Source organism: Pseudomonas sp. HMSC076A11 (genome assembly GCF_001810205.1).
In the GTDB taxonomy this organism is placed as follows: Bacteria; Pseudomonadota; Gammaproteobacteria; order Pseudomonadales; family Pseudomonadaceae; genus Pseudomonas; species Pseudomonas aeruginosa.
The window spans coordinates 187924-242655 of record NZ_KV800287.1; the positions used below are offsets into that span (position 1 = coordinate 187924).

54 protein-coding genes, 1 tRNA gene and 3 pseudogenes (1 of these 58 only partly in view) are annotated in these 54732 nt (G+C 64.2%); 27 read left to right on the top strand and 31 right to left on the bottom strand.

The features are described from left to right. The 9 genes from tolA to aspS form a co-directional block, all read right to left on the bottom strand. On the bottom strand, nucleotides 1-642 hold a 642-nt coding region (gene tolA, locus HMPREF2716_RS08505; protein ID WP_070621860.1), incomplete at its 3' end, for a cell envelope integrity protein TolA. Nucleotides 643-644: 2 nt separating this feature from the next. After that, on the bottom strand, nucleotides 645-1085 hold the full coding sequence (tolR, locus tag HMPREF2716_RS08510) for a protein TolR (RefSeq protein WP_003086126.1): 441 nt from the start codon (nucleotides 1083-1085) through the stop codon (nucleotides 645-647). A gap of 22 nt (nucleotides 1086-1107) precedes the next feature. Beyond that, entirely contained in the window at nucleotides 1108-1803 is a 696-nt protein-coding gene (gene tolQ / locus HMPREF2716_RS08515) for a protein TolQ (RefSeq protein WP_070621861.1), read from the bottom strand. A 1-nt stretch (nucleotide 1804) separates the two neighbouring features. Beyond that, nucleotides 1805-2251 carry a tol-pal system-associated acyl-CoA thioesterase gene (gene ybgC / locus HMPREF2716_RS08520; protein ID WP_003086124.1) on the bottom strand — a complete coding sequence of 149 codons (447 nt, stop codon included), beginning with the start codon at nucleotides 2249-2251 and terminating at the stop codon, nucleotides 1805-1807. Between the two features lie 52 nt (nucleotides 2252-2303). Then, nucleotides 2304-3362, bottom strand: coding sequence for a Holliday junction branch migration DNA helicase RuvB (ruvB, locus tag HMPREF2716_RS08525; RefSeq protein WP_043492914.1), 1059 nt, complete (start codon nucleotides 3360-3362; stop codon nucleotides 2304-2306). A 10-nt stretch (nucleotides 3363-3372) separates the two neighbouring features. Next, nucleotides 3373-3978 (bottom strand): Holliday junction branch migration protein RuvA, encoded by a 606-nt coding sequence (gene ruvA / locus HMPREF2716_RS08530; protein WP_003086122.1) that lies wholly within the window; start codon nucleotides 3976-3978, stop codon nucleotides 3373-3375. A gap of 16 nt (nucleotides 3979-3994) precedes the next feature. Continuing rightward, nucleotides 3995-4519, bottom strand: coding sequence for a crossover junction endodeoxyribonuclease RuvC (gene ruvC, locus HMPREF2716_RS08535; RefSeq protein ID WP_003112575.1), 525 nt, complete (start codon nucleotides 4517-4519; stop codon nucleotides 3995-3997). An 84-nt stretch (nucleotides 4520-4603) separates the two neighbouring features. Beyond that, on the bottom strand, nucleotides 4604-5350 hold the full coding sequence (locus HMPREF2716_RS08540) for a YebC/PmpR family DNA-binding transcriptional regulator (RefSeq protein ID WP_003086107.1): 747 nt from the start codon (nucleotides 5348-5350) through the stop codon (nucleotides 4604-4606). A 66-nt stretch (nucleotides 5351-5416) separates the two neighbouring features. Continuing rightward, nucleotides 5417-7192, bottom strand: a complete 1776-nt coding sequence (aspS, locus tag HMPREF2716_RS08545; protein WP_003123218.1) for an aspartate--tRNA ligase — start codon at nucleotides 7190-7192, stop codon at nucleotides 5417-5419. Nucleotides 7193-7631: 439 nt separating this feature from the next. Between aspS and HMPREF2716_RS08550 the strand changes: the two genes are divergently transcribed. Together HMPREF2716_RS08550 and HMPREF2716_RS08555 are read left to right on the top strand one after the other, a co-directional pair. After that, nucleotides 7632-8102: a Dps family protein gene (locus HMPREF2716_RS08550; protein WP_003086103.1), complete on the top strand. Its 471-nt coding sequence runs from the start codon at nucleotides 7632-7634 to the stop codon at nucleotides 8100-8102. A gap of 214 nt (nucleotides 8103-8316) precedes the next feature. Then, on the top strand, nucleotides 8317-8931 hold the full coding sequence (locus tag HMPREF2716_RS08555) for a cold-shock protein (protein WP_003106665.1): 615 nt from the start codon (nucleotides 8317-8319) through the stop codon (nucleotides 8929-8931). 48 nt (nucleotides 8932-8979) lie between these two features. Here HMPREF2716_RS08555 and HMPREF2716_RS08560 read toward each other — a convergent pair whose 3' ends face one another. Both HMPREF2716_RS08560 and HMPREF2716_RS08565 read right to left on the bottom strand, forming a co-directional pair. Beyond that, nucleotides 8980-9189 (bottom strand): SlyX family protein, encoded by a 210-nt coding sequence (locus HMPREF2716_RS08560; protein ID WP_003086099.1) that lies wholly within the window; start codon nucleotides 9187-9189, stop codon nucleotides 8980-8982. Beyond that, nucleotides 9190-9618, bottom strand: a complete 429-nt coding sequence (locus tag HMPREF2716_RS08565) for an HIT family protein (RefSeq protein WP_003107742.1) — start codon at nucleotides 9616-9618, stop codon at nucleotides 9190-9192. Nucleotides 9619-10336: 718 nt separating this feature from the next. Here HMPREF2716_RS08565 and HMPREF2716_RS08570 point away from each other — a divergent pair. After that, nucleotides 10337-11661 (top strand): annotated as a pseudogene (locus tag HMPREF2716_RS08570) (OprD family porin). 63 nt (nucleotides 11662-11724) lie between these two features. Here the strand turns inward: HMPREF2716_RS08570 and HMPREF2716_RS08575 are convergent. Further along, nucleotides 11725-12132: a PaaI family thioesterase gene (locus HMPREF2716_RS08575; RefSeq protein WP_003086091.1), complete on the bottom strand. Its 408-nt coding sequence runs from the start codon at nucleotides 12130-12132 to the stop codon at nucleotides 11725-11727. A 107-nt stretch (nucleotides 12133-12239) separates the two neighbouring features. On the opposite strand from HMPREF2716_RS08575, the gene HMPREF2716_RS08580 reads away from it, so the two are divergent. Next, complete coding sequence (locus tag HMPREF2716_RS08580; protein ID WP_003102377.1) at nucleotides 12240-13955, top strand: proline--tRNA ligase; 1716 nt, start codon at nucleotides 12240-12242, stop codon at nucleotides 13953-13955. 8 nt (nucleotides 13956-13963) lie between these two features. Next, entirely contained in the window at nucleotides 13964-14920 is a 957-nt protein-coding gene (locus HMPREF2716_RS08585) for a hypothetical protein (protein WP_003086088.1), read from the top strand. Between the two features lie 16 nt (nucleotides 14921-14936). Here HMPREF2716_RS08585 and HMPREF2716_RS08590 read toward each other — a convergent pair whose 3' ends face one another. Beyond that, nucleotides 14937-15212, bottom strand: coding sequence for an acylphosphatase (locus HMPREF2716_RS08590; RefSeq protein WP_003102385.1), 276 nt, complete (start codon nucleotides 15210-15212; stop codon nucleotides 14937-14939). After that, nucleotides 15212-15676, bottom strand: coding sequence for a TlpA disulfide reductase family protein (locus HMPREF2716_RS08595; protein WP_034043707.1), 465 nt, complete (start codon nucleotides 15674-15676; stop codon nucleotides 15212-15214). Before HMPREF2716_RS08595 ends, HMPREF2716_RS08590 begins: the two co-directional genes overlap by 1 nt. Before the next feature lie 344 nt (nucleotides 15677-16020). Here HMPREF2716_RS08595 and HMPREF2716_RS08600 point away from each other — a divergent pair, with 344 nt between their 5' ends. Then, a complete protein-coding gene (locus tag HMPREF2716_RS08600) occupies nucleotides 16021-16404 on the top strand; it encodes a hypothetical protein (protein WP_003109947.1) in 384 nt (127 codons plus the stop codon). Nucleotides 16405-16414: 10 nt separating this feature from the next. Here the strand turns inward: HMPREF2716_RS08600 and HMPREF2716_RS08605 are convergent, their stop codons facing one another. Further along, nucleotides 16415-16600, bottom strand: a complete 186-nt coding sequence (locus tag HMPREF2716_RS08605; RefSeq protein ID WP_003112577.1) for a hypothetical protein — start codon at nucleotides 16598-16600, stop codon at nucleotides 16415-16417. Nucleotides 16601-16758: 158 nt separating this feature from the next. Continuing rightward, a complete protein-coding gene (locus HMPREF2716_RS08610) occupies nucleotides 16759-17994 on the bottom strand; it encodes a YihY family inner membrane protein (protein ID WP_016561606.1) in 1236 nt (411 codons plus the stop codon). Between the two features lie 124 nt (nucleotides 17995-18118). Here HMPREF2716_RS08610 and arsC point away from each other — a divergent pair, with 124 nt between their 5' ends. From arsC to HMPREF2716_RS08625, 3 genes are read left to right on the top strand one after another with little or no spacing between them, the layout of a single operon-like run. Beyond that, entirely contained in the window at nucleotides 18119-18472 is a 354-nt protein-coding gene (arsC, locus tag HMPREF2716_RS08615; RefSeq protein WP_003102393.1) for an arsenate reductase (glutaredoxin), read from the top strand. Beyond that, nucleotides 18469-19065 (top strand): NAD(P)H:quinone oxidoreductase, encoded by a 597-nt coding sequence (wrbA, locus tag HMPREF2716_RS08620; RefSeq protein ID WP_003102394.1) that lies wholly within the window; start codon nucleotides 18469-18471, stop codon nucleotides 19063-19065. Before arsC ends, wrbA begins: the two co-directional genes overlap by 4 nt. Nucleotide 19066: 1 nt before the next feature. Further along, nucleotides 19067-19486, top strand: a complete 420-nt coding sequence (locus HMPREF2716_RS08625) for a DUF2069 domain-containing protein (RefSeq protein WP_003117100.1) — start codon at nucleotides 19067-19069, stop codon at nucleotides 19484-19486. Nucleotides 19487-19666: 180 nt separating this feature from the next. On the opposite strand, the gene hda is transcribed toward HMPREF2716_RS08625, so the two are convergent. After that, nucleotides 19667-20371 (bottom strand): DnaA regulatory inactivator Hda, encoded by a 705-nt coding sequence (hda, locus tag HMPREF2716_RS08630; protein WP_003102398.1) that lies wholly within the window; start codon nucleotides 20369-20371, stop codon nucleotides 19667-19669. 201 nt (nucleotides 20372-20572) lie between these two features. Continuing rightward, on the bottom strand, nucleotides 20573-21610 hold the full coding sequence (locus HMPREF2716_RS08635; RefSeq protein ID WP_003102400.1) for a DUF2066 domain-containing protein: 1038 nt from the start codon (nucleotides 21608-21610) through the stop codon (nucleotides 20573-20575). Between the two features lie 213 nt (nucleotides 21611-21823). On the opposite strand from HMPREF2716_RS08635, the gene purM reads away from it, so the two are divergent. Genes purM through HMPREF2716_RS08650 form a run of 3 tightly spaced genes read left to right on the top strand, consistent with a single transcriptional unit; the run spans nucleotide 21824 to nucleotide 24262 of the window. Next, nucleotides 21824-22885, top strand: coding sequence for a phosphoribosylformylglycinamidine cyclo-ligase (gene purM, locus HMPREF2716_RS08640; protein ID WP_003109942.1), 1062 nt, complete (start codon nucleotides 21824-21826; stop codon nucleotides 22883-22885). Beyond that, entirely contained in the window at nucleotides 22885-23553 is a 669-nt protein-coding gene (purN, locus tag HMPREF2716_RS08645) for a phosphoribosylglycinamide formyltransferase (protein ID WP_023105493.1), read from the top strand. Before purM ends, purN begins: the two co-directional genes overlap by 1 nt. Further along, entirely contained in the window at nucleotides 23546-24262 is a 717-nt protein-coding gene (locus HMPREF2716_RS08650; protein ID WP_003086061.1) for a DUF3108 domain-containing protein, read from the top strand. The genes purN and HMPREF2716_RS08650 overlap by 8 nt, the downstream gene beginning before the upstream one ends. A 53-nt stretch (nucleotides 24263-24315) precedes the next feature. Here HMPREF2716_RS08650 and HMPREF2716_RS08655 read toward each other — a convergent pair whose 3' ends face one another. Continuing rightward, entirely contained in the window at nucleotides 24316-24876 is a 561-nt protein-coding gene (locus tag HMPREF2716_RS08655) for a MarR family winged helix-turn-helix transcriptional regulator (RefSeq protein WP_003112585.1), read from the bottom strand. A 115-nt stretch (nucleotides 24877-24991) separates the two neighbouring features. Here HMPREF2716_RS08655 and HMPREF2716_RS08660 point away from each other — a divergent pair, with 115 nt between their 5' ends. The 4 genes from HMPREF2716_RS08660 to HMPREF2716_RS08675 all read left to right on the top strand — a co-directional run bounded on the left by HMPREF2716_RS08660 (nucleotide 24992) and on the right by HMPREF2716_RS08675 (nucleotide 26108). Further along, nucleotides 24992-25225: a glutaredoxin family protein gene (locus HMPREF2716_RS08660; RefSeq protein WP_003123221.1), complete on the top strand. Its 234-nt coding sequence runs from the start codon at nucleotides 24992-24994 to the stop codon at nucleotides 25223-25225. Nucleotides 25226-25236: 11 nt separating this feature from the next. Next, on the top strand, nucleotides 25237-25491 hold the full coding sequence (locus HMPREF2716_RS08665; RefSeq protein WP_003086057.1) for a DUF2024 family protein: 255 nt from the start codon (nucleotides 25237-25239) through the stop codon (nucleotides 25489-25491). 5 nt (nucleotides 25492-25496) lie between these two features. After that, nucleotides 25497-25823: a Rho-binding antiterminator gene (locus HMPREF2716_RS08670; protein ID WP_003086055.1), complete on the top strand. Its 327-nt coding sequence runs from the start codon at nucleotides 25497-25499 to the stop codon at nucleotides 25821-25823. Nucleotides 25824-25916: 93 nt separating this feature from the next. Then, nucleotides 25917-26108, top strand: coding sequence for a hypothetical protein (locus HMPREF2716_RS08675; RefSeq protein ID WP_003454532.1), 192 nt, complete (start codon nucleotides 25917-25919; stop codon nucleotides 26106-26108). A gap of 40 nt (nucleotides 26109-26148) precedes the next feature. On the opposite strand, the gene HMPREF2716_RS08680 is transcribed toward HMPREF2716_RS08675, so the two are convergent. Beyond that, the gene (locus HMPREF2716_RS08680; protein WP_003117106.1) at nucleotides 26149-27477 is read right to left on the bottom strand and encodes a Wzz/FepE/Etk N-terminal domain-containing protein; all 1329 of its coding nucleotides are present in this window, start codon (nucleotides 27475-27477) and stop codon (nucleotides 26149-26151) included. A 187-nt stretch (nucleotides 27478-27664) separates the two neighbouring features. Continuing rightward, a complete protein-coding gene (locus HMPREF2716_RS08685) occupies nucleotides 27665-28204 on the bottom strand; it encodes a DUF2058 domain-containing protein (protein WP_003086049.1) in 540 nt (179 codons plus the stop codon). 232 nt (nucleotides 28205-28436) lie between these two features. Here HMPREF2716_RS08685 and lpxO2 point away from each other — a divergent pair. Further along, nucleotides 28437-29373 (top strand): annotated as a pseudogene (gene lpxO2, locus HMPREF2716_RS08690) (lipid A hydroxylase LpxO2). A gap of 42 nt (nucleotides 29374-29415) precedes the next feature. Here lpxO2 and mazG read toward each other — a convergent pair. From mazG to pirR, 7 genes and pseudogenes are all read right to left on the bottom strand, one after another. Next, nucleotides 29416-30246: a nucleoside triphosphate pyrophosphohydrolase gene (gene mazG, locus HMPREF2716_RS08695; protein WP_003086045.1), complete on the bottom strand. Its 831-nt coding sequence runs from the start codon at nucleotides 30244-30246 to the stop codon at nucleotides 29416-29418. A 104-nt stretch (nucleotides 30247-30350) separates the two neighbouring features. Then, complete coding sequence (gene relA / locus HMPREF2716_RS08700; RefSeq protein ID WP_003086042.1) at nucleotides 30351-32594, bottom strand: GTP diphosphokinase; 2244 nt, start codon at nucleotides 32592-32594, stop codon at nucleotides 30351-30353. Between the two features lie 84 nt (nucleotides 32595-32678). Continuing rightward, a complete protein-coding gene (gene rlmD, locus HMPREF2716_RS08705) occupies nucleotides 32679-34031 on the bottom strand; it encodes a 23S rRNA (uracil(1939)-C(5))-methyltransferase RlmD (protein WP_003102417.1) in 1353 nt (450 codons plus the stop codon). Nucleotides 34032-34039: 8 nt separating this feature from the next. Next, nucleotides 34040-34938 (bottom strand): annotated as a pseudogene (cysM, locus tag HMPREF2716_RS08710) (cysteine synthase B). Between the two features lie 249 nt (nucleotides 34939-35187). Further along, complete coding sequence (gene pirA / locus HMPREF2716_RS08715; protein WP_023518397.1) at nucleotides 35188-37416, bottom strand: TonB-dependent siderophore receptor PirA; 2229 nt, start codon at nucleotides 37414-37416, stop codon at nucleotides 35188-35190. Nucleotides 37417-37651: 235 nt separating this feature from the next. Further along, on the bottom strand, nucleotides 37652-38989 hold the full coding sequence (gene pirS / locus HMPREF2716_RS08720; RefSeq protein WP_010895528.1) for a sensor histidine kinase PirS: 1338 nt from the start codon (nucleotides 38987-38989) through the stop codon (nucleotides 37652-37654). Then, nucleotides 38989-39708 (bottom strand): response regulator transcription factor PirR, encoded by a 720-nt coding sequence (gene pirR / locus HMPREF2716_RS08725; protein WP_009316375.1) that lies wholly within the window; start codon nucleotides 39706-39708, stop codon nucleotides 38989-38991. Before pirR ends, pirS begins: the two co-directional genes overlap by 1 nt. 185 nt (nucleotides 39709-39893) lie before the next feature. Here pirR and gacS point away from each other — a divergent pair, with 185 nt between their 5' ends. The 5 genes from gacS to HMPREF2716_RS08750 all read left to right on the top strand — a co-directional run bounded on the left by gacS (nucleotide 39894) and on the right by HMPREF2716_RS08750 (nucleotide 46640). After that, a complete protein-coding gene (gene gacS, locus HMPREF2716_RS08730) occupies nucleotides 39894-42671 on the top strand; it encodes a two-component system sensor histidine kinase GacS (RefSeq protein WP_003102426.1) in 2778 nt (925 codons plus the stop codon). A gap of 2 nt (nucleotides 42672-42673) precedes the next feature. Further along, nucleotides 42674-43663: a 2-hydroxyacid dehydrogenase gene (locus HMPREF2716_RS08735; RefSeq protein WP_003112591.1), complete on the top strand. Its 990-nt coding sequence runs from the start codon at nucleotides 42674-42676 to the stop codon at nucleotides 43661-43663. 35 nt (nucleotides 43664-43698) lie between these two features. Next, nucleotides 43699-44124 (top strand): hypothetical protein, encoded by a 426-nt coding sequence (locus HMPREF2716_RS08740; RefSeq protein ID WP_003112592.1) that lies wholly within the window; start codon nucleotides 43699-43701, stop codon nucleotides 44122-44124. A 67-nt stretch (nucleotides 44125-44191) separates the two neighbouring features. Beyond that, entirely contained in the window at nucleotides 44192-44599 is a 408-nt protein-coding gene (locus HMPREF2716_RS08745) for an META domain-containing protein (RefSeq protein WP_003112593.1), read from the top strand. A gap of 112 nt (nucleotides 44600-44711) precedes the next feature. Then, complete coding sequence (locus HMPREF2716_RS08750) at nucleotides 44712-46640, top strand: DUF3413 domain-containing protein (protein WP_023518395.1); 1929 nt, start codon at nucleotides 44712-44714, stop codon at nucleotides 46638-46640. A gap of 6 nt (nucleotides 46641-46646) precedes the next feature. On the opposite strand, the gene dinB is transcribed toward HMPREF2716_RS08750, so the two are convergent. Next, nucleotides 46647-47696 (bottom strand): DNA polymerase IV, encoded by a 1050-nt coding sequence (gene dinB, locus HMPREF2716_RS08755; RefSeq protein WP_003109930.1) that lies wholly within the window; start codon nucleotides 47694-47696, stop codon nucleotides 46647-46649. Nucleotides 47697-47842: 146 nt separating this feature from the next. Here dinB and HMPREF2716_RS08760 point away from each other — a divergent pair. Both HMPREF2716_RS08760 and HMPREF2716_RS08765 read left to right on the top strand, forming a co-directional pair. Continuing rightward, nucleotides 47843-47919, top strand: a tRNA-Met gene (locus tag HMPREF2716_RS08760). Nucleotides 47920-48097: 178 nt separating this feature from the next. After that, complete coding sequence (locus HMPREF2716_RS08765; RefSeq protein WP_003086015.1) at nucleotides 48098-48412, top strand: hypothetical protein; 315 nt, start codon at nucleotides 48098-48100, stop codon at nucleotides 48410-48412. Nucleotides 48413-48426: 14 nt separating this feature from the next. On the opposite strand, the gene HMPREF2716_RS08770 is transcribed toward HMPREF2716_RS08765, so the two are convergent. Then, on the bottom strand, nucleotides 48427-48786 hold the full coding sequence (locus HMPREF2716_RS08770) for a PA0921 family PhoP regulated protein (RefSeq protein WP_003104747.1): 360 nt from the start codon (nucleotides 48784-48786) through the stop codon (nucleotides 48427-48429). Nucleotides 48787-49034: 248 nt separating this feature from the next. On the opposite strand from HMPREF2716_RS08770, the gene mprF reads away from it, so the two are divergent. From mprF to HMPREF2716_RS08785, 3 genes are all read left to right on the top strand, one after another. Next, complete coding sequence (gene mprF / locus HMPREF2716_RS08775; protein ID WP_023518394.1) at nucleotides 49035-51680, top strand: bifunctional lysylphosphatidylglycerol flippase/synthetase MprF; 2646 nt, start codon at nucleotides 49035-49037, stop codon at nucleotides 51678-51680. 1 nt (nucleotide 51681) lies between these two features. Further along, nucleotides 51682-52965 (top strand): virulence factor family protein, encoded by a 1284-nt coding sequence (locus HMPREF2716_RS08780; protein WP_023084941.1) that lies wholly within the window; start codon nucleotides 51682-51684, stop codon nucleotides 52963-52965. Nucleotides 52966-53125: 160 nt separating this feature from the next. After that, nucleotides 53126-53674 carry a cytochrome b gene (locus HMPREF2716_RS08785; protein ID WP_003112597.1) on the top strand — a complete coding sequence of 183 codons (549 nt, stop codon included), beginning with the start codon at nucleotides 53126-53128 and terminating at the stop codon, nucleotides 53672-53674. Nucleotides 53675-53728: 54 nt separating this feature from the next. On the opposite strand, the gene HMPREF2716_RS08790 is transcribed toward HMPREF2716_RS08785, so the two are convergent. Next, nucleotides 53729-54732, bottom strand: the 3' portion of a protein-coding gene (locus HMPREF2716_RS08790) for a potassium transporter Kup (protein ID WP_003104754.1). It continues 901 nt past the right edge of the window; only the last 1004 of its 1905 coding nucleotides appear in the window; the start codon falls outside the window, past its right edge — the gene reads right to left on this strand; its stop codon occupies nucleotides 53729-53731.

Consider the following 54732-nt stretch of genomic DNA (forward strand, 5'->3'; position numbering starts at 1 on the left):
CGCGGCAGCGGCGGCGGCCTTTTTCTTGGCGGCCTCGACGGCGGCTTTCTTCTTCGCCGCTTCCGCAGCAGCCTTCTTCTTGGCCTCCTCGGCCGCTTTCTTCTTCGCGTCCTCGGCTGCCTTTTTCTTGGCGTCGTCAGCGGCCTTTTTCTTGGCCTCGTCCTCGGCGCGCTTCTTAGCTATGTCAGCCTGCTTCTTCTGTTCGGCGGCCTTGGCCTCGGCAGCTTTCTTGGCTTCATCGGCCTTCTTCGCCTCGGCGGCTTTCTGGGCCTCGGCCTTTCGAGCCTCGTCAGCCTTCTTTTGTTCCGCCGCTTTCGCAGCAGCGACCTGCTGCTGTTCCAGCTTTTGTTGCTCGAGTTTCTGCTGCTCGAGCTTCTTCTGTTCGAGCTGCTCGACTTCGTATTGCTTGGAGGCGGTCTTCTTCGCCTCGCCAGCGATCTTCTGGTTGGTCTGGGTCGTCGCCTGGCTCTTCGACTTGAGCTGGTAGAGCGTGGCCTGCACGATCGGCTTGGAGGGAGGAAGCTCCGGAGCAAACGCCCAGCTGACGAACAGCATGGCGAAGATCAGAACGTGCAGGACCACCGCCAGGACGACGGGCCAGAAATAACTCTCGGAAGGCGAGCGCTCGAACTGTTGCTTCAAGATCAGGGGGCCTCGGTAATCAACCCGACGTTGGGCACACCGGCCTGCTGCAAGGCACCCATGGCGCCAACCACCGCACCATAGTTCACCGCCTTGTCGCCGCGGATGAATACCTGGGTGTCCGGACGGGCACTCATGATCTTGGTGACTGCATCGGTCATCTGTTCCAACGACACGGCACTATCGGTCTGTTTTTCAGTATCCACTTCGCTGCCGACGTTCCAGTAATAGGAACCGTCGGCCTTCACCGAAAGGGTCAGGACCTGCTTGTTGTTGTCCTGAGGCAACGCCTCGCTGGACACCTTCGGCAGGTCGACCTTGACCCCCTGGTTAAGCATCGGTGCGGTCACCATGAAAATCACCAGCAGTACCAGCATCACGTCGATGTAAGGCACCACGTTCATTTCCGCGACCGGCTTGCGCTTGTGACGAACCCTTGCCATATCGGCTTACCTCTCAGTCGTCTTAGTCGTCGCTGGTGTGCACCTTGCGGTGCAGGATGCCCTGGAACTCGTCGGCGAAGGTGTAGTAACGACCGATCAGCATCTCAGAACGTGCGGAGAAGCGGTTGTAGGCGATGACCGCCGGGATCGCGGCGAACAGGCCGATGGCGGTAGCGATCAGCGCTTCGGCGATACCCGGGGCGACGGTGGCCAGGGTTGCCTGCTGCACGGTGGCCAGGCCACGGAAGGAGTTCATGATACCCCAGACGGTACCGAACAGGCCGACGTACGGGCTGGTGGAACCGACGGTTGCCAGGAATGGCAGGCTGGCTTCGAGTTTCTCCTCCTCACGGGAGATGGCCACACGCATGGCGCGCGCCACGCCCTCCATCACCGCATCGGGATCGACGCCGGGCTGCTGGCGCAGACGGGAAAACTCCTTGAAGCCGGCACGGAAGATCTGCTCGACGCCGGAGTCCGGGTCCGGATTGCTACCGGCCTGGCGGTACAGCTTGGACAGGTCGATGCCCGACCAGAAGCGTTCTTCGAAAGCATCCAGTGCCTTCTTGGCGGCGCGCATGGCATTGCCGCGCTGGAAAATCATGATCCAGGATGTGACCGAGGCGGCCACGAGGGTCAGCATGACCAGCTGCACCACGATACTGGCGTTGCTGATCAGGCTCCACATGGAGGTATGGTCGACGACGTTCGGTTCCACTTTAATCTCCTGCTGAAAAAGAATCCGGGCTTCCGGCAAAAGCCGCACGCAACGTTTCGGGGATAGCACGTGGCTTCAGGGTGTCCGCTCGCACGCACGCCACCAGGAACCGCCCCTCGCAGAGCAGGACGGAGTCCGACGCTCGACGAACCTGTTGACGAAACTTCAGGCTCGCCCGGTTCAACTCCTCGACCTCGGCGCTGACAAGCAGTTCATCATCGAGCTTGGCCGGGGCGTGGTAACGCGCCTCGGCGGAGTGCACGACGAACAGCAGATTGTCGCCGACCAGTTGCGATTGGGCGAACCCCAAAGCTCGCAGCCGCTCGGTCCGAGCCCGTTCCATGAACTTGAGATAGTTGACGTAATAGACGATGCCGCCGGCATCCGTGTCCTCGTAATAGACCCGGAAACGCTGCTGGAACGGCTTTCCCCCGTGTTGCGCGCGCATACTCTAGAACCAAGTCCCGGCTTTGCCAATCGGCAATCGCCCACAAATGCAATTAATTACCATCTTCAGACGTGAACAGATCCGTCGTCACCCCCGGCCCCAACCTTTTCGGAATATTCAGGCCAAAGTGCAGGTACGCATGGCGTGTTACCACGCGCCCCCGCGGTGTCCGCATGATGTAGCCCTGCTGGATCAGATAGGGCTCCAGTACATCTTCGATCGTGTGCCGCTCCTCGCTCAACGCCGCAGCCAAGTTGTCGATTCCTACAGGCCCGCCATCGAACTTGTCGATCATGGTCAGCAACAGACGACGGTCGAGGTGGTCGAAGCCACGCTCGTCGACATCGAGCAGGTTCAATGCCTTGTCGGCGATCACCCGGGTAATGTCGCCCTGCCCCCGGACCTCGGCGAAGTCGCGTACCCGGCGCAGCAGGCGATTGGCGATTCGCGGCGTACCGCGGGCGCGCTTGGCGATTTCCGCCGCGCCCTGCGGCTCGATCTCCAGGCCGAGAATGCCGGCCGACCGACTGACGATGGTCGCCAGGTCCTCGACGTTGTAGAACTCCAGGCGCTGGACGATACCGAAGCGATCGCGCAGTGGATTGGTCAGCATGCCGGCACGGGTGGTCGCGCCGACCAGGGTGAACGGCGGCAGGTCCAGCTTGATGGAGCGGGCCGCGGGCCCTTCGCCGATCATGATGTCCAGCTGGAAATCTTCCATGGCCGGATACAGCACTTCTTCGACGATGGGCGAAAGACGGTGGATCTCGTCGACGAACAGGACGTCGCCGGCCTCCAGGTTAGTCAGCAACGCGGCGAGATCGCCGGGACGCTCGAGCACCGGCCCGGAAGTACTCTTGATGGAAACGCCCATTTCCTGGGCGATGATATTCGCCAGGGTCGTCTTGCCCAGCCCCGGCGGACCGAAGATCAGCGTATGGTCGAGCGCCTCCTGGCGGCCGCGCGCGGCATGGATGAACAGCTCCATCTGCTCGCGCACGCTGGGCTGGCCGATGTAGTCGGCCAGCTTCAGCGGGCGAATGGCGCGGTCCAGCTGCTCATCGCGTTCGCGACCGGAAATGGCGGATATGAGGCGATCAGGCTCGATCATCGGGCGCCACCTAGACCATGCCCTTCAGGGCCTGGCGGATCATTTCTTCGCTGGACAAATCCTCTCCCGGTACGGCTGCGACGGCACGACTGGCTTCCTGTGGCTTGAAGCCGAGGGCGATCAGCGCGCTGACTGCATCGGCCTCGGCGCTTGAGACTGTAGCGCTGGCACGGGGTTCCATCACCAACGGTGCAATCGTGGGCATGTTTTCCCAAGCCTTGAAGCGGTCCTTCAACTCCACCAGCAGGCGCTCGGCGGTCTTCTTGCCAACACCGGGGATCTTCACCAGGGTGGAGGTGTCCTGTGCCTGGACGCAACGCACCAGTTCGTCCACTTCCAGGCCCGACATCAGCGCCAGGGCCAGTTTCGGACCCACGCCGTTGAGCCGGATCAGCTCACGGAACAGCTCTCGCTCGCGCTTTTCGGCGAAGCCATAGAGCAAGTGCGCATCCTCACGCACAACCAGATGGGTATGCAAGGTCACCGGCTCGCCCACCGAAGGCAACCGATAGAGGGTCGTCATCGGCACTTCCACTTCATAGCCGACGCCATTCACATCGAGGATCAGGTGTGGCGGCTGTTTCTCCGCCAGGGTGCCACGCAAGCGTCCGATCACGAAGAGCTTTCCTTATTCAAAGACGCAGGCGCCCGCCACGTCGGCGTGCGCCCACCAGGCCATGGGGGACCAGACTCTGTTGGGTATGGGCATGACACAGGGCGATGGCCAGGGCGTCGGAGGCATCGATCTGCGGTTTCTGGGTCAGCTTCAACAGATGCATGACCATCATCTGCACCTGCTGCTTGTCTGCACCGCCGGTCCCCACGACTGCCTGCTTGACCTGCGAGGCGGTGTACTCCGCCACGCTCAACCCCTCCTCCATTGCCGCGACGATGGCCGCCCCCCGCGCCTGCCCCAGCTTCAGGGCCGAATCGGCGTTGCGCGCCATGAACACCTGCTCGATGCTCAGGGCCGTCGGGCCATGGGTGCGGATCACCTCGCGGACGCTGCGAAACACCACGTGTAGACGCTCGTGCAAGGGGCCATTACCGGTCCGTATACATCCGGACGCCACGTATTCGCAACCGCGCGCCGTTTCCCGCACCACGCCGAAGCCGGTGATGCGCGAGCCCGGGTCAATCCCTAGAATCAAAGTCATAAGCTGGATACTAAAAGCCGGAAGCGGGGTTCGAACGCATCAAGCGTACCCCACTTCCGGCTTCGCGTTATCGCTCCGATCGGCTCAGCCGAGCTGCGCCATCACGTCGTCCGGGATATCGGCATTGGAATAGACGTTCTGCACGTCGTCCAGGTCCTCGAGCATGTCGATCAGCTTGAGCACCTTCTGCGCGGTTTCCAGGTCCAGGGTCGCGGTGGTCGAAGGGATCATGGTGACTTCGGCTTCGTCGCCCTTGAATCCGGCGGCGGCCAGCGCCTCGTTCACCGAAATGAAGTCGGCGAAGGTGGTGAACACGTCGATGGAGCCATCGTCGTTGACTACCACGTCATCGGCGCCAGCCTCCAGGGCCGCATCCATCAGCGCTTCCTCGTCCACGCCGGGAGCGAAGCTGATCTGTCCCTTGCGCTCGAACATGTAGGCGACCGAACCATCGGTGCCCAGGTTGCCGCCACACTTGCTGAAGGCATGACGCACTTCGGCAGCGGTACGGTTGCGGTTGTCGGTCATCGCCTCGACGATGATCGCTACGCCGCTCGGCGCATAACCTTCATAGGAAAGCTCGACCATGTTGTCGGCATCGTTGGAGCCGACGCCGCGCGCAATGGCACGATCGATGGTATCGCGGGTCATGTTGGCGGTCAGCGCCTTGTCCACGGCCAGGCGCAGACGCGGGTTGTCCGCCGGGACGCCGCCGCCCTGCCTTGCAGCGACGGTCAGCTCACGGATCAGCTTGGTAAAGATCTTGCCTTTCTTGGCATCTTGCCGCTCTTTGCGGTGCTTGATGTTGGCCCATTTAGAATGACCAGCCATAACTCACTCCGTATTGCTCTCTCGGCAGGAGGCGCCGCAAGCGGCGCCTCCGCGGGTTGATTCGAATCACTCGGCCTTCGGCTGCTCGCGCAGGCGAATGTGCAGCTCGCGCAGGGCCTTGCCGTCCACGGAACCCGGTGCCTGGGTCATGACGTCGCCAGCGCTCTGGGTCTTCGGGAAGGCGATCACTTCGCGGATCGACGATGCACCGGTCATCAGCATGACCAGGCGATCCAGGCCGAAGGCCAGGCCGCCATGCGGCGGCGCACCGTACTTGAGCGCGTCGAGCAGGAAGCCGAATTTCTCTTCCTGTTCCGCCTCGTCGATGCCCAGCACACGGAACACCGCCTGCTGCATGGACTTGTCATGGATACGGATGGAACCGCCACCCAGCTCGGTACCGTTGAGCACCATGTCGTAGGCGCGGGAAAGCGCCGCGCCCGGATTGGCCTCAAGCTCGGCCGGGGTGCACTTGGGCGAGGTGAACGGGTGGTGCAGCGCGGACAGCGAGCCGTCGTCGTTCTCCTCGAACATCGGGAAGTCCACGACCCACATGGGCGCCCACTCCCGGGTGAGCAGCTTGAGGTCATGGCCGACCTTGATACGCAGCGCGCCCAGGGCATCGCAAACGATCTTGGCCTTGTCGGCGCCAAAGAACACGATGTCGCCGTCGACCGCGCCAACGCGATCGAGGATCACGTTCAGGTTGGCCTCGGGGATGAACTTCACGATCGGCGACTGCAGACCTTCCACGCCCTTGGCGCGCTCGTTGACCTTGATGTAGGCCAGGCCCTTGGCACCATAGATGCCGACGAACTTGGTGTAGTCGTCGATCTGGCTGCGCGGCATGGAGGCGGCGCCCGGCACACGCAGGGCGGCGACACGCCCCTTCGGATCGTTGGCCGGACCGGAGAAGACCTTGAACTCCACTTCCTTCAACTGGTCGGCGACGTCCACCAACTCCAGCGGGATGCGCAGGTCGGGCTTGTCCGAACCGTAGCGGCGCATGGCCTCTTCGAACGGCATGTGCGGGAACTCGTCGAACTCGACATCCAGCACTTCCTTGAACAGCTGGCGCACCATCTTCTCGGTGATGCCGATGATGTCGCTCTCGTCGAGGAAGCTGGTCTCGATGTCGATCTGGGTGAATTCCGGCTGGCGGTCGGCACGCAGGTCCTCGTCACGGAAGCACTTGGCGATCTGGTAGTAGCGATCGAAGCCGGCGACCATCAGCAGTTGCTTGAACAACTGCGGCGACTGCGGCAGGGCGAAGAAGTGGCCCGGGTAGGTACGGCTCGGCACCAGGTAGTCGCGCGCGCCTTCCGGCGTCGGCCGGCCGAGGATCGGGGTCTCGACGTCGAGGAAGCCGTTGTCGTCCAGGTAGCGGCGAATGCTGCTGGTGATGCGCGCGCGCAGCTTCAGCTTGGCGGCCATCTCCGGACGACGCAGGTCGATGAAGCGGTAGCGCAGGCGGGTTTCCTCGCCCACATCGGAGTATTCATCCAACGGGAACGGCGGAGTCTCGGCCTGGTTCAGCACTTCCAGTTCGTAGCCCAGTACCTCGATGGAGCCAGACGCCATGTTCGGGTTGCGCGCGCCTTCAGGGCGCAGGCGCACCTTGCCGGTGATCTTCACCACGAACTCGCTGCGCACCCGGTCGGCCTTGGCGAAGGTTTCCGCACGGTCCGGATCGAACACCACCTGGGCCAGCCCCTCGCGATCGCGCACATCGAGGAAGATCACTCCACCATGGTCGCGGCGGCGGTGAACCCAACCGCAAAGGGTGACTTCCTGGCCGTCCAGGCTCTCGTTCAGTTGGCCGCAATAGTGGCTGCGCATCATGGTGTGGTTCGCTTCTCGTAAGTCTTGGATTCTGTGGAGCCGCCGGCTGCCTGGCGACCATTGCCGGGCTCTCGCCGGCCCTGACCGAGCACCGGAACCATCGGTACGCCCCCGGAAGGACATCTCCCGCGCTGCCCGGTGAACGGCAACGGCGAAGCACCCGCATCCGGGCCCACTTCGCATTGAAGGCGGGGATTATAGCCTGAAAAATCCATGGCTTGCAGCCAGCCCCGCCGGCCTGTCACGCGGGAAGCCAGGCCGTTGAACGGAAGCATTTCGCCTCCCCCTGCGAACCATTCGCTTGACCGGGCAGTCGGAATAGATTCTCCCTATCGCCGCCTTTGACATAGACCAAGAGCGCTGGGAAAAACCCTGTGTTAGCCTCACTCCAACTGTTTCGGAGTGCCCCATTCACAAGGCCGACTGAAAGGAGAACGCCATGGAAATCAATATCGGAATCGGCGAACAGGATCGCGCAGCCATTGCCGAGGGCCTGTCGCGGCTACTGGCCGACACCTACACCCTCTACCTGAAAACCCACAACTTCCACTGGAACGTCACCGGCCCGATGTTCAACACGCTGCACCTGATGTTCGAAGGCCAGTACACCGAACTGGCCGTTGCCGTGGACGACATCGCCGAGCGCATCCGGGCCCTGGGCTTCCCGGCGCCCGGCACCTACGCCGCCTACGCCCGCCTCTCGTCCATCAAGGAGGAGGAAGGCGTTCCGGAAGCCGAGGAGATGATCCGGCAACTGGTCCAGGGTCAGGAAGCCGTGGTGCGCACCGCCCGCAGCATCTTCCCGCTGCTGGACAAGGTCAGCGACGAACCCACCGCCGACCTGCTCACCCAACGTATGCAGGTGCATGAAAAGACCGCCTGGATGTTGCGCAGCCTTCTTGCCAGCTGATCGTCGATCGCTCGATAGAAAGCGGGGCCCGCCTCAGGGTCCCGCCCTCCCCCTCCGGCGCCAACCGCTTGATTTGAGTAGCCTCCTGCTTTCCTGTTAAATAGCCGCCGTGCGTCACGCGCATAGGCCGGCCGTCCTTCCGCACCTTTCGTTTCATGCACCGAAGCGCTGTCCGGCTACTTGATCGTTACCCCATCAAGGTGAACTCATTGACATGTTGAAAATCGTCCTTCTGGTCACGGGCGTCGCCGCCCTATTGCTGTCCTTCATTCCCAGCCTAAGAACCGAAGCCACACCCTTCCTGCAACATCCCGATGCCATCTACCTGGCCATTCTGGGCCTGATCAACCTGCTCTTCGCTCCCGTACTGCAATCGTCACATCCAACCCGCCCGCTGCAGGCCGGCGCAGCCGCCCTGCTGGTCCTGGGCGTCGTCCTGCAGGCACTGATCCTGCTGGCGCCGCTGCCGACCATCGCCGACCAGCCGGCGATCGTCCTGCCCCTGCTAAGCCTGGTGCTGGCCACGGCCCTGCAACTGGCGGGCAGCCTGAAACCCGGCAAACCGGTCTCGCGCAGCGCCAGCGCCCCGGCAGCCCTCGGCGGCAGCCAGGACAGCGGCAACCGGGAGACCGGTACCGTGAAGTGGTTCAACACCTCAAAAGGTTTCGGCTTCATTTCCCGCGATTCGGGCGAGGACATCTTCGTCCACTTCCGAGCGATTCGCGGCGAAGGCCACCGCATCCTCATCGAAGGCCAGCGCGTGGAGTTCTCGGTGGTACAACGGGACAAGGGCCTGCAGGCGGAAGACGTGATCGCCTCCCGCCGCTGACCGCCGCGAAAAACAGAAAACCCGCCGAACGGCGGGTTTTTTGTGCATTCAATAATGGGGAGGAGGCGCTTCGTCTTCCCCCGCCTCGCCCACCAGCCCCTGGACGTCTTCCAGACGCTTGATCAATGCCGCGACCTGAAGCTGCAGTCGCTCGATGCTGCGCTGCTGCTCGACCACCACATCGTTGAGAGCCTGCAAAGTGTCATCCTGGAAAGCCTGGCGGCATTCCAGGTCATCCATGCGCGCGTCCAGCTCCATCTAGGCCTCCCCGGCAAAACGGAAGCCGTCGGTCAGCACCATCCGCAACTTGCCGCGGATCGCCTCGACCTGCTCGGAAGAATAAGGCCGAGCCGGATGGCGCCCCCAGACAGGGCCGGGCCAGGCGTCGTCACCACGTCGCCGGACGATCACGTGCATGTGAAGCTGGCTGACCACATTGCCCAGGTTAGCGACATTCATCTTGTCCGCACGGAAGGTGTCCTTGAGGACCTCTGCCAGCAGCGTGGCCTCGCGCCACAGCGCCTGCCGGTCATCGACATCGAGCTGGAACAGCTCGGTGACATCCTCCCGCCTCGGCACCAGGATGAACCACGGATAGCGGGCATCGTTCATCAGCAGCAGGCGGCTGAGGGGAAAGTCGCCGAGCAACAGGGTGTCCTGCTCCAGCCGGGGATCCAAAGCGAACATACTGACCTCTCCTGTTCGACCGTCGTTCATGGACAGCTTAGCCCCTCCCTCCGGGAAGGGCCCCGCCGTAACTGCCGCGCAGGATACTTCGCCGCCCGGCCAAAGCAAGCCCACACATCCGCCCGCCCCAGCTTGGCGCGCCTCTCCAGCCGAACGCCCCATAAGATGCCGGCCAAATGAATACAGCGCGACGCCGAACATAAGACATGCCGTGGATACAAACGCATTCGCCACAGACAACTCGATGGCAACCAACCCTTGAAGCAGACGGATTACAATCAGGTTTCAAAGCATAATTCGTTTGCTTTCAAACAGAATAGCCTCGCTCTCGAAGAGACCAACTGGAATACATAGGCGAAGCCATTTTCCAATTTGTGCACGGAGTTTGCTTATACCTCTTTCATCACAGTAAGAGGGGCCGTACGGAACATGACATTTTTATTACAAGGCCCCGCCAATCGGAAAAAGCGACTTGAGAAGCGACCTCAACAAGAGTGACCAACCCCGCGACATACGTCATTTTTTCAACTGCGCACCTACGCAGATGCGACATGCGTCATGCAATTTTGCGACAGCACGGTAAAGAATCCGTCGCTTCGGAACCTCAACTATCGCCAAGAAACACTGCGTGCTATAAGTTAGCGCCGACAAGAAGAACTAGCCGTCACTGCGGCACTGTGATGGCAGAGATAATTTCAAAACCAAAGGAGCAATCACAATGAAAGTGATGAAGTGGAGCGCCATTGCACTGGCGGTTTCCGCAGGTAGCACTCAGTTCGCCGTGGCCGACGCATTCGTCAGCGATCAGGCCGAAGCGAAGGGGTTCATCGAAGACAGCAGCCTGAACCTGCTGCTCCGCAACTACTATTTCAACCGTGACGGCAAGGAAGGTCGGGGTGATCGCGTCGATTGGACCCAGGGCTTCCTCACCACCTACGAATCCGGCTTCACTCAAGGCACCGTGGCTTCGGCGTCGATGCCTTCGGCTACCTGGGCCTGAAGCTCGACGGCACCTCCGACAAGACCGGCACCGGCAACCTGCCGGTGATGAACGACGGCAAGCCGCGCGATGACTACAGCCGCGCCGGCGGCGCCGTGAAGGTGCGCATCTCCAAGACCATGCTGAAGTGGGGCGAGATGCAACCGACCGCCCCGGTCTTCGCCGCTGGCGGCAGCCGCCTGTTCCCGCAGACCGCGACCGGCTTCCAGCTGCAGAGCAGCGAATTCGAAGGGCTCGACCTCGAGGCAGGCCACTTCACCGAGGGCAAGGAGCCGACCACCGTCAAATCGCGCGGTGAGCTCTACGCCACCTACGCCGGCCAGACAGCCAAGAGCGCCGACTTCGCTGGCGGCCGCTACGCGATCACCGACAACCTCAGCGCCTCCCTCTATGGCGCAGAGCTGAAAGACATCTATCGCCAGTACTACCTGAACACCAACTACACCATCCCGCTGGCCTCCGATCAATCGCTGGGCTTCGACTTCAACATCTACCGCACCACCGACGAAGGCAAGTCCAAGGCTGGCGACATCAGCAACACCACCTGGTCCCTGGCGGGCGCGTATACCCTGGACGCCCACACCTTCACCCTGGCCTACCAGCAGGTGCATGGCGACGAGCCGTTCGACTACATCGGCTTCGGCGGCAACGGTTCCGGCGCCGGCGGCGACTCGATCTTCCTCGCCAACTCCGTCCAGTACTCCGACTTCAACGGTCCTGGCGAGAAATCCTGGCAGGCCCGCTACGACCTGAACCTGGCCTCCTACGGCGTTCCTGGCCTGACCTTCATGCTGCGTTACATCAATGGTAAGGACATCGACGGTACCAAGGTCGATTCCAGCTCCTCCTACGCAGGCCTGTACGGCGAGGATGGCAAGCACCACGAGACCAACCTCGAAGCCAAGTACGTGGTCCAGTCCGGTCCGGCCAAGGACCTGTCGTTCCGCATCCGCCAGGCCTGGCACCGTGCCAACGCCGACCAGGGCGAAGGCGACCAGAACGAGTTCCGCCTGATCGTCGACTATCCGCTGTCGATCCTGTAATCGACCGACAGGCAACGAAAAAACCCGGCATCGCCGGGTTTTTTCTTCTTGGCGGCAACGCGCCTATAAAGGAAGGGCGTAGGTACCGGTGACATGGGCCACCAGGTCTTCCTCATTACTCTGCGAAAACACCCCGACCTCGCAGACGACCTGGCGCCGCCCCAGCTTGAGGATGCTCGCCTCGGCCAACAGGTCCTCGGGCCTGGGCTTGCTGAGGAAGTTGATGTTCAGGTTCGAGGTCACGGCCATCTCGACCGCCCCGAGACGCCCGAGAATGACCGCGTACATCGCCGCGTCGGCCAGCGCCATGATGGTCGGGCCGGACAGCGTTCCACCGGGACGCACCAGCTTGCCGTGAAAAGGTATGCGCGCCAGCGCATGTCGTTCGTCGAGACGCTCGACACGAAAATCGATGTCCTCGGCCATGGGCAGCCCCATGCGGATCAACGCCTGTACCTGCGCCGCGTTCATTGCCTGCTGACTCCTCATCATCGATGGCCGGCGCCCTGTACGCAGCCAGACCGGCACCGTACAATGCCCAGCCATTCCTCCCGATACAACCGACATAACGGCCAAAGATGCGTACCAGTCAGTATCTGCTTTCCACGCTCAAAGAAACCCCCGCCGACGCGGTGGTAATCAGCCATCAACTGCTGCTTCGCGCCGGCATGATCCGTCGCCTGGCCTCGGGTCTCTACACCTGGCTGCCAATGGGCCTGCGGGTACTGCGCAAGGTCGAGACCATCGTCCGCGAGGAAATGAACGCTGCCGGCGCCCTGGAAGTGCTGATGCCGGCGGTGCAGCCGGCCGAGCTGTGGCAGGAGTCGGGGCGCTGGGAGCAATACGGCCCTGAGCTGCTGCGCCTGAAGGACCGCCACGAGCGCGAATTCTGCGTAGGCCCGACCCACGAAGAAGTGATCACCGACCTCGCGCGCAACGAGCTGAACAGCTACAAGCAACTGCCGATCAACTTCTATCAGATCCAGACCAAGTTCCGCGATGAGATCCGCCCGCGCTTCGGCCTGATGCGCGGACGCGAATTCATCATGAAGGACGCCTATTCCTTCCACCTGAGCCAGGACTCGCTGCAGCAGACCTACGACGGGATGTACCAGGCGTACAGCAAGATCTTCTCCCGCCTCGGCCTGGATTTCCGTCCCGTGCAAGCCGACAACGGCTCCATCGGCGGCAGCGGCTCCCATGAGTTCCACGTGCTGGCCAACTCCGGCGAGGACGATATCGTCTTCAGCGACAGCTCCGACTACGCCGCGAACATCGAGAAGGCCGAAGCCGTGCCGCGCGAGAGCGCCCGCGGCAGCGCCACCGAGGACATGCGCCTGGTCGACACGCCCAACACCAAGACCATCGCGGCCCTGGTGGACGGCTTCCAGCTACCGATCGAGAAAACCATCAAGACCCTGGTGGTGCATGGCGCCGAAGAAGGCACCCTGGTCGCCCTGATCGTCCGCGGTGATCACGAGCTCAACGAAATCAAGGCCGCCAACCAGCCGCTGGTCGCCAGCCCGCTGGTATTCGCTTCGGAGGCCGAGATCCGTGCCGCCATCGGCGCCGGCCCCGGCTCGCTGGGCCCGGTCAACCTGCCGATCGCCTGCATCGTCGACCGCTCCGTCGCCCTGATGAGCGATTTCGCCGCTGGCGCCAACATCGAGGACAAGCACTACTTCGGCGTGAACTGGGAGCGCGACCTGCCGCTGCCCGAGGTCGCCGACCTGCGCAATGTCGTCGAAGGCGACCCCAGCCCGGACGGCAAGGGCACCCTGGTGATCAAGCGCGGCATCGAGGTCGGTCATATCTTCCAGCTTGGCACCAAGTACAGCGAAGCGATGAAGCTGAGCGTCCTGAGCGAACAGGGCAAGCCGGTCAACCTGATCATGGGCTGCTACGGCATCGGCGTATCCCGCGTGGTCGCAGCCGCCATCGAGCAGAACCATGACGAGCGCGGCATTCTCTGGCCAAGCGCACTGGCGCCGTTCCAGATCGCCCTGGTACCGCTGAAGTACGAAACCGAGAGCGTCAAGCAGGCGACCGACAAGCTCTATGCCGAGCTGACCGCAGCCGGTTTCGAAGTGCTGCTGGACGATCGCGACAAGAAGACCAGCCCCGGGGTGAAGTTCGCCGACATGGAGCTGATCGGCATTCCCCACCGCATCGTGATCAGCGACCGCGGCCTCAGCGAAGGCGTCCTGGAATACAAGGGCCGCCGTGACAGCGAGTCGCAGAACCTGCCGATCGGCGAACTGATGTCGTTCATCACCGAAAAACTCAGCCGCTGAGCGTAACGATGCCCACCGGAAGACCCCTGCGCCTATTCGCCGCCGCCCTGTGCGGCGGCCTTCTGCTGAGCGGCTGCGCCAACCAGTTGCCGCAGCGTAGCGAGCATGAGGAGCGCGTCGAGCGGAAGCTGCTCGAACATACCCTGCAAGTCGATGTCGGCCAGCCCGATGTGCTCGAACTACCGCAGCGCCGGGTCCGGATCAACGACCAGAAGTCCTTCGAGGTCACCGAGTTCGAGGTGACGCGCCGTTACGACCGCTATACGCCGTACCAGGCCTGGCGGGAGATCTACGAGATCCCGTTGGGCGCGGTGGCGCTGGTGGCCGGCGTCGGAGCGAACATCGTCAACGTGGTGACCTTCGGCAGCGTACCGGACAACATCACCCACGGCTGGATCAACTATGGGCTGGCCGGGGTGAATCCGTTCATGAACGTGGAATCCAACGGTCGCGCCGAACAGAATCTCGCGAGCATCGACGAGAAACAGCGCGACAAGCGCCTGGAATACTCCAGCCTGCCCTGGGCGGAGCGTCCGGTCATGGTCAGTTCCGGCAAGGAACTCAACGAACTGCTTACCGACCGTCATGGCGTGCTGCGCCTCAACCTGCTTGACAGCCCCTTCGCCGAACAGGACATCAGCCGCATCTCGCAGATACATCTTTCGGTGAGCGACCCACAGGATGGTACCCGCGCCGATGCCAGCCTCCGCGTCAGCCGCAGCCTGCGCGGCAAGCTCCTGGAAGCTCACGCCCTGATCTATGACGACCTGGAAGGCGATGACGTCCACCACTGGGTCCATCGGGTGAAACGCCTCGCGGAGCTGGGCCTGGAAGAAGAAGCCAGCGAACTGGAACAGAGCCTGATCGAGCTCACGCGCAACGACCCCGAACTGCAGCAGCAGTTCATGCATGCCCTGCTCCGGGATGCCGGACGCCTGGCCGCGGACCCTGGCGAGACGCCCTGACGGCGAACTCGCCTCGTCAGCGACGGACGACGAAGCCAGCGATCCCCTGCAGCGGCATTTGCTCGACCTCGACCGCAGAGACCTCCGCGTGCCGCGGGCCCCGCCCCAGCCATCGCTCCAGGGCTTTCGCCCGGTCCTCCTCGCCCTCCCAGACGACTTCGACACGCCCGTCATCCAGGTTTCGCACCCAACCGTCGAGTTCGAGGCGATCAGCCTCTTCCCGGGTCGCCTGACGGAAACCGACGCCCTGTACCCGGCCGCCGACATAGGCATGCAAGCAGATCCTCGCCATCAGCGTCCCTCCCGCAAAGCCTCGAGCTGTTTCAATATGCCATCGGCCGTCTGCTCGCCCAGCAGACGCTGACGCATTTCCCCCCGAGCATCGACGATATAGGTGACGGGCAACGCTTCGCTGCGAGGGAGCGTGAAGCGAGGCGCCGGATCATCGGCCAGCACGGTGAAGCGAATCCCCATGCCATCGGCCGACTTCTTCAACTCGGCATCGCGCAGGCCATCGAAATTCACTCCAATGACGCGCCCGCCCTGCCCTCCCAGCACCTGCGCAAGGCGATTCATCTCCGGAATCTCGGTCCGGCAGGGCGCGCACCAGTCAGCCCAGTAGTTGACCACCAGCCAATGCCCGTCCAACTGCTCCGCAGCGACAGGACGCCCGTCCTGGTCGACTCCGTAATCCGCCGAACAGCCCGCGAGAAACAACACCGCAGCAGCGCCCAGCGGGCGTAGCCAACTCCCCATGTCAGGAACCTCTCGAGTCAGGAAAACTTCGGCCGGACCAGGGCAACCCGGCGCGGCACTATGGCGAGACCTTACTGGAAGCCATCCACCTCTGCAAAACCGAGTGGAGACGAATATGGGAAGAAGAAGCCCCGATACTTCCTACAAGGCACAAAGTGCGAGAAGAGTCACGACGATCGCCGTCGAACCGCACAGTTTGACGCAAAGGACCACCCCTATAATCCGCGTGCCACACACGACACGACGACTCAACCGGCCGTATGCCCAGGCATCGGCAGGATCGACTTGGGGAGAAGTCGAGAGCGACGAGTCCGAAGCCCTTTTAAACGGACACACTGCTGCTTATGAAAGACCATCTGATCGGAAGCGTCCCCGCACACCTGGTGGATGCCGCACGCCCGACCCTGACAGCCCACGAGGGCCTGGTCGCGGACTACAACATTGCCGCCTGGCTACATCTTCCGGATGCCTGCGACCTGCTGGTGTCACTGGTGGTCAGCTATCTGGATGGCGGGCGCCAGCGCGAAGTGGCGGTGGATCACGGACGAATCGACCGCCAGCAACGCATCCTGCTTTCCGGCATTGCCCGCCTGCCCGTACGGCAGAAAGTGGAGAACATGCAGGTACGCCTGAAGTCGGCGACGGCCTTTTCCCGACTGGTCGTGGAGGAGTTCTTCGTACAAGCGGTGGAGCAGGAAAACAGGTCCCAGCAGGTGTCCGAAGCTTGAGCCGGATCGCTCAGCCCTGGCGCACCTGATCGAGCAGGGGTTCGTCCCGCGCTTTCTCAGGCGACGGTTCGCTGACGCTGCGCGCCGGCACCAGCGACTCCGGCCAACTGCTGAACTGCAGCCCGGTAATCCGGTTCAAACGCTCAAGCGCTGCCTGCTCATCCTTGTGATGCAAATGGACGACCTTGTTCGACATTGGGAGCATGAACGGGAACCTCGGCGGAACTACGGAGTGAAACGACTGTCACACGAGGGTTTGCCAGAAGCGTGCCAACAGCGCTTTCCCTGCGCTTGCTGGGGTTCCTCCGGCAGCATGCAGCGCCTCATGCACATCGTTCGCCGCAAACTGACACTTTACGTCACCTTCGCTCCCGAGGTTCCGTCCGCCAGCCAGTGGGCCAGGCTTTCTCCGAACAGCGCCTCCTGCTCCACCTGCAAGCGCTCCATGGCCTGCTGGAACGGCGGATACCACGCCTCGTCCAGATTCGCAGGCATGCGCTCTCGGCTAGGCATGGGCCAGGGGCAGCGATTCAGCAAGCGATGCAGACTGTAGGCGCCAAGATCCCGGCACAGCACCCACTCGCCTCCGCCGGCGCGACAGACGAACTGCTCCTTCTCGAGAAAGTCCAGCAGTTCCTCCCACTCATCCTCGGGCAACAGCCAACCCGCACGATGCAAGTGGGTCAGGCGCAGCGACTGTCCAAGCTGCTGGCGCTGGAGGAACACCCTCAGCACGCCGAGCAGGACGATCAGCTTGGGCAGCGAGCGCCGCCGCCAGAGACGGGAAGAAGAGAGATTGCAGACCAGCACCGCGCCGAACAGAACGATCATCCAGGAAAGATAGATCCACAGCAGGAAGATAGGCACGGTGGCGAAGGCACCGTAGATCAACTGGTAGCCGGGAAACAGGCTTACGTACAGCCCGAACAGGGTTTTCGCGGCTTCGAACAGTACCGCCGTGAACACGCCGCCCATCAGGGCATGGCGCACCGGGACCCGGGCGTTCGGGACCGCCGAATAGAGCAGGGTGAAGGCCGCCACGCTGAACGCCAGCGGCATCAGCCCCAGCAGCGTCTCCGCGCCCGGCAACGCGTCCGGGCCATGGAGCAGCGACAGCGAAGTGATGTAGGTGGTCACGGCGAAGCCGGCCCCCAGCAACAATGGGCCCAGGCTGAGGATCGCCCAGTAGAGGAGGAACCGCCCGACACCGCGGCGTGGCTGGCGAACCCGCCAGATCTCGTTGAAGGCTTTCTCGATGGTCACCAGCATGGTGAAGGCGGTGACTGCCAGAAAGACCACCCCGACCCAGGTCAGGTGCCGGGCCTGGGTGGTGAAACTCTTCAGGTAGGTTTCCACCGCTTCTCCAGCGGAAGGCACGAAATTGCGAAAGATGAAAGTCTGGATCGACTCGCCCATGCCATGGAATGCCGGAATCAGCGAAAGCATGGAAAACATCACCGTCATCATCGGCACTACCGCGAACAACGTGGTGTAGGTCAGCGCCGCCGCGCTGTTGGGAGCCTTGTCGGTGACGAAGCGATGAGCGAGGAAGCGAGCGAACTCGACCCCATCGTTGAAATGTTCGCGCATGCCCTCTCCTTGAAGTCGCGCCGGTTCTTCGCCTCTCGGGGCGGTACTTCGCGCCGACGGGTTCAGTCCTGGTCGACGAGGCGGTTAGAATAGCCGTCACTTCACCGGCCATGCGACCCCTGACATGAGCGAACTGATCCTGTTGCACAATCCGCGCTGCTCGAAATCCCGCGCAGCGCTCGAACTGCTCGAAGCCCGCGGCCTGCAACCGCAGGTGGTGCGCTATCTGGAAACCCCGCCGAGCGCCGCCGAGCTGAAAGCGATCCTGGCCAAGCTCGGCATTCCCGCCCGCCAGTTGCTGCGGACCGGGGAGGACGAATACAAGGCCCTCGGCCTGGATGAGCCCAGTCTTGGCGAAGAGGCCATCATCGAGGCAATGGCCAGGCATCCGAAGCTGATCGAGCGCCCGGTGCTGGTCGCGGGTGAGAAGGCGGTGGTTGGCCGGCCTCCGGAAAGAGTCCTGGAGATCCTCGCTTGAGCAGTCCCTACATCCTGGTGCTGTACTACAGTCGCCATGGCGCTACCGCGGAAATGGCCCGGCAGATCGCCCGTGGCGTCGAACAGGGCGGCTTCGAGGCGCGCGTACGCACGGTTCCCGCGGTATCCACCGAATGCGAAGCGGTCGCCCCGGACATCCCCGCGGAGGGGGCGCTGTACGCAACCCTGGAGGACCTGAAGAACTGCGCGGGCCTGGCCCTCGGCAGCCCGACCCGCTTCGGTAACATGGCTTCCCCGCTGAAATACTTCCTCGACGGTACCAGTAGCCTGTGGCTGACCGGCGGCCTGGTCGGCAAGCCGGCAGCGGTCTTCACCTCCACCGCCAGCCTGCACGGCGGCCAGGAGACCACTCAGTTATCGATGCTGTTGCCGTTGCTGCACCACGGCATGCTGGTCCTGGGCATTCCCTACAGCGAACCCGCCCTGCTGGAAACCCGCGGCGGCGGCACGCCTTACGGCGCCAGCCACTTCGCCGGCGCCGATGGCAAGCGCAGCCTCGATGAGCACGAACTGACCCTGTGTCGCGCGCTGGGCAAACGCCTGGCGGAAACCGCCGGCAAGCTGGGGAGTTGAAATGGCCCGCAAGAACAAACCGCTGCCCGAAGTAGTGTGGCTGCAGCCGCGCCTGGCGCTCAGCCGCGCCATCAGCCTGGGAAGCTTCGTCGGCCTGGTCCTGCTCATCCTCATTCGCGACCTGATCTACGCGGACGCCCATGGTGCGGCGAGCTGGGTGCCCTGGCTGGTCCTCGCCTTCAAGCTGCTGCCGCTGCTGGTGGTGGCCCCCGGACTGCTCATGGGCAGCGCACGCGGGCATGCCTGGGCCTGCTACGTGGTCAACCTGTATTTCATCCTCGGCGTACTCGCCGCCTTCGATCCCACGCAGCGCCTGTTCGGCTGGGCCGAAGTGCTACTCAGCGTGACCTTGTTCTGCGCCGCGCTGCTCTATACGCGCTGGCGATTCCAGTACGACCGACGGCTCGCCGGGGAACGCTGATGGTAAGGCAGGAGCCCCCTCCTGCCCTGCCGACCGCCGGGAAGCCTGCGGACAGCCAGCGCTCCGATACTGCCGGCGCATGGATGGAGAGACGGATAGAAGGCGGTCACTTCCTGCCGCAAGCGAAACCCAAGGACTGCGGCACGGCCATGCGGGAGTTCGCCGACGGACTGTCGACGCTTACCAGCCGAGGGTTTCCTTGAGGAAAGGAATGGTCAGCTTGCGCTGAGCCTGGAGCGAAGCGCGATCCAGTTGCTCCAGCAGATCGAACAGAGAGTTCATGCTGCGCGAACCGCGGTTGAGGATGAAACGACCGACTTCATCGGTCAGATGCAGGCCACGACGGGATGCCCGCAGTTGCAGGGCACGAAGCTTGTCCTCGTCGGAAAGACCGTGCAACTGGAAGATCAGCGCCATGGTGAGGCGGGACTTCAGGTCCGGCAGCTTGACCTGCAGCTCCCGGGGCGACTTCGATGCCGCCAGCAGCAGGCGCCGACCGGTATCACGCAGTCGATTGAACAGGTGGAACAGCCCCTCTTCCCATTCTCGCTTGCCAACCAGCACATCCAGGTCGTCGATGCAGACCAGCTCGCACTGCTCGAGATCGTCGAAGATTTCCGGGCCGTACTGCACCAGATCGGCCATCGGCAGGTAGATGGTTCGCTCTTCGAACTGCTCGAAACGCAAGCAGGCCGCCTGCAACAGGTGGCTGCGGCCGACGCCGTCGTGTCCCCAGAGGTAGATGAGGCTTTCCGCCCAGCCAGCCTCGGCTTCGCACAAACGCTCGACATATCCCAGTGCCGCGGCATTGGCACCGGGATAGTAGTTGGCGAAGGTGGCGTCGTCGCGCAGACGCACACTGAGGGGAAGCTGAATAGGTTTCATGCCAGGCTGGGCGGACAATCCGAAAACGCCGCAGGAGTCACCGTAAAGGCTGCAAAGTTTATACGCCTCGGCAAGGCCGCACAATGAGCAACTAGGCAAGCAAAATCAAAGGTTTGCCGATAGCCGAGGCTCCTTGCCCAGAGCATCGGCCGGTCGCGCGCCGGCCCGCTCCGTTGCATAGGAGCGGATCGGCGCGCCGACTCACTGCCAGCGGAAATTCAGTTGGGTCGACGACGGCACCGCCGCGCTGGGCGCTGCGGGCTGGCCGGAGGCATCCAGCGGTACGCTGTCGGCCGGGATTTCCTGCAACTGCGCCAGGCCCAGCTGGGCACGCAATTGCTCGGGACTGGCCTTCACGGAATAGTCGAGGCGATCGCCCCGCACGCCTACCAGACGCGCGCCGAACGGATCGAGCAGGCGTTGCAACTCGGCATAGCGTGCCAGTGTCGCGCCCTGGACCTGGAGGGTCAGGCCGGTCGCCGCTCCCGGAGTGGCAACGAAACGAGTGGACAGGCGGTTGCCGACGGCCAGCATCACGCTGTCTGCCAACGCGTCGGGCGTAGCGCCTTCAGCCTGGCCTTGCTCTCGCGAATCGCCCATCCACAGCCGCCATTGCGCCTGCCATTTGCCGTCCGCCTCCTTGGCGTCCACTGCCAGCAAGGCATCGGCGGCATAACGCTCGGAGGCTGCGCGCAGGGCATCGGGTTGGGCGGCGGTGAGGTTTTCCGGGGTACCGACGATCTGTTCGTCGAGATCCGCCAGAGGCAGGCGCAACGGCAAGCCGCGGTTCTGCGCCGCACGCTTGAGCGGTTCGGCCGAGGCCTGGTTGTCACCGACCAGGGAGCTGCCATCGGCGCTTTCGTTCAGCCACCAGGCCAGCACCGCCGGCCGGTTGGCGCCCCAGCTCGGCAGGCCGGCGGCCCGCAGCGCATTACCGGTGGCGGTCGGATCGAAATCGACCACCAGCGCCAGCGGCGGACCATTTTCGAAGGCGTACTGGCTGATCAGTTGCTGCGGATCCTTCAGGTACCCCGCCAATGCCGGGTTCTGCGGCGCCTGCGGATTGCCGGTCAGGCGCACCAGCAGGGTCTGCAGGGCTCGCACCAGTCCGGCATCGCGCTCCCCGGGCTGCTGCGACGAAACCGGCTCGTGGACCTGGTAGAGATTGGGGACCGTTGCCGCGAAGACGGGCAAGCCTAGCAGGGAAAAACAGAGAACGAAGAGTCGGGCTATGCGCATGGAGGGCTCTCGACGAACGGATGGGAACGGCGGCGACGAGCTGTGAAGGCCGCGCAAGTGGACCTATACCTTAAACAGCAGTCCGTCCAGCGGCAACCGAGATGGCCGCTGCGTGGCAAGCCTGATAAAATCGCGCGCCTTCAAAACCGGCAAACAGCGTTGCACGCCTGGGCGGCCGGCCGATCTCCGAATTACCCCTATAGGCCTGGATTTATGAGCAGCAAGCAACCCTCGTTGAGCTACAAGGACGCTGGTGTGGACATCGACGCCGGCGAAGCCCTGGTGGAACGCATCAAAGGCGTGGCCAAGCGCACCGCACGCCCGGAAGTGATGGGCGGCCTCGGCGGCTTCGGCGCCCTCTGCGAAATCCCGGCCGGCTACAAGCAGCCGGTGCTGGTATCCGGCACCGACGGGGTGGGCACCAAGCTGCGCCTGGCGCTCAACCTGAACAAGCACGACAGCATCGGCCAGGACCTGGTGGCGATGTGCGTCAACGACCTGGTGGTCTGCGGCGCCGAGCCGCTGTTCTTTCTCGACTACTACGCCACCGGCAAGCTCAACGTCGACGTCGCCGCCACCGTAGTCACCGGCATCGGTGCCGGTTGCGAACTGGCGGGCTGTTCCCTGGTCGGCGGCGAGACCGCCGAAATGCCCGGCATGTACGAAGGCGAAGACTATGACCTGGCCGGCTTCTGCGTCGGCGTCGTGGAAAAGGCCGAGATCATCGACGGCTCCAGGGTCCAGGCCGGCGACGCGCTTATCGCCCTGCCCTCCTCCGGCCCGCACTCCAACGGCTACTCCCTGATCCGCAAGATCATCGAGGTTTCCGGCGCCGACATCGAGCAGGTCCAACTCGACGGCAAGCCGCTGGCCGACCTGCTGATGGCGCCGACCCGCATCTACGTCAAGCCGCTGCTGCAACTGATCAAGCAGACCGGCGCGGTCAAGGCCATGGCTCACATTACCGGCGGCGGCCTGCTGGACAACATCCCGCGCGTCCTGCCGGACAACGCCCAGGCCGTGATCGATGTCGCCAGCTGGAACCGTCCGGCGGTATTCGACTGGCTGCAGGAACAGGGCAACGTCGACGAGACCGAGATGCATCGCGTACTCAACTGCGGCGTCGGCATGGTCATCTGCGTGGCCCAGAGCGACGCCGAGAAAGCCCTGGAAGTCCTGCGTGCCGCCGGCGAGCAACCCTGGCAGATCGGTCGCATCGAAACCTGCGGCGCGGACGCCGAGCGCGTGGTCCTGAACAATCTGAAAAACCACTGATGCCGAAACTCTGCAATGTCGTGGTGCTGATTTCCGGCTCCGGCAGCAACCTGCAGGCGCTGATCGACAGCCTCCGGGACGGCGCCACGCCGGCCCGGATCCGCGCGGTGATCTCCAACCGCGCGGACGCCTATGGCCTGGAACGCGCACGCCAGGCCGGCATCCAGGCCGAGGTGCTCGATCACAAGGCCTATGCCGATCGCGAAAGCTTCGACGAGGCCCTGGCACAACGGATCGATGCCCATGAACCGCACCTGGTGATCCTTGCCGGGTTCATGCGCATCCTCAGCGCCGATTTCGTTCGCCATTACCAGGGGCGTCTGCTGAATATCCATCCCTCGTTGCTGCCGCGCCACAAAGGGCTGCATACCCATCAACGCGCCCTCGAAGCCGGCGACCGCGAGCACGGTTGCAGCGTGCACTTCGTGACGGAGGAACTCGATGGGGGGCCACTGGTCGTACAGGCAGTAATCCCGGTAGAGTCGCAAGATACGCCGGAACGCCTGGCCAGACGGGTTCACGAGGAAGAACACCGGATCTACCCGCTGGCCATGCGCTGGTTCGCCGAGGGCCGCTTGCGCCTGGGCGAACAGGGCGCCCTGCTGGATGGTCAGGCCCTGCCTGCCACCGGCCATCAGATTCGCACCAAGGAGATTCGCAATGCGTAAAGCCATGCTGTTCCTGCTGACGCTGCTGACCCTGCCGGCCTATGCCTTCGAGCTGAAGCCGTTCACCGCCAGCTATACCGCCGACTGGAAACAGATGCCCATCAGCGGCAATGCCTCCCGCAGCCTGAAGGCTCTCGGCGACGGCCGCTGGCAACTGGACTTCGAGGCCTCCATGCTGCTGGCCAGTCTCAACGAAGTCAGCACCTTCAAGGTCGAGAACGACACCTTCCTGCCGCAGACCTACCGCTTCGCCCGCCAGGGTCTGGGCAAAGGTAAGCAGATCGAGCTGGACTTCGACTGGTCGCAGAAGCAGGTGCTCGGCAGCGACCGCGGCGATGCGGTGCGGCAACCCCTGAATCGCGGTCAACTGGACAAGTCCACCTATCAACTGGTCCTGCAGCATGACGTTGCCGACGGCAAGAAGAGCATGAGCTACCAGATCATCGAGGGCGAGGATGTCGATACCTACGACTTCCGGGTTCTCGGCGAGGAAAAGGTACGCACCCAGGCCGGCCTGATCAACGCGATCAAGGTCGAGCGCGTGCGTGATCCGGGCAAGAGCAACCGCAAGACCATCCTCTGGTTCGCCAAGGACTGGGACTACCTGCTGGTCCGCCTGTACCAGATGGAAACCGACGGCAAGGAATACCAGATCATGCTCAAGGAAGGCACCATCGACGGCAAGACCGTCACTGGCGAAAAGAGCTGATCCCCCCTCCCACGAAAAGCCGGGCCATTGCCCGGTTTTTTATTGCCCGCGGATCAGCCGCAGGCCTGGTGCTCGCGGCAGATCAGTTCGGCATCGGCATCGCTCAACGGCTCCCCGGTTAGACCGCAGAAGGGCGAACCCGCACGCCGTTGATGGAACCGGCAGGACCGACAAAGGCCGAAACCAGGCACATCCTCCTGACGCTGGATGACGACCAGAAGATCACGCAACAAGCCTTGCAAGTGTTCGCCCTTCTCGCCCAGTGCCGTGACGGCCTGCTCGAGGAACTGCGGCGGAATCACCGCCTCGATCAGCGCGCGCCCCGCATCGGTCAGCCGCAGATGAACGCTGCGCCGATCCCGCGCATCCGGCAGCTTGCTGATCAGCCCCCGCCCTTCCAGCACCTTGAGCGATTGCGACACTGTGCCCTTGGTCAAGCCGAGGTATTCGGTCACGCCCAGCGGAGTATCCGAATAGCGATTACAACGCGCCAGGTAATGCAAGGCGCTCAACTGCACCGGCTGCAGCTCAGCCACCAGCGGCTGCTCGCGGGACCAGGCACGCATCAGGCTGGTCAGCCTTTCCAGATAATCGTAAAGGGCGATGGCGGACATGGGATACCTCCTTGCCAATATAGTATCGACTAAAAACATATTTGACAAAGAGGTCGCGCCTTGTTTAGGCTGAAAACGTATCGTATCGATACTAAATTCCCACAGGAGAATCAGCATGACCAAAGCCATCTACTACCACGCCGGCTGCGCAATCTGTGTCGAAGCCGAACGTTCCTTGCTGCCATTGCTCGATCACAAGCAGGTGGACATCGAAGTGGTCCATCTCGCCGAACAATCGGCACGCATCGCCGAGGCGGAAAAGGCCGGGGTCAAGTCGGTTCCTGCCCTGGTTGTCGACGGACAGGTACTGCACCTTAACTTCGGTGCGGCGCTCAGCGATCTGAAATAAGGAGAACGGCCATGGAGGTGAAGATCTTCGACACCCATGTGCGAACCCGCGACGGCCGCTACCTGCACTTCGATGTCCTGGTCACGGAGGAACTGGGGGCTCGCGCCGGCGAGTTCGCTCGACGCTGGCTCGCCGGAAGAGGCATAGACGAGGCCGATATCAGCCAGGGGCATTGCAGCTACTGCCATAGCGAGATTGCGACAGCAGAGGTTGCCGAAGCCATTCGGCTCCATGGCCATTACATCCTTCCCCTGGAAGGCTGTTGAGGCCAATGGACAGCTACCACCCGATCGCCTGCGATCTCCATGACTACCTGGAGATCGCCTGCCTCTACCGCTACCGGTTGCTCCTCGAACTCGAGGACGGTGTTCGCTTCGAAGCCGAGGCGCGCACGACGCATACCCGGGCCGTTCGGCCAGGCGGCGGCAAGGAGGAATACCTTGAGGTGGCCGTCGAAGGAGCGACTCTGCTGCTGCGCCTGGATCGCCTGTTGGCGATTACCGCCCTCACGGAAGCGGCCTTGTTCGGCCGCATACGCCTGAGGGAAGAGGCCTGTTCCAGAGCATCCGGCATGCCACCTTCACACCTTGGAAACTGAAAAGGTTTTTCTCAATTCCAGGGCTATTTGATTAGCCTGCTATTGAAATAGGCTGGATTTGCCTTGATGCAGATCAACCCTGGAGCAGAAAAGATGAGTGTGACAGTGACCGAGCGTGACGATGACCACAAATCCCGCGAGCTGCGTGCGCTTGGCCGCCGCTGCTGGGACGTGCATCAGCAGGGACTGCTGGTTGGCGTCTTCCATAACGAGGATGACGCCCACGCCTATCGGATCAAGCTGGAGAAAGAAGAAGAACTGCGGCAGATAGGTAAATCGGCCTGAACCATGCGCCCCCGCGTACTTCGGGGGCGCACCTTTGGTCTCAGGTCCCGGAAAGGCTCCGGTCGAGACTGACGACTCCCGGCGGCAGGCTATCTTCCTGTACCCGTTGCCGAGGGGCACGCAACATTGCCCGAACCAGAGCCACCAGCACGCCGAACACCAACCCGCCCAGGAGACCCAAGGCCACCACCAAGGCCTTGCGCGGCTTGATCGGTTTCAGAGGGGTCGAAGCCTTCTGGTCGATCCGCACCAGTTCGATCTTCAGCTCGCTCGCCTTCAGAGTCTTGAGGCGCGCCTGCTCTCCACGCAGCTTGTCGATGTTTTCGAAGAAACGCTCCTCGCCCTTTCGAGCCTGCAGGTATTGCACTTCACGGTTGTTCTCCAGCTGCTTCAGCTCCTGCTGGATCTTCGCCACGCGGGGCTCGGTGAAGTCATCGCCCTTGCGTTTGAGCAAGGTATCGCGCTCGGCGGTCAAGGCATCGACACCCATGAAATACAGGGGTATCTGCTGGTTATTCACCTCGGTGCGGAAAACGCTGCGCGAGCCATCCTGCCCGACCTCTCCCAGTGCGCCCGGGGTCGTCGGCTTGACGATCCCCAGCCGGGTGGCGATCTGGATAGCCTCGTTGAGCTGCTGGATACGCGAATCGCGCACCATCTTCAGCCGCCCGCGCAACGCCTTGAGCTCATCCTCCAGGCCGGCCCGCCGGATGCTGTCCGCTTCCAGCAACCGGGCGATCTTGCCCTCCTTGGTAGCCTGGTAACTGGCACGCTTGCCTTCGATATCCTGCTCGAGGAATTGCAGGCGACCGTCGATACGTGCCTGGAGGTCGTCCAGGATTCGCTGGCGCTCGTTCTCGATGGTCGACGCGAGCATGCCGTTGAGAATGGCGGCACCATCCATGCCCTGGGGATACTGCATGGACAAGCGGAAGAAAGGCGCCGCCTGGGGGTCCTTCTTCAAGTCCGCCTGCTGCATGCTGAAGGCATCCTGGTTGAACTTCCAGAAAGCCTGCTCGGGGGACAGACCCTCGGCGTTCAATTGCTGGAATAGCTCTGGATGGGCTTCGAAATACTCCAGCCTGCCGGAGTAGGCTGCCAGCTCGTTGCCGACGCGATCCAGCGCTTCCCGCGGAGTCAGGGCATACAGCCCGTTGACATTGACAGCCTCCAGGGCCTTGGTCTGGATCGGCCGCAACAGGACATCCACCTGGTAGGTTGGAACGGCCAACAGCGCGTAGGCGAGCGCAGCGGCGGTCGCCAAGGCCGCGATCAGCGCTATCAGCCATTTCGACGCCCACAATTGCTGGAACAGCTGAACGAGATCGATCTCCGAGGGCGAAGCCCCCGGAAGCTGTGAGGAAGGCATACCAACGTCCTTTTCGATAGGCGGCTAGCCCACAGATGCACGCAAAGGCAACCGTAGGATATTTCTGAGGAAAGGCATTATGCTATCGAAACGAAATCATCGGTAGTTATTTTAGAACTGCTTCGCATTCCAGAATTGGTAGTTGACCGGCATCCGTACCGGTCAAGCGACACTCCGGATGCGGGCCTCACCACATGAGATCGTCGGGCACCACATAGTCCTTGTAGGGATCGTCTTCGTCCGGCTCCTGGCTCTGTACGTTGAGCAGCACCACCCGCCGCGGATCGCGCTCCTGGATCTTCACCGCCGCATCCCGGGGCACGATCTCGTAGCGTCCGTCATAGCTGACGATAGCCAGGCTGCCTCGGCTCAGCTTGTCGCGGATCAGGTCGTTGACCGCGATCCGCTTGACCTTCTTGGCGTCGACGAAATTGTAGTAGTCGTCGCTTTCCAGCTTGGGCAGGCGCGTCCCTTCGATAAGTTGCTTGATCTGCGCGGCCTTGGCCTTCTTCTCGGCTTTTTCCTGCTGCTGGCGGTTCAATTCCTGGTCGCGCGCCAGCTTTTCCGCCTTGGCCTGCTCCGCCGCCTGGCGCTGGGAGTCGTCCTTGTCGACCTGGTTCTTGTGCTCCAGACGCTGCTGTTTCTGTTTCTGCTTGGTGGCCTGCTTGGCCTGTTTCTCATTGACCAGCCCGGCTTTCAGCAACTGGTCACGCAATGACATGCTCATTCGTCAACGACTCGCTCGCGTGGCACGCCCGGTGGGGTGCGGCATAATCTTCCAGCCGACTGGGGTTCAGCCGGCCCTCGCAGGGGGTATAATCCTCCAGCCTCAGCCGCCTCAACGCAAGTCTCGGCGGCTCGCAAACTGCCACGCATGCCCTGGAGACCCCTCCCTACCGTCCCGAGCACCCGCAGGCACTCCTCCCGGCCCCTGATATCGAAGGCATGGAAAGCAAGGCATGAGCGTTTCTCTCCTGGTAAAAGTCACTCTGGTGGGCCTGTTCGTCGCCAGCGTCCTGTTCGTCCATTTCCGTGGGCGCGCGCTTGCCCTTCCTGCGCCAACTGGTCAACCACTCCGCCTGGTTCGCCCCCTACAACTCGCTGATGTACCTGTTCTCCAGCGTTCCCTCGAAGCCCTATCTGGATCGCAGCCGTTTTCCGGAGCTGGACGAACTGAAGAACAATTGGCAAACCATCCGCGAAGAAGCCCTCAACCTGTTCGACGAGGGTTATATCCGGGCTGCCCTGAACAATAACGAAGCCGGCTTCGGCTCGTTCTTCAAGAAAGGCTGGAAGCGCTTCTACCTGACCTGGTACGACGGCCCGCTGCCCTCCGCCCAGCAGCTCTGCCCGAAGACCGTAGAGCTGGTGAGCCGCATCCCCAACGTCAAGGGCGCGATGTTCACCCTGCTTCCCGGCGGCAGCCACCTGAATCCGCACCGCGACCCCTTCGGCGGCTCACTGCGCTATCACCTCGGCCTGTCCACGCCGAATTCGGACAACTGCCGCATCTACGTCGACGGCCAGCCCTACGCGTGGCGTGATGGCGAAGACGTGATGTTCGACGAAACCTTCGTCCACTGGGTGAAGAACGAGACCGAGCAGACCCGGGTGATTCTCTTCTGCGATATCGAGCGGCCGCTCCGCTCCCGCCTGCTGACCCGCCTCAATCGCTGGATCAGCGGCATTCTCGGGCGTGCGACCGCACCGCAGAACGTCGAAGGCGAACGCGTCGGCAGCATCAACCAGGCCTACTCGGTCGCCATTCGCGGCGGCAATGCCATCGGCGCCCAGGTGAAGCGCTTCAAACGCGCCTACCCGAAGGCCTACCGAATCCTCCGCCCGGTGCTGGCGGTGATCCTGCTGGTCATCCTCTATCGTTGGATCTTCGGCTGATTCAGATGCCGTGGCAGCCCGGCTGCCACGGTAATTTTCCCATCAACAGCCGGGCGCGCTCCTCTCCGCTTTCTTAGCCTCGCCCCAGAGGCTGTCCAGTTCCTCCAGCGAACACTCTTCGGCTTTCCGGCCGGCTTCGCGCAGGTTCCGCTCGATGAACCGGAATCGCCGCTCGAACTTGCCGTTGGCCTGGCGCAGAGCAGCCTCCGGATCGACCTTGAGATGCCGGGCCAGGTTGACCACGACGAACAGCAGGTCGCCAACCTCCTCGCCCACGGCACCCTCGTCACCCTCTGCCATCGCCTCGAGGACTTCGTCCAGCTCCTCGCGAACCTTGTCCACCACCGGCAGCGCTTCCGGCCAGTCGAAGCCGACCTGCGCCGCGCGCTTCTGCAGCTTCGCCGCCCGTGACAACGCCGGCAGGGCGACAGGAACGTCATCCAGCAGCGACAACTGCTGCGGCTCCTTGGCCTTGGCGGCACGCTCCTCGGCCTTCAGTTCTTCCCAGCGCTGCTTGACCGCCGCTTCGGCCAGCTTCGCCGCATCGGGCTTGCCATAGAGATCGCCATCGAGGAATACGTGGGGGTGTCGACGGATCAGCTTGCGGGTGATGCCGTCCACCACCTCGTCGAAAGCGAAGCGATCCTCTTCGCGAGCCAACTGGCTGTAATAGACCACCTGGAACAGCAGGTCGCCCAGTTCCTCGCGCAATTGCGGGAAGTCCCCCTGCTCTATGGCGTCCGCTACTTCGTAGGCTTCTTCCAGGGTGTGCGGGACGATGGTCGCGTAGCTCTGCTGGAGATCCCAGGGGCAGCCGAATTCGGGATCGCGCAGGCGCGCCATGAGGTGGAGCAGGTCGTCGAGTCGGTACATGGGTATCTCGGGTCTTCAGTGAACGGTCCGGGCATTCTGCCCTTTCCGGAAACGAAAAGGCCACGGGCAGCCTGCGAGCGCCCGTGGCCTGTTTCCGCCTCGCCTCAAGGCGTACGGTTGCGCCGCGCCTCGATGATGTTGGGCAGTTGCGAGACGCGCGCCAGCAGGCGTCCAAGAGCGTCCAGACCGGGAATCTCGATGGTCAGTTGCATGGTCGCGGTGTTGTCTTCCTTGTTCGAACGGGTATTCACCGCCAGAACGTTGATCCGCTCGTTGAGCAGCACCTGGGACACGTCGCGCAACAGGCCGGAACGATCATAGGCACGGATCGCGATATCCACCGGATAGGTGCGAACCGGCTCCGGCCCCCAGCTGACCTGGATCATCCGCTCCGGTTCGCGTCCCGCCAGTTGCAGCGCGGTGGCGCAATCCTGGCGGTGGATGGTGACCCCACGGCCCAGCGTGATGTAGCCGACGATGGGATCTCCCGGCAGCGGCTGGCAGCAGCCGGCCATCTGCGTCAGGAGGTTGCCGACACCCTGGATCTGCACGTCGCCGCGCTTGCCGTGGCCGATCTTGCTCGGCTTGCGCGGGATCAGTTCGAGTTGCTCGCTGTCGCGGTCCGGCTCGACCAGTTGCTGGGCATAGTTGACCAGGTGCGCCAAGCGCAGGTCGCCGGCGCCGAGAGCGGCGAACATATCCTCGGCGGTACGCACGTTGGCCTTCTCCGCCAGCCGGTCGAAATCCACCGGCGGCAGCGCCAGGCGCGACAGCTCGCGTTCGATCAGGGCCTTGCCGGCAGCGACGTTCTGGTCCCGCGCCTGCAGCTTGAACCAGTGGACGATCTTCGCCCGCGCCCGGGAGGTGGTGACGTAGCCCAGGTTGCTGTTCAGCCAGTCACGGCTCGGACCGCTGTGCTTGCCGGTGATGATCTCGACCTGCTCGCCGGTCTGCAGGCTGTAGTTCAGCGGCACGATGCGTCCGTTGATCTTCGCCCCGCGGCAGTTGTGCCCGACCTCAGTGTGGACCCGATAGGCGAAATCCAGCGGGGTCGCGCCCTTGGGCAGGTCGATGGCGTGGCCGTCGGGAGTGAAGACGTAGACCCTGTCCGGCTCGATATCGACCCGCAGTTGCTCCGCCAGGCCACCGATGTCGCCCAGTTCCTCGTGCCATTCGAGCACCTGGCGCAGCCAGGAGATCTTTTCCTCGTAATGGTTGGAGCTGGCCTTGACGTCGGTCCCCTTGTAGCGCCAGTGCGCGCAGACTCCGAGCTCCGCCTCTTCGTGCATGGAGTGGGTACGGATCTGTACTTCCAGCACCTTCCCCTCGGGGCCGATCACTGCGGTATGCAGCGAGCGATAGCCGTTTTCCTTGGGGTTGGCGATGTAGTCGTCGAATTCCTTGGGAATGTGCCGCCAGAGGGTATGCACGATGCCCAGCGCGGTGTAGCAGTCGCGCATCTCCGGAACGAGCACGCGCACGGCGCGAACGTCGTAGATCTGGCTGAAGTCCAGGCCCTTGCGCTGCATCTTGCGCCAGATCGAATAGATGTGTTTCGCCCGCCCGCTGAGATCGGCCTGTACGCCGGTGGCCGCGAGAGCTTCCTTCAACTGGCTCATCACGTTGGCGATGTACTGCTCGCGATCCAGCCGGCGCTCGTGCAGCAGCTTAGCGATCTGCTTGTACTGGTCGGGCTCGAGGTAGCGGAAGGACAGGTCCTCCAGCTCCCACTTGATATGCCCGATGCCCAGGCGGTGGGCCAGCGGCGCGTAGATATCGAAGACTTCCCGGGCGACGCGGTGGCGCTTTTCCTCGTCGGCGTTCTTCACCGCGCGAATGGCGCAGGTGCGCTCGGCCAGCTTGATCAGGGCGACGCGAACGTCGTCGACCATCGCCACCAGCATCTTGCGCAGGTTCTCCACCTGCGCCTGGGTACCCAGCACCATGGAATGGCGCGGATTGAGGCTGGCGCTGATCGCGGCCATGCGCAGCACGCCCTCGATCAGCTTGGCCACCACCGGCCCGAAATGCTTGTTGACCGCTTCCAGGGTGATCTTGCCTTCCCGCACGCCTCGATAGATGACCGCGGCGACCAGGGACTCCTGATCCAGCTTGAGGTCCGCGAGGATCTCGGCGATTTCCAGTCCGGTCTGGAAGCTGGACGTGCCTTCCGCCCAGGAGTTCTGTGCGGCGATCGCTCGCTGCTCGGATTCGCGAGCGAACTCGCAAGCCTCCAGCAAGCCCTGACGATCGAGCCCGGGGACGAGGTTCTGGACGTGGTCCAGCCAGGCCTCGAGGTTGATACTGCCGTCGGTGTTGACCGGCTGGTGCGCTCTCACCTGTACCATCTTGCCTACCCTTTACCACGGTGCGCGTAGCCCACCGATGACTGCGCCAGCCTTCGAACGGGCTGGTCGGATTACGCAGGCATCCTAGCCTGCCTCGAACAAAGCCATGGCCTCGACATGTGCGGTCTGCGGAAACATATCGAGGATTCCGGCGCGCTTCAGACGATAGCCCTGCCTGGCCATTTCGCCAGCATCGCGCGCCAGGGTCGCCGGATTGCAGGATACATAGACTACCCTCCGGGCACCCAGAGAACTCATTTCGCGTACCGCCTCGAACGCGCCGTCGCGCGGCGGATCGAGCAGCACAGCGGTAAAACCTTGCTCCGCCCAGGGCGCTTCGGCAAGCGCTTTGGACAGGTCGGCCTGGAAAAAGTGCGCGTTGCCAAGGCCATTGGCCAGCGCGTTGGCGCCTGCCCGCTCGACCATCGCCGCCACGCCCTCCACCCCGACTACCCGCGCCACCCGGCGCGCCAGCGGCAGGGAGAAATTGCCCAGCCCGCAGAACAGGTCGAGGACCCGCTCGTCGGCGGTCGGCGCCAGCCAGTCAAGGGCCTGGCGGATCATCGACTCGTTCACCGGCGCATTGACCTGGACGAAGTCTCCGGGTCGGTATGCCAGAGTCAGTTGCCAGTCACCCAAGGAGTAGCCCAGTTCGGCGGCCGGCTCCACCGGCAAGGGCTGTTCCGCACCTTGCAGCCAGAGCTGGGCCTGGTGTGCGGAGCAGAAAGCGGCCAGGCGCTGGCGATCCTCGTCGACCAGGGCAGTCGTATGCCGCAACAGCAATGCACTGGCCGTGCCATGGAAGAGCTCCACGTGGCCGATGCTTTCCGGCTTGCGGAAGTCCTGCAGAAGAGCAGGCAGGGCACGGGCAATCGTTTGCAAAGGCGGCACCAGGACCAGGCACTCATCGAAGGCGACGATCTCCTGGCTGGCCGAGGCACGGAAGCCGACATCCAGACGCCGCGCCCTGGCATCCCAGCGCACGGCGATCCGAGCGCGGCGCCGATAGCCGAATTCGGGCCCGACCAGGGGGGCGGCCCATTCTTCCGGCTCGATCCCGGCGAAACGCTGCAACTGCTCCTGCAAGGTACGCTGCTTCAGGGCCAACTGCTCGCCGTGTTCCAGGTGCTGCAGGGTGCAGCCGCCGCAGCGACCCGCTACAGTGCAGGGCTCGCGGCGACGCAGGTCGCTACTGCTGAACAGGCGCTCGCTGCGCGCGTCGACCACCTTGCTTCGTGCGCCCAGCACCCGGGCCTCAAGTTCCTCGCCAGGCAGCCCTCCGCTGACGAACCAGGTCATCCCCGCCTCGTGGGCGATACCTCGGCCGTCATGGGCCAGGCGCTCGATGGTCAGGCGCTGCTTCTTGCCTACCGGTATCGCGGGACCGCGCGCACCACCGCTGGGCTGGAAGCGCAGCCCGCCCTTATTTCTGGCCATGGACATGCTCAGCGCGGGTCATAGACGCCGGAAGACAGGTAGCGGTCGCCGCGGTCGCAGATGATCGCCACCAGCACGGCATTCTCCAGTTCGCGGGACAGGCGCAGCATCGCCGCCACCGCCCACCGGAGGACACGCCGCAGAAGATGCCTTCCTCGCGGGCCAGCCGGCGCATGATGTCCTCGGCTTCGTCCTGGTGCATGTCGACGACCCGGTCGACGCGACTGGCGTCATAGATCTTCGGCAGGTATTCCTGCGGCCAGCGTCGGATTCCCGGGATGGCCGAGCCCTCCATGGGTTGCAGGCCGACGATCTGCACCGCCGGGTTCTGCTCCTTGAGGTAGCGCGAGACGCCCATGATGGTCCCGGTGGTGCCCATGGAGCTGACGAAATGGGTGATGCTGCCGCCGGTCTGCTGCCAGATTTCCGGGCCGGTGCTGTGGTAATGGGCTTCCGGGTTGTCGCCATTGGCGAACTGGTCGAGGACCTTGCCGCGGCCTTCGCGCTGCAGCTTGTCGGCCAGATCGCGCGCGCCCTCCATGCCCTCTTCCTTGCTGACCAGAATGAGCTCGGCGCCATAGGCGGTCATCGCCGCCTTGCGTTCGGCCGTGGAGTTGTCCGGCATGATCAGGATCATCTTGTAACCCTTGATCGCCGCCGCCATGGCCAGGGCGATGCCGGTGTTGCCGGAAGTAGCCTCGATCAGCGTATCGCCGGGGCGGATGTCGCCGCGCAGTTCGGCACGGGTGATCATCGACAGGGCCGGGCGGTCCTTCACCGATCCCGCCGGGTTGTTGCCTTCGAGCTTCACCAGCAGGGTATTGGAGGTTTCCCCGGGAAGGCGCTGCAGACGCACCAGAGGGGTATTGCCAACGCAGTCGGCGATAGTCGGGTACTGCACGGTCATGGAGGCACTCGTTCGGCACTGACGGTAAAGGCTGAGCATGATACCGGGAAACTGGGGCCGGACCCTAGCACCGCAATATCCGGTCATGCATGCCGATTCAGCCGAAAGACCGCCCGAAACGGCATGCGATGCGATGACCAGAGGCGTCCGAAGAGAAAACCTGGCGTTGGACAGCCGATGCCTGACCAACGCCAAAGAAAGGTCCGACAGGCGTTGCGCCTGCCGGTGAAAGCACGTTGGCCGCGGCGATCAGAACGAGGTGGTCATCGAAACGTAGTAGGCGCGACCCGGCTCGTTGTAGGTTGCCGCGCCGGCGTCGAAGGAGTTGCCCTGGCGGTACAGGCGCTTGTCGAAGAGGTTGCTTACCCCGCCCCGTACGCTCAGGTTCTCGCTGAAGGTGTAGCCGGCGCTGACGCCCCAGATGCCATAGGTACCCACCTCTTTTCGCGAGACCACCGGCGTGTTGCGGCTGGTGCCATGCTTCGGCGGCTCCTGGCGGCCGTAGATGGTGCTGGTCAGTTGGGTGGAAAGACGCTCGCTGGCCTGCCAGTCCAGGGTCGAGTTCAGGGTGTACTCGGGGATCACCGAAAGCGGGTTGCCGGTGTCCTTGTCCTTGGATTGCAGCATATAGGTCAGGTTGGTGCTCCAGCTCAGGTCCTCGTGCAGGGGGACCAGCAGGTTGCCTTCCAGGCCCTCGGCCACTGCTTTCTTCGCGTTGCTCCATTGCAGGATGTTGTTACCGGTCCCGGTCTGTCCCATGACATCCAGCGGCGCGACGATCTTGTTCTTGTAGTCGTTGCGGAAGTAGGTGAGCCCGGCGACCCAGCCATCGCGCCGGAACTCGATGCCCAGTTCCTTGTTTAAGCTGGTCTCGGCGTCCAGGTTCTCGTTGCCGACCAGGTAGCAGCCGCCGCTGCTGGTCTGGATCGGGCAACCGTTGCCACGGGTATAGAGCAGGTAGTTCGGGTTGCTCTGGTACAGGTTGGGCGCCTTGAAGGCCCGTGCGATACCGGCCTTGACCGTGAAGTATTCGCCGAGCGTTTGGGAAGCGTTCAGGCTCGGGCTCCAGTTCAGGCCGAAGTCGCTGTGATCGTCCAGGCGCAGCCCGGGGGTGAGCATGGTGCCGGGGCGCAGTTCGATATTGTCTTCCACGTACAGCGCGCGGATCTCCGCCTTGCTTTTCGGGCTTCGCGAGCCGGCCGCGGGGGTCCCCGGCAAGCTATCGCTTCCCACGAAGCCCTGCTTGAGCGAGGACGGGTCGTTGAGGGTTTCCTTGTTCCACTCCGCGCCCACCGTCAGCACCTGCTCGAACAACGCATGCAACGGAAGGTTGAGTTCGCCGCTGAGGCGATAGTTCTCCAGCTTGCTGGTGCTGAACGAACGGTCGGCGCCGATCTGCCCCTCGACGGAACCGGCCAGCCCCTCCTCCAGACGGTTGTTGCGGGTGGAGTCGTACTGGGCGACGAACCTGGAAGTACCGAACGACCAGGTCCCGTTGTGGGTGATGGCGTAGTTCTCGCGATACATGCGGTTGGTCTCCGCACCGTCGTCGGCGAGTCCCTGGGTATTGGCGGTGCCGTTGTTGTTCTGGGTATCGCCGGCATAGATGTTGCCCTGTCGGCTGAAGCCCGCTTCGAAATCGACGACCTGGTCGGGGGTCACCTGCCACGACAGCATCCCGCTGAGATCGCGATTGCGTACCCCTTCGCGTCCGGCCACGGTACGGCTCGGGTTGACGGTATGTCCGAGGTTGATGTCGGTATCGTCCGAATCGGTCTTGTTCGCGCTGCCGTACGCGCGGAAGCTCAAGGCTTCGGTCAGCGGCCCGCTGAGGCTGAAGTTGGCGCGGCGCGTGGCGCCATCCTTGGAGCTTTCCGGAATGTTGGTGAACACCGTCATGGAACCACGCAAACGATCGGTCGGGCGCTTGGTGATGATGTTGACTACCCCGCCCGCCGCGCCGGAACCGTAGCGTGCCGCCGAGGGCCCACGGAGGACCTCGATGCGCTCGACCTCCTCCGGCGGCACCCAGTTGCTGTCGCCGCGGGTGTCGCGTTCGCCGCGCCAGCCGTAGCGCACCGAGTTGCGCGAGCTGACCGGTTTGCCGTCGACCAGGATCAGGGTGTTCTCCGGCCCCATGCCGCGGATGTCGATCTGCCGGTTGTTGCCGCGCTGGCCGCTGGAACTGTTGCCGGTGAGGTTGACCCCGGGCATGGTGCGGATGATCTCGGAGAGATCGTTCACCGGCGGGCGCTTCCTGATGTCCTCGGCGGTGATGATGGATACCCCCGGTGCCTGCTTGAGCTCCTGTTCGGCGGTGCCCAGCACCACCTCGTCACCCAGCTGGACCACCGATTCGGCGCGTTCGTCCAGTTCTTCCAGGCGCTCGTCCTCGGCCAGGGCCTGCCCGCCCAGCAGGCTCGATGAAGCGAAAAGGACGGCAGCGGCGAGATGGCCGCGACGGAATTGGGGGTACATGCGTGACTACTCCTGTCGAGGGAAAACGGGTAGCAGGCGAGCCACGAGGGATACGTTGACGTTTTTTCTGAAGCCTGGGTCGCCGGCGTTGCGCGGGTGACGTCTCGGCACGGGTAGGACAGGGCGCAGACCCGGAACAAGGCCGGCCGAGGAGATCGGCACGGATGATAATCATTAACAAAAGAGAGTAAAGATCATTTACATCCAGGCCAAATGTAAAGGCACCTGCGCCTCGCTAGGCAGAAGGCAGCACCAGGCACAGGCGCAGCCCCGGATCGGCGGCTTCCGCCCATAGGCGGCCGCCCTGGAGCACCACGGCGCGACGGGCAATGCTCAGTCCCAGGCCGAAGCCCTTGCCGGTACGTGCCGAAGACAGCCGGGTGAACGGGCGGAAGATGGTCTCCAACTGGTGCTCGGCCACACCCTCGCCCTGGTCTTCCAGGCAAAGCCACCAGCAACTTCCTTCGCGCCGACCATGCAGGCGGATCACGCCGCCTTCCGGCGAATGCCGGATGGCGTTGCGCAGCAGGTTCTCCAGGGCCTGGGCAAGTGCATTGAGGTTGCCACGCACGACACAATCCTCGGGCAGAGCGCTGCGGAACCGCTCGGCGGCCCAGCCGCTTTCGAAGCGTGCGTTCTCCACCAGCAGGTCCCATAACGCCGGGATGGAAATGTCCTCCAGCGCCAATACCGGGCGTTCGGTGTCCATCCAGGCCAGCTCCAGGGTGTTGTCCACCAGTTGCTGCATGCCCTGTACCTCCTGCTCCAGGCGCTCGCGCAGGAGCTGCGCGGACAGCGTGCCCTCTGCCGCCACCTGCAGGCGCGCCAGCGGCGTGCGCAGCTCGTGGGAGAGATCGCGGAGCAGTTGGCGCTGCAACACCATGTGCTCGTCGAGTCGCTCGGCCATATGGTCGAACGCCCGCCCCAGATCGCCCAGCTCGTCGCTGCGCCGGCTGATCTCTGCCTGCGTACGCGCCGTCAGGTCGTTGCCGCGCAGGGCATTGGCCTGCGCTCGCAGGCGTCCCAGCGGCACTATCCAGCGCCGATACAGCAACACTCCCAGCAGCAGGGCCAGCCCGGCCGGCACCAGGCCATGGGTGACCAGGCGCTTGGCCGGCGACAAGCCGGGAGGGACGAACTCGGCGGGAAGACGCAGGACCACCCGGCCTTGCTCCGGATGTTCGGGGAAGCGCAGGCTGATGAACGGCCGCGACAACGAGCGGGAGCTCATCGGCCAGTCGACGCCCCGCAGGAAAGTCAGGCGCTCGGCTTCCTCCGTGGTGAGCGGACGACTGCCCAGCGATTGCAACCGTCCGTCGAGCACGACCACCCAGTCCAGCGCCCGCTGGCGCGGCTCGGCCAGCCAACGGTCGATGCCCTCGCGGCCATCGTCGAGCCAGGCACGTTCGGCTCGCCGCGCATAATCCGCCAAGGCGGAGCGGGCTTCGGCGGACAGGTAGTAACCCTTCAGTTCGGCACTGCGTCCCCAGGTCCAGGACAGCCATACCGATAGCAGGAAGAACGCCACCAGCACCAGGGCCAGGCGCCAGAACAGCGAATGGCGGTTGGGCATCATGGCGCCGGTGTCAGGACGTAACCCTTGCCCCAGACGGTATGCAACTGGTGACCGGCGTAACCGAGGCGTTGCAGCTTGCGCCGCAGGTGACTGACGTGCATGTCCAGGCTGCGATCATGCTGGGTATGACCGCGGTGCAGGACATGCTGGTAAAGGAAGGCCTTGGTCAGGGTCTCGCCTTCCGCGGCGAGGAAGGTTTCCAGCAGGCGGTATTCGGTCGGCGTCAGGCCGGCGAACCGCTCGCCAAGGCTGACATCGCAGACATCGGCAGAGAATTGCAGCGAGGGCCGCGCCAGCGGTTCGGCGCAGCGGCCCGGCGCGCCCCCCCGCTCCAGGGCGATCCGACGCAGGATGGCATCGATGCGTACCCGCAGCTCGGCCAGGCTGAAAGGCTTCGGCAGATAATCGTCGGCGCCCTGGCTGAACCCGGCGATGCGGTCCTGCTCGGCGCCCAGGGCCGACATAAGGATCACCGGCAGCGCCTGCTCCTGGCGGAGTTGGCGAAGAATCTCGAGGCCATCGCGCCCCGGCAGCATGATGTCCATCAGGATCAGGTCATAGGCGCCGCTGCGCGCAGCCGCCAACCCCTCTTCCCCGTCTCGGCACCAGGTCACCTCGAAACCGCTGCCATTGAGGTGCTGGAACAGATGTGCGCCCAGTGTCGGATCGTCCTCGATGGCCAGCAGTCGGGGGTCGGGCGTCAGGGATGGGAGCATGGCAGCCAAATAAGATTGATTAGCAATCGTGCCAGTATTCACGATCTTTCCGCTTCGTCGCAAGCCGAATCCGCCGGGCTGCGCACATCGGTGCAGATTCCCCTTCCGCGACCCGCTAAACTGCGCGGGGTAAACGTATGGCCGGGGAGCGTCGGCCATCCCGATCTGGCTCGACGGAGAGACGTGTGTTCAAGGATCTCGGCATCAAGGGGCGCGTACTGCTGCTCACCCTGCTCCCCACCAGCCTGCTGGCGATGGTGCTTGGCGGTTACTTCACCTGGGTCCAGCTGTCCGACATGCGCGCCCAGTTGATCGAGCGCGGGCAACTGATCGCCGAACAACTGGCGCCGCTGGCCGCCACCGCGCTGGCGCGAAAGGATACCGCCGTGCTCAACCGCATCGCCAACGAGGCGCTGGACCAACCGGACGTGCGCGCGGTGACCTTCCTCGACGCCCGCCAGGAACGCCTCGCCCATGCCGGGCCAAGCATGCTCACCGTCGCCCCGGCCGGCGACGCCAGCCATCTGAGCATGTCCACCGAACTGGACACCACGCACTTCCTGCTACCGGTTCTTGGCCGCCACCACAGCCTGTCCGGCGCCACCGAGCCTGACGACGAGCGCGTACTCGGCTGGGTCGAACTGGAACTGTCGCACCATGGGACTCTGCTGCGCGGATATCGCAGCCTGTTCACCAGCCTCTTGCTGATCGCAGCCGGCCTCGGCGTCACCGCCCTCCTCGCCCTGCGCATGAGCCGCGCGATCAACGCGCCGCTGGAACTGATCAGCCAGGGCGTCGCCCAGCTCAAGGAAGGCCGCATGGAAACCCGCCTGCCACCGATGGGCAGCAACGAGCTGGACGAACTGGCCTCCGGCATCAACCGCATGGCGGAAACGCTGCAGAGCGCCCAGGAGGAAATGCAGCACAACATCGACCAGGCCACCGAGGACGTACGCCAGAACCTGGAAACCATCGAGATCCAGAACATCGAGCTGGACTTGGCGCGCAAGGAGGCCCTGGAGGCGAGCAGGATCAAGTCCGAGTTCCTCGCCAACATGAGCCACGAGATCCGCACCCCGCTCAACGGCATCCTCGGTTTCACCAACCTGCTGCAGAAGAGCGAGCTCAGCCCGCGCCAGCAGGACTACCTCACGACCATCCAGAAATCGGCGGAAAGCCTGCTGGGGATCATCAACGAGATCCTCGATTTCTCGAAGATCGAGGCCGGCAAGCTGGTTCTGGAAAACCTCCCTTTCAATCTCCGCGACCTGATCCAGGACGCCCTGACCATGCTGGCTCCGGCCGCCCACGAGAAGCAACTGGAACTGGTCAGCCTGGTCTACCGGGATACCCCGATCCAATTGCAGGGCGACCCGCAGCGGCTGAAGCAGATCCTCACCAACCTGGTCGGCAACGCCATCAAGTTCACCCAGGGCGGCACCGTCGCCGTACGCGCCATGCTCGAGGACGAAAGCGACGACCGCGCGCAGTTGCGGATCAGCGTCCAGGACACCGGTATCGGCCTCTCCGAGGAGGACCAGCAGGCCTTGTTCAAGGCCTTCAGCCAGGCCGACAACTCACTGTCGCGGCAAGCCGGTGGCACCGGCCTGGGCCTGGTGATCTCCAAGCGCCTGATCGAGCAGATGGGCGGCGAGATCGGCGTCGACAGTACGCCTGGGGAAGGTGCCGAATTCTGGATCAGCCTGAGTCTGCCGAAAAGTCGCGACGACAACGAGGAGCCAGGCGCCTCCTGGGCCGCGGGCCAGCGCGTGGCGCTGCTCGAACCGCAGGAGCTGACGCGCCGCTCGCTGCACCACCAGCTCACCGACTTCGGCCTGGAAGTGAGCGAATTCGCCGACCTCGACAGCCTCCAGGAAAGCCTGCGCAACCCGCCGCCCGGCCAGTTGCCGATCAGCCTGGCGGTGCTCGGCGTCTCGGCCGCGATCCATCCGCCGGAAGAGCTGAGCCAGTCGTTCTGGGAATTCGAACGGCTCGGCTGCAAGACCCTGGTGCTCTGCCCGACCACCGAGCAGGCGCAATACCACGCGACCCTGCCCGACGAACAGGTCGAGGCCAAGCCCGCCTGCACCCGCAAGCTGCAACGCAAGCTGCAGGAGTTGCTTCAAGTCCGTCCGACGCGCAGCGACAAGCCCCACGCCATGGTTTCCGGACGGCCGCCACGGCTGCTCTGCGTCGACGACAACCCGGCCAACCTGCTGCTGGTGCAGACCCTGCTCAGCGACCTCGGCGCCCAGGTCACCGCGGTGGACAGCGGCTACGCGGCCCTCGAGGTGGTGCAGCGCGAGCGCTTCGACCTGGTCTTCATGGACGTGCAGATGCCCGGCATGGACGGCCGCCAGGCCACCGAGGCGATCCGCCGCTGGGAGGCCGAGCGGGAAGTCAGCCCGGTGCCGGTGATCGCGCTCACCGCACATGCGCTTTCCAACGAGAAGCGCGCATTGCTGCAGGCCGGCATGGACGACTACCTGACCAAGCCGATCGACGAACAGCAATTGGCCCAGGTAGTGCTGAAGTGGACGGGACTGAGCCTGGGCCAGTCGCTGGCCAGCATGAGCCGTGCGCCGCAGCTCGGCCAGTTGAGCGTGCTCGACCCCGAGGAAGGGCTGCGCCTGGCCGCCGGCAAGGCCGACCTCGCCGCCGACATGCTGGCGATGCTGCTGGCCTCGCTGGCGGCGGACCGCCAGGCGATTCGCCAGGCCCGCGACAACGACGACCGCACCGCTTTGCTCGAGAGGGTCCACCGGCTGCATGGCGCCACCCGCTACTGTGGCGTGCCGCAGTTGCGCGCGGCCTGCCAGACCAGCGAAACCCTGCTCAAGCAGAACGATCCGGCGGCGGCCGCGGCCCTGGACGAGCTGGACAAGGCCATCGAGGCCCTGGCCGACACTGCCTCGGCCACCACCCACCTGTCCTCCACCAGCCTCGACTCCAGCGAACTCTGACCATGCGCATCCTGTTCTTCAGCAGCCAGGCCTACGACAGCGAGAGCTTCCAAGCCAGCAACCACCGGCACGGCTTCGAACTGCACTTCCAGCAGGCCCACCTGCAGGCGGACACGGCGGTCCTCGCCCAGGGCTTCGAAGTAGTCTGCGCCTTCGTCAACGACGACCTCTCGCGGCCGGTACTGGAACGCCTGGCCGCCGGCGGCACGCGCCTGGTCGCCCTGCGCTCGGCCGGCTACAACCACGTCGACCTGGCCGCCGCCGAAGCGCTCGGCCTGCCGGTGGTGCACGTCCCGGCCTATTCGCCGCACGCTGTCGCCGAGCACGCGGTCGGCCTGATCCTGACGCTCAACCGGCGCCTGCACCGCGCCTACAACCGGACCCGCGAGGGCGATTTCTCGCTGCATGGGCTGACCGGCTTCGACCTCCACGGCAAACGCGTCGGAGTGATCGGCACCGGACAGATCGGCGAGACCTTCGCCCGCATCATGGCCGGCTTCGGCTGCGAGCTGCTGGCCTACGATCCCTATCCCAATCCGCGCATCCAAGCACTCGGCGGCCGCTACCTGGCGCTCGACGCCCTGCTCGCCGAGTCCGACATCGTCAGCCTGCATTGCCCGCTGACCGCCGACACCCGCCACCTCATCGACGCGCAGCGCCTGGCGACGATGAAACCCGGCGCGATGCTGATCAATACCGGCCGTGGCGCCCTGGTGAACGCCGCGGCGCTGATCGAGGCGCTGAAGAGCGGACAACTGGGCTACCTCGGCCTCGATGTCTATGAAGAGGAAGCGGATATCTTTTTCGAGGATCGCTCCGACCAGCCCCTGCAGGATGACGTGCTGGCACGCCTGCTGAGCTTCCCCAACGTGGTGGTGACGGCCCACCAGGCCTTCCTTACCCGCGAGGCGCTGGCGGCGATCGCCGACACCACCCTGGACAACATCGCCGCCTGGCAGGACGGGACGCCACGCAATCGGGTCCGGGCCTGATGGCGTGGTAGCATGCGCGGCTGATTGGAGGCTCCATGGCTGAACACGATTTCCGTTACACCCTGCTCAACCCGCAATACACCCTCAACGAATGCCGCGCGCTCTCCCCGGGGCGCTACCAGGTCACCGGCACCGGCGGCTCGATCAAGGCCGACGACGTGCTGCTGGTCAGCCTCAAGGGCAGCAAGACCCTGAGCATGCGCCTGACCGTGGAAAAGGTTCGCCACCTGATCAACCCACCCGGCCAGTGGCTGGCGGTCGCCCGCGGCCCGGCATTCCGCGAACTGGCGATCCATACCTGGCAGGTCGACTGCGACCAGTGCCAGGCTCGTCTCGACTTCGAGTTCGCCGTGGACGCCAGTCTCGGTCGCAAGGCCCTGGCGCCGGCCGCCGAAGAACGCATTCACGAACTGGGCTGGCGCAGCCGCGAAGGCAAGCACCTGTGCCCGAAATGCCAGTAGGGCGAACGCCCCGTCCGACCGACGGTCTGTGAACTATCGCCCGTACGAAATGCGCAAAGGAAACGCCATGAAACCCTCTCTCGCCCTTTTCGCCTCCGCCGCCCTGATCCTGGGCGGTTGCGCCAGCCAGGAGACCACCCTGGAAACCGAGCAGGCCTACCAGGTCGACTGGGTCGGGGCACAACCGACGATGGACTACAGCCACATCAGCCTGACCTTCGACGGCCAGGGCCGCGCCTTCGGCAATGGCGGCTGCAACCACTGGTTCGCCAGCTACACCCTGCAGGACGACCTCCTTCAGTTCGGCGCCATCGGCAGCACCCGCCGCCTGTGCGCAGCGGAGATCATGGAGCAGGAACGGCGCTTCCTGGCCCTGCTGCAGAGCGTCCAGCACTGGGACATTTCGCCGTCCGACGAGCTGCGCCTGTGGCCGGCCGAAGGCAAGCCGCTGCGCCTGGTCCCCGAGCACGACTGAAGCCTGAAGCGGCGCTACCCGGCGCCGCCCGTTTACATTTTTTTGACATCCATTTCATTCCCGCTTGACCACCACGTCCCTAGGCTTCCGCATCCTCGCCCGGAGACGCTTGATGTTCGCCCCACCCAGCACCGAGACACTCAACCGCTTCTTTCTGTTGTCGTGGCTGGTGGTGCTCTGGCAGGTGCTGCGCCTGCAGGACGGGATCGTCTTCGACGACGCCTGGCTGCCGCTCTGGAGCGTCGCTGCCAGCCTGAGCTACGCCTTCCTTTATATAGTCCCGGTGTACCTCGCCTGCCGACTGCTCCTGCATTTCCATGATCGCCTTCCCGTGCGCCTCAGTCCGTGGCTGGCAGGCGTGCTGGCCATCGTCGGCAGCGCGGCGGTACAGATACTGCTCTACGCCGACCGCACCCTCTACGACCTGTACGGATTCCACCTCAACGGTTTCAGCATCGGCCTGCTGGTCTCGCCCGGCGGCCTCTCCAGCCTCGGCAGCGGCGACGGCACCCTGCTCAGCGCAAGCCTGGCGGCCCTGGCCCTGCTCTGTCTGCAGGTGCTGCTGTACAGCGCCTGCCAGGTCAGCCGCGAACGCCTTCCCGCGCTCCCTCGGCGCGCCTGGCGCTACCTGTTGGCGGCCTTCCTCTGCCTGGCCCTGGGCGAACGCCTGGCCTATGCGTTCAGCTCCCTGCGCGACTACCGGCCGATCCTGCTGGCCAGCGAACGCTATCCGCTTTACCTGCCATTGACCGTCCGCAGCCTGGCGCGAAGCCTGGGCATCCAGCCGACGCCCACCCAGCGCGAGCTGCTCCAGCAGCAGAGCGACCTGCACTATCCGCTCCGGCCGCTGGAGTTCAGCGCCCCGGCGCACCCATTGAACATCGTCTGGATCGTCGCCGAGTCGCTCCGCGGGGACATGCTCGATCCGCGCTACATGCCCAGGCTGTGGGACTTCTCCAACCGGGCGATCCGCCTGGACAACCACTACAGCAGCGGCAACCTGACCCAGATGGGCGTCTTCGGCATGTTCTACGGGCTGCACGGCGGCTACTGGGACGCCGTGCTGAAGGCCGGCCAGCCGCCGGTGCTCATGGAGGTACTCAGGCAGCAGAACTACCAGTTCCGGATCAATGCCGCGCAACGTTTCAGCTATCCGCCCTTCGACCGCAGCGTGTTCGTCAACCTGCGCCCCCAGGACCTGCACGTGCTGGATAGCCCGGAGCCTGCCTGGCAGCGCGACGCCCGGAACACCGACGACCTGCTGCGCTTCGTCGATCGCCGACTACCCGACCGGCCGTTCTTCGCCTGCCTGTTCCTCGAGTCGAGCCACGCCAACTACAGCTTCCGCGACGAGACCGCGAAAATCCGCCCCTATCTGGTCAACTTCAACTACCTGACCACCGATTTCCAGGCGCAGATGCCGCTGATCAAGAACCGCTACCTGAATGCCGTGCGCGAAGTCGATACACAGATCGGCCGCCTGCTGCAGCACCTGGAAAACCAGCACCTGCTGGAAAACACCGCGGTAGTGGTGCTCGGCGACCATGGGGAAGAGTTCATGGAACGCTCGCGCTGGGGCCACAATACCGAGTTCAATCGCTACCAGACCGGCACCGTCGCCGTGCTGAGCATTCCCGGACAGGCGCCCCGTGCCGTCCGCGGCATCACCAGCCACATCGACCTGCCCGCAACGCTCCTGCCGCTGCTGGGCGTACGCAATCCGCCCCGCGACTACTCGCTGGGACAGGACCTGCTCGCAGCGGACTACCATCGCGACTATGCGGTGAGCGCCGATACCACGCGCATCGCCTACCTGGGCGAAGGCTTCAAGGTGAGCTTCCCACTGCGTGGCGCGGACCGTCACCACGGTCCGGTGAGCGATGGCGACGACCGCCCGCTCGACGTGGAACAACAGGAAGCCATACGCGGCCCACTCCGTGCAGCACGCCTGGAACTGCTGCAGGATCTCGGCCGCTTCAGCGCCTTGCCGGTAGGGGAAGAGCCGTCGCCGCGGAACCTCGCGACTTCGTTGACGCCATGAGGAGCATCAGAACAGCCTGAGTTGTTCGTGGGCGCCCTGCAGGTCGAGCAGGCGCACGCCGACGCCGATCAGGCGCACCGGACGATTGCCACGGGCAAAGGCCTGGCCGAGCAATTGCCGGTAGCTCTCCAGGTCGCGCCCGGCGCCGGACTGTTCCACCGTGGTCTGGGTGAAATCGTGAAACTTCAGTTTAACGAACGGCTTGTCCGGCCGATAACTGCCATCCAGGCGTTGCAGGCGTCCGTCCAGCTCCCCGAGCAGGGTCGGCAATTCCTCCAGGCAAGCCGCCAGGTCCGGCAGGTCGCGATCGAAGGTACATTCGACGCTCACCGACTGGCGCCGGCTGTCGACTTCCACCGGTCGCTCGTCGATACCATGGGCCAGTCCCCACAGGCGTTCGCCGAAGCTGCCGAACTCGCGCACCAGGCTCAGCTTGCTGCCCTGGCGCAGGTCGGCGCAGGTGCGGATGCCCATCCGCGCCAGGCGCTCCGCCGTGACCTTGCCGACGCCATGCAACTTGGCCACCGGCAACTCGGCGACGAACCCGTCGACCTGCTCCGGGGTAATCACGAACAGCCCGTCCGGCTTGCGCCAGTCGCTGGCGATCTTGGCCAGGAACTTGTTCGGCGCGACGCCCGCCGAAACGGTGATGTGCAGCTCCTCGGCCACCCGGCGGCGGATGTCCTGGGCAATCCGCGTGGCGCTACCGGCGAAATGCGGCGAAGCGCTGACGTCCAGGTAGGCCTCGTCCAGCGAAAGCGGCTCGATCAGATCGGTATAATCGCGGAAGATCGCATGGATCTGCTTCGACACCGCCCGGTAGACATCGAAACGCGGGCGCACCACCAGCAGATCGGGACACAGCTTGAGCGCCGTGCGCATGGCCATCGCCGAGCGCACGCCATAGGCTCGCGCCTCGTAGCTGCAAGTGGCGACCACTCCGCGCTTGTCCGGCGAACCGCCAACCGCCAGCGCCTTGCCGCGCAGGCTGGGGTCGTCGCGCATCTCGAGGGCGGCATAGAAACAGTCGCAGTCTATATGGATGATTTTCCGCACCGGAATCTCGCTACAAGCCCCGCCGGGCCTGCCCCGGAGCGCTGAATTCTAACATTGGGCAAGCGCTAAGCATTTGAAGAAAAAACACTTTTTTCGAAAAATCGATTGACAGCCCGACGAGAGTCCGTAGAATGCGCCCACACAGACGCGGGATGGAGCAGTCTGGTAGCTCGTCGGGCTCATAACCCGAAGGTCGTTGGTTCAAATCCAGCTCCCGCAACCACATTCGAAAAGCCCCGGCACTAGCGATAGCGCCGGGGCTTTTTGCATTCCGCCCCTCCTGTTCCACTGCATCGCCTCGCCCTCCGTTCGCTCGCATCATCGCACATTTAACTGTATATTCGTACAGCAAGCTCAGCCTTCGATGAATGCTCGGTAACGGATACGGAAAGGACAGACAGATGCTGAACGTCGAACAATTGAAGCGCAGCGTGAACCGGATGGAACTCGACGACATCCGCCAGGCAGTGGACGAACTGCAGATGGACGGCCTGGTCACCGACGGCAAGACGCCGTTCACCCGCGTGCACTTCAACACCTGCTTCGCCGAGATCGAGGCGCTGTTCCAGCGCGCCGGCTTCCACCGGCCGCTCGATGTGGTCGGCTACCAGGGCGAGATCTATGCGTTGTACGACCCCTCTCGCTGGGAGGCCGTGGAAGTGCTGCGCTGGTTGAAGGAATACCGCGAGGAATCGCGTCACCTGACTCCGGCGTGAGCGCAACGCCTGCGTCAGCGCAACTCGTGTGCCAGGCGCGCGCAGGCCATCCCCACGACCAGCATCACCAGCGGACCGAAGGCCCGCATGGAGATCCGCGCAAGGCTCCAGGACTCTTTCGCTGCGAACAGGCTTGCCGGATTCACCGAATAGACCAGCAGGGAACCGCAGAACAGCCCCAGGCCCAGCAGGCCCAGGCGGCGCAACCAACCGTCGTGGCGGAGCAATACCACCAGCAGGGCGCCGTACAACAGGCAATCGACCCGCGCCACCGAGTCCTTGACCTGCAACGACTGTTCCCAATCCCCCAGCCACCATCCAGCGGCCACGCCCAGCACGACTCCGGCGCCGACATGAATGCCCGCCTGGATCATCGTCACCCTTCCCCCCTCGGAAATGGTCGGACAGTGCAAGCCGCCACTATGCCCACGGCAAGCTGAACCATCGCTGAACGAATACCAGCAAATGGCCTTCGGCCACTTCGCCGACGCAACTCCTGCAAAACCCGGCGGTCTTCTCCCTGTGACAGGACGCCGCCCCGCACAGAAAAAATCTGCTGCGACCACTTGGGAACTCGCCCGAGAGGCCATACTCTGTCGCGCAAATTCCCATGAGGTGGCTGATGCGCACCGACGCTCCCGTTCCAGAACATCCCGCTCCACCCAGCTCTCCCGCGTCCCCACAACGCATCCGGCTGATCGATCGGATTACCGCCTACCGCCAGCCCATCGGCCTGGTCTTCACCTTGCTGCTGTTCGGCCTGGCGCTGGTGGCCTGCTACCACCTGCTACGGGAGATCGATCCCGGCGCCCTCCACGATGCCATCGCCGACGTGCCCAGGCCGGCGCTGCTCGGCGCCCTGAGCGCGACCGCCCTCGGCTTCGTCATCCTGCTCGGCTACGAGTGGTCGGCCAGCCGCTTCGCTGGCGTCACGCTGCCCATGCGCAGCCTGGCCACCGGCGGCTTCAGCGCCTTCGCCATCGGCAATGCGGTAGGCCTGTCGCTGCTTTCCGGCGGCTCCGTACGCTACCGACTGTATTCCCGGCATGGCATCGGCGCTGCCGAAATTGCCCGGATGACGCTATTTGCCAGCCTTTCCCTGGGCTGCGCACTGCCGGTGCTGGCGGCACTCGCCGCACTCTGCAATCTCGACGATGCGGCGTCGGCGCTGCACCTGCCCCACGCCCTGGTCGCCGTCATCGCGATCGCCGTCCTGTTGCTGGCTGTCGGCCTGGTGGCGTTCCTGGCTCGGCACCGTCTGCCGGGAGAACGGCCGTCCCCCGACAGCCTGCTGGTCCGCCTCGGCCGCCGCAGCCTGCGCCTGCCAGGCCTGCGCCTGTCGCTGCTGCAACTGCTGATCACCGCCCTCGACGTCGCCGCCGCCGCTACCGTCCTTTATCTGTTGCTGCCGGAAACCCCACCCTTCGCGGCGTTCCTGCTGGTCTACCTGCTCGCCCTGGCCGCCGGCGTACTCAGCCACGTACCAGGCGGAGTCGGGGTGTTCGAGGCGGTGCTGCTGGCCGCGTTCGCCGGCCAACTGGGCGCCGCGCCGCTGGCCGCGGCCCTGCTCTTGTACCGCTTGATCTACGTGGTGCTGCCACTGCTGCTGGCCTGCCTGTTGTTGCTGTTCCTCGAAGCGCGCCGGTTGTGGGTGACGCGCCAGGCGATTCGCGTCGCCTCGGGTTTCGCCGCACCGATCCTGGCGATCCTGGTCTTCCTCTCCGGTGTCGTGCTGCTGTTTTCCGGCGCCACACCGGCGATCGACACCCGCCTGGAGCACCTCGGTTTCCTCATTCCACATCGCCTGATCGATGCCTCGCACCTGGTCGCCAGCCTGATCGGCGTGCTCTGCCTCCTGCTCGCGCAGGGTTTGCGCCGACGGCTGTCGGCCGCCTGGGCCCTGACCCTGGTGCTGTTGCTGGTGGGCGCCCTGCTTTCGCTGCTGAAAGGCTTCGACTGGGAAGAAGCCAGCCTGCTGAGCCTGACCGCCGCGCTGCTCGCCATGTTCCGCCGCTCCTTCTACCGTCCCAGCCGGCTGATGGAAGTCCCCTTCTCGCCGCTCTACGTAGGCGCCAGCATCTGCGTGGTCGGCGCCTCGGTCTGGCTGCTGCTGTTCGCCAACCAGGACGTGCATTACAGCAACCAGCTCTGGTGGCAGTTCGCCCTGGACGCCGACGCCCCGCGCGCCCTGCGCGCCGCCCTCGGCAGTTGCCTGCTGCTCCTGGCCCTGGCCCTTGGCTGGCTGCTGCGCGCGGCACCGCCGGCGATCCGCGAGCCGAACGCGGAAGAGCTGCAGCGCGCGGCGCGGATCATCCGCCACTCGGACCAGCCGGATGGCGGCCTGGCCCTGACCGGCGACAAGGCCCTGCTCTTCCATGAGAGCGACGACGCTTTCCTCATGTACGCCCGCCGCGGTCGCAGCATGATCGCCCTGTACGACCCGATCGGCCCGGCCATGCAGCGCGCCGAACTGATCTGGCAGTTCCGCGACCTCTGCGACCTGCACCATGCCCGCCCGGTGTTCTACCAGGTGCGTGCCGAGAACCTGCCGTTCTACATGGACATTGGCCTGACCGCCCTCAAGCTCGGCGAAGAAGCGCGAGTCGACCTGCTGCGCTTCGACCTGGAGAACAAGGGCAAGGAAATGAAAGACCTGCGCTACACCTGGAACCGCGGCCAGCGCGACGGCCTGGCCCTGGAGTTCCATGAACCGGGCCAGGCTCCGCTGGACGAGCTGAAGGCGATATCGGACGCCTGGCTGGGCGGCAAGCAGGTGCGCGAGAAAGGCTTCTCCCTGGGCCGCTTCACCCCGACGTACCTGAACTTCTTCCGCATCGCCATCGTCCGCCACCAAGGCAAGCCGGTGGCCTTCGCCAACCTGCTGGAGACCGACAGCCGCGAACTGGCGAGCCTCGACCTGATGCGCGTGCACCCGGACGCGCCGAAGCTGACCATGGAGTTCCTCATGCTCGGCCTCATCCTCCACTACAAGGCCCAGGGCCACGCGCGCTTCAGCCTCGGCATGGTGCCGCTGGCCGGGCTCCAGCCAAGGCGCGGCGCACCGTTGACCCAGCGCCTGGGCGCGCTGGTCTTCCGGCGGGGCGAACAGTTCTACAATTTCCAGGGGCTGCGACGCTTCAAGGACAAGTTCCAGCCCGACTGGGAACCCCGCTACCTGGCCGTGCCAGCCGGGCTCGACCCGCTGGTGGCCCTGGCCGATACCGCCGCGCTGATCGCCGGCGGCCTGACTGGATTGGTGAAACGCTGATATGTCTGTCGTGAAACGTCACTGGCGCCGTTTTCTGGTCGCCGCCCTGGTGCTGATCGTCGGTGCCGCCCTGCTGCTCTGGAGCCGACCGGCGGCCCAGGCGAAACTGGAAGCCCTGGACCTCGACGACGGCGGCCACGCCACCCTTGCCGAACCCGGCGAGAAGCCGCGCTCGCGGGTGGTGGTGATCGCCGCCCCCGAACAGCAACTGAACGACGCCCAGATGCTGAACCTGGCTCACGACAGCGCCGCCCGGGTGATCCAGTACTTCCCCCCGGAAAACGGCGATTGCAGGGCGCAGCAGTCCCGGCTCGAAGCGGTCATTGCCCGCCTCGGCGGCAAGCCGAACCTAGTCGCCGGCATCGGCCCAGGCTCGACCACCGCCTGGCGCTGGCTCGCCAGCCAGGACGACGACAAGGCCAAGGCGCTCTCGGTCGGCTTCGACATTGCCCTGGCCGAGCGCGACTGCGACGCCCCGCTGCCGCACCAGGCGTCGCACGGCCAGTGGCTGCTGGCCTGGAACGACAACCCGGACGACGACACCGCAGTCTTCGTCCGCAAGCAGTCGAGCGCGGAAACCAGCATCAGCGACTACGACACCCCGCTGTCCGACGTGCTCGCCCATCAGTTGCGCCTGCAACTGCAAGGCAACGCCGAGGCCCTGCCGGTACTCGAGGTCCCCGCGGCGAAACCCTCGGACATCGTCACCCTGTTCTATTCCGGCGACGGCGGCTGGCGCGACCTGGACAAGGACTCTGCCGAGCATATGGCCAGCATGGGCTACCCGGTGGTCGGCATCGACACCCTGCGCTACTACTGGCAACACAAGAGCCCGGAACAGAGCGCCGCCGACCTCTCCAAGCTGATGCAACACTACCGCGAGAAGTGGGGCGCGAAACGTTTCGTCCTGGCCGGCTACTCGTTCGGCGCTGACATCCTGCCGGCGATCTACAACCGCCTGCCCGGAAAGGACCAGCAGCAAGTGAAAGCCATGCTGCTGCTGGCGCTGGCGCGGACCGGCAGCTTCGAGATCGAAGTGGAAGGCTGGCTGGGCAAGGCCGGCGAGGAAGCCGCCACCGGCCCGGAGATGGCCAGGTTGCCGGCGGCCAAGGTGTTCTGCATCTATGGCGCCGAAGAAAAGGACGAAAGCGGCTGTACCCAATCCCAGGCCGTCGGCGAGAAGCTCGAACTGCCGGGCGGGCACCACTTCGACGAGGACTACCTGTCCCTGGCGAAGAAGATGCTCCAGGCCATCCGCGACCGCGAGAACGCTCCCGACGCCTGATCGCGATCAAGCTCTCCCCGCTCCGCCCTTCTTGTCCCCGGCCGGCGCCAGCTAGACTGAGCCTGCCGGGGGCATTCAGGCTGGCTTCAGCGGAGCCGCCGAGAATACCGGCCGACCCGCCGCAGAGCGGGCTCCCGAGAGCCGAAGAGAAGGAACCGTGATGAGCTGGAAAAACACCGAGTCCCGTTATGGGAGCCTGACCATTGCCCTGCACTGGCTGACCCTGCTGCTGATCGCCGGGGTCTACGCCTGTATCGAACTGAAGGGCAATTTCCCCAAGGGCAGCGAAACCCGCGAACTGCTCAAGCAATGGCACTTCATGCTTGGCCTGAGCGTTTTCCTGCTGGTCTGGTTGCGCCTGCTGGTGCGCCTGGCCACCCCTACCCCGCGCATAGAGCCCGCCATCCCCGCCTGGCAGGCGACGCTGGCCAGGCTGATGCACTACGCCCTCTACCTGATGATGATCGGCCTGCCCTTCGCCGGCTGGCTGATCCTCAGCGCCGCCGGCAAGCCGATACCGTTCTTCGGCCTGGAGCTACCGCCGCTGGTCGACAAGAACCCCGACCTCGCCGGGCAAATCAAGGAATGGCACGAAACCATCGGCAACGCCGGTTATTTCCTGATCGGCCTGCACGCCGCCGCGGCGCTCTTCCATCACTTCGTCAGCCGCGACAACACCCTGGTACGGATGCTGCCGCAACGGCGCTGAGAAACGCGCAAAAAAACGCGCCCAATCGGGCGCGCTTTTTTGCAGCGGAGCGGATCAGATCTCGACCTGGGTTCCCAACTCGATCACCCGGTTGAGCGGCAGGTTGAAATAGCGCAGGTTGCCGTTGGCGTTCTTCAGCAGGAAGGCGAACAACCCCTCGCGCCAGCGCGCCATGCCGATGCGCTTGGATGGAATCACCGTCTCCCGGCTGAGGAAGTAGGTGGTGCGCATCGGGCTGAAGTCCAGTTCGTTGAGATGGCACAGGCGCAAGGCAGCCGGGATGTCCGGCTCTTCCATGAAGCCGAAGTGCAGGATCACCCGGAAGAACCCGTCGCCATAGGCCTCGACCTCGAAACGGCGATCCGGCGAAACCCGTGGGCTGTCTTCGTTGACCACGGTGAGCAGCACCACCTGCTCGTGCAGCACCTGGTTGTGCAACAGGTTGTGCAGCAGCGCGTGAGGCACCGCGTCGGTACGCGCGGTAAGGAACACCGCGGTCCCCTGGACCCGGTGCGGCGGCTGCACGCGCATGCTGGAAATGAACACCGAGAGCGGCAGCGAGCCCTCGTCGAGACGCTCCACCAGCAGTTGGCGGCCACGCTTCCAGGTGGACATCAGGATGAAGATGACGATACCCGCGATGACCGGGAAGGCGCCGCCCTGGATCACCTTGGGCAGGTTGGCGGCGAAGAACAGGCTGTCCACCGCGAGCATCACGCAGAAGAACGGGACGCCCAGCCACAGCGGCCATTTCCACAGGCGCCAGATCACCACGCCCATCAGCAGGGTGGTGATCAGCATGGTTCCGGTCACCGCCACGCCGTAGGCAGCCGCCAGCGACGCCGAGGACTCGAAGCCGAGCACCAGCAGGACCACGCCGACCATCAGCGCCCAATTCACCCCGCCGATGTAGATCTGCCCCTGCTCGTGGCTGGAAGTGTGCTGGATGGTCATCCGCGGCACGTAGCCGAGCTGGATGGCCTGGCGGGTCAGGGAGAAGGCGCCGGAGATCACCGCCTGGGAGGCGATCACCGTGGCCAGGGTGGACAGCGCCACCA

What these genes read in the sequence shown, in the direction of transcription:
- tolR (WP_003086126.1), bottom strand. Translation starts at nt 1,085, where the DNA reads ATGGCAAGGGTTCGTCACAAGCGCAAGCCGGTCGCGGAAATGAACGTG.
- ybgC (WP_003086124.1), bottom strand. Translation starts at nt 2,251, where the DNA reads ATGCGCGCGCAACACGGGGGAAAGCCGTTCCAGCAGCGTTTCCGGGTC.
- ruvB (WP_043492914.1), bottom strand. Translation starts at nt 3,362, where the DNA reads ATGATCGAGCCTGATCGCCTCATATCCGCCATTTCCGGTCGCGAACGC.
- ruvC (WP_003112575.1), bottom strand. Translation starts at nt 4,519, where the DNA reads ATGACTTTGATTCTAGGGATTGACCCGGGCTCGCGCATCACCGGCTTC.
- HMPREF2716_RS08540 (WP_003086107.1), bottom strand. Translation starts at nt 5,350, where the DNA reads ATGGCTGGTCATTCTAAATGGGCCAACATCAAGCACCGCAAAGAGCGG.
- aspS (WP_003123218.1), bottom strand. Translation starts at nt 7,192, where the DNA reads ATGATGCGCAGCCACTATTGCGGCCAACTGAACGAGAGCCTGGACGGC.
- HMPREF2716_RS08550 (WP_003086103.1), top strand. Translation starts at nt 7,632, where the DNA reads ATGGAAATCAATATCGGAATCGGCGAACAGGATCGCGCAGCCATTGCC.
- HMPREF2716_RS08555 (WP_003106665.1), top strand. Translation starts at nt 8,317, where the DNA reads ATGTTGAAAATCGTCCTTCTGGTCACGGGCGTCGCCGCCCTATTGCTG.
- HMPREF2716_RS08560 (WP_003086099.1), bottom strand. Translation starts at nt 9,189, where the DNA reads ATGGAGCTGGACGCGCGCATGGATGACCTGGAATGCCGCCAGGCTTTC.
- HMPREF2716_RS08565 (WP_003107742.1), bottom strand. Translation starts at nt 9,618, where the DNA reads ATGTTCGCTTTGGATCCCCGGCTGGAGCAGGACACCCTGTTGCTCGGC.
- HMPREF2716_RS08575 (WP_003086091.1), bottom strand. Translation starts at nt 12,132, where the DNA reads ATGAACGCGGCGCAGGTACAGGCGTTGATCCGCATGGGGCTGCCCATG.
- HMPREF2716_RS08580 (WP_003102377.1), top strand. Translation starts at nt 12,240, where the DNA reads ATGCGTACCAGTCAGTATCTGCTTTCCACGCTCAAAGAAACCCCCGCC.
- HMPREF2716_RS08585 (WP_003086088.1), top strand. Translation starts at nt 13,964, where the DNA reads ATGCCCACCGGAAGACCCCTGCGCCTATTCGCCGCCGCCCTGTGCGGC.
- HMPREF2716_RS08590 (WP_003102385.1), bottom strand. Translation starts at nt 15,212, where the DNA reads ATGGCGAGGATCTGCTTGCATGCCTATGTCGGCGGCCGGGTACAGGGC.
- HMPREF2716_RS08595 (WP_034043707.1), bottom strand. Translation starts at nt 15,676, where the DNA reads ATGGGGAGTTGGCTACGCCCGCTGGGCGCTGCTGCGGTGTTGTTTCTC.
- HMPREF2716_RS08600 (WP_003109947.1), top strand. Translation starts at nt 16,021, where the DNA reads ATGAAAGACCATCTGATCGGAAGCGTCCCCGCACACCTGGTGGATGCC.
- HMPREF2716_RS08605 (WP_003112577.1), bottom strand. Translation starts at nt 16,600, where the DNA reads ATGTCGAACAAGGTCGTCCATTTGCATCACAAGGATGAGCAGGCAGCG.
- HMPREF2716_RS08610 (WP_016561606.1), bottom strand. Translation starts at nt 17,994, where the DNA reads ATGCGCGAACATTTCAACGATGGGGTCGAGTTCGCTCGCTTCCTCGCT.
- arsC (WP_003102393.1), top strand. Translation starts at nt 18,119, where the DNA reads ATGAGCGAACTGATCCTGTTGCACAATCCGCGCTGCTCGAAATCCCGC.
- HMPREF2716_RS08625 (WP_003117100.1), top strand. Translation starts at nt 19,067, where the DNA reads ATGGCCCGCAAGAACAAACCGCTGCCCGAAGTAGTGTGGCTGCAGCCG.
- hda (WP_003102398.1), bottom strand. Translation starts at nt 20,371, where the DNA reads ATGAAACCTATTCAGCTTCCCCTCAGTGTGCGTCTGCGCGACGACGCC.
- HMPREF2716_RS08635 (WP_003102400.1), bottom strand. Translation starts at nt 21,610, where the DNA reads ATGCGCATAGCCCGACTCTTCGTTCTCTGTTTTTCCCTGCTAGGCTTG.
- purM (WP_003109942.1), top strand. Translation starts at nt 21,824, where the DNA reads ATGAGCAGCAAGCAACCCTCGTTGAGCTACAAGGACGCTGGTGTGGAC.
- purN (WP_023105493.1), top strand. Translation starts at nt 22,885, where the DNA reads ATGCCGAAACTCTGCAATGTCGTGGTGCTGATTTCCGGCTCCGGCAGC.
- HMPREF2716_RS08650 (WP_003086061.1), top strand. Translation starts at nt 23,546, where the DNA reads ATGCGTAAAGCCATGCTGTTCCTGCTGACGCTGCTGACCCTGCCGGCC.
- HMPREF2716_RS08655 (WP_003112585.1), bottom strand. Translation starts at nt 24,876, where the DNA reads ATGTCCGCCATCGCCCTTTACGATTATCTGGAAAGGCTGACCAGCCTG.
- HMPREF2716_RS08660 (WP_003123221.1), top strand. Translation starts at nt 24,992, where the DNA reads ATGACCAAAGCCATCTACTACCACGCCGGCTGCGCAATCTGTGTCGAA.
- HMPREF2716_RS08665 (WP_003086057.1), top strand. Translation starts at nt 25,237, where the DNA reads ATGGAGGTGAAGATCTTCGACACCCATGTGCGAACCCGCGACGGCCGC.
- HMPREF2716_RS08670 (WP_003086055.1), top strand. Translation starts at nt 25,497, where the DNA reads ATGGACAGCTACCACCCGATCGCCTGCGATCTCCATGACTACCTGGAG.
- HMPREF2716_RS08675 (WP_003454532.1), top strand. Translation starts at nt 25,917, where the DNA reads ATGAGTGTGACAGTGACCGAGCGTGACGATGACCACAAATCCCGCGAG.
- HMPREF2716_RS08680 (WP_003117106.1), bottom strand. Translation starts at nt 27,477, where the DNA reads ATGCCTTCCTCACAGCTTCCGGGGGCTTCGCCCTCGGAGATCGATCTC.
- HMPREF2716_RS08685 (WP_003086049.1), bottom strand. Translation starts at nt 28,204, where the DNA reads ATGAGCATGTCATTGCGTGACCAGTTGCTGAAAGCCGGGCTGGTCAAT.
- mazG (WP_003086045.1), bottom strand. Translation starts at nt 30,246, where the DNA reads ATGTACCGACTCGACGACCTGCTCCACCTCATGGCGCGCCTGCGCGAT.
- relA (WP_003086042.1), bottom strand. Translation starts at nt 32,594, where the DNA reads ATGGTACAGGTGAGAGCGCACCAGCCGGTCAACACCGACGGCAGTATC.
- rlmD (WP_003102417.1), bottom strand. Translation starts at nt 34,031, where the DNA reads ATGGCCAGAAATAAGGGCGGGCTGCGCTTCCAGCCCAGCGGTGGTGCG.
- pirA (WP_023518397.1), bottom strand. Translation starts at nt 37,416, where the DNA reads ATGTACCCCCAATTCCGTCGCGGCCATCTCGCCGCTGCCGTCCTTTTC.
- pirS (WP_010895528.1), bottom strand. Translation starts at nt 38,989, where the DNA reads ATGCCCAACCGCCATTCGCTGTTCTGGCGCCTGGCCCTGGTGCTGGTG.
- pirR (WP_009316375.1), bottom strand. Translation starts at nt 39,708, where the DNA reads ATGCTCCCATCCCTGACGCCCGACCCCCGACTGCTGGCCATCGAGGAC.
- HMPREF2716_RS08735 (WP_003112591.1), top strand. Translation starts at nt 42,674, where the DNA reads ATGCGCATCCTGTTCTTCAGCAGCCAGGCCTACGACAGCGAGAGCTTC.
- HMPREF2716_RS08740 (WP_003112592.1), top strand. Translation starts at nt 43,699, where the DNA reads ATGGCTGAACACGATTTCCGTTACACCCTGCTCAACCCGCAATACACC.
- HMPREF2716_RS08745 (WP_003112593.1), top strand. Translation starts at nt 44,192, where the DNA reads ATGAAACCCTCTCTCGCCCTTTTCGCCTCCGCCGCCCTGATCCTGGGC.
- HMPREF2716_RS08750 (WP_023518395.1), top strand. Translation starts at nt 44,712, where the DNA reads ATGTTCGCCCCACCCAGCACCGAGACACTCAACCGCTTCTTTCTGTTG.
- HMPREF2716_RS08765 (WP_003086015.1), top strand. Translation starts at nt 48,098, where the DNA reads ATGCTGAACGTCGAACAATTGAAGCGCAGCGTGAACCGGATGGAACTC.
- HMPREF2716_RS08770 (WP_003104747.1), bottom strand. Translation starts at nt 48,786, where the DNA reads ATGATCCAGGCGGGCATTCATGTCGGCGCCGGAGTCGTGCTGGGCGTG.
- mprF (WP_023518394.1), top strand. Translation starts at nt 49,035, where the DNA reads ATGCGCACCGACGCTCCCGTTCCAGAACATCCCGCTCCACCCAGCTCT.
- HMPREF2716_RS08780 (WP_023084941.1), top strand. Translation starts at nt 51,682, where the DNA reads ATGTCTGTCGTGAAACGTCACTGGCGCCGTTTTCTGGTCGCCGCCCTG.
- HMPREF2716_RS08785 (WP_003112597.1), top strand. Translation starts at nt 53,126, where the DNA reads ATGAGCTGGAAAAACACCGAGTCCCGTTATGGGAGCCTGACCATTGCC.